Origin of the sequence: Halomonas eurihalina, assembly GCF_008274785.1 — a bacterium.
GTDB lineage: Bacteria > Pseudomonadota > Gammaproteobacteria > Pseudomonadales > Halomonadaceae > Halomonas > Halomonas eurihalina.
Window position 1 is genome coordinate 57,672 of sequence record NZ_VTPU01000003.1, and the last position, 57,257, is coordinate 114,928.

The following is a 57,257-nucleotide window of genomic DNA, read 5'->3' on the forward strand; positions in this document are numbered from 1 at the left end:
AGCGCCCCGGCGGCGGGGCGTCGGGCTTTCCTGATGCCGATATCGACACCCAGGCCCTGTATTTCGAGGACACCCTAAGCGCGGGGCGTCATCTTGCCGAGGGCGGTGTCGGTGTCTTCGATCTGGGGCTGGGGGCGCGTTACGACCGCTACGATGCCGAGGGTGCCGACGGGCGCAGCACCGAGGAGACGCAACTGTCGCCGAAGCTGCGCCTGTCCTGGCGCCCCGCGCAGGGGCTGATGGTCTACAGCGGCTACGCCGAAGCCTTTCGCGCCCCGAGCCTATCCGAGCTTTATGCCGACCAGCGCCATTTCGCCGGCTTCTGCCCCGCGCCGGGATTCTGCTTTCCCGACAATCATTGGGTGCCCAACCCCGACCTGCAGCCGGAAACCAGCCACACCTGGGAGAGCGGTTTCGCCTGGGAGCGGGGCGACTGGACGCTGCGTGCCAGCTATTTCGATACCCGTGCCGATGACTTCATCGACAGCGAAGTGGATATCGCCGCTGGCACGACACAAGCCGTTAACGTCCAGCGTGCCAGACTCTGGGGCTTCGATGCCCGGCTGGCCTGGGAGCCCGAGGCTTGGCCCGAATTTCGGGCTATCGCCGGACTATCCGAGGTGTCGGGCAAGGATCGCGACAGCGGCGAGCCGCTGGGCAGCGAGACGCCCCTGGAATCCACGCTGGGCGCCGACCTGGATCTGCTCGACCAGGCGCTCACGCTGGGCTGGAGAGGGCGCTTCGCCGATTCATACGAGCGCCCGGACGACGAGGGCAACCTGCCCGGTTACGGCCTGCACGACCTGCAACTGGCCTGGCGGGTCACGCCGGCCTTCAGCACGTCGCTGCGCCTGAGCAATCTCGGCGACAAGGTGTGGTACCGGCCCAATGGTGCGCTCGGTGACGGGCGCAGCCTGTTTGCTTCTTTCAATCTGCAGTGGTGAAAGCGGAGGTCACGATCATGAACGTTTCTCGAATCTCCAGCACGGCGCGCCGTCGCGCGATCCTCGATGCCTTTGATGCGGTGCGTGAGACATCGCCGACCCAACCCGTCGAGCGCATTGCGCGGCGTCTGGACATCAGCGAGGGCGAGCTTCAGGCGGCGCGCCTAGGTCGCGATACCTGGACGCTGTCGCTGGCGCCTCGCGAACTGGCACGCCGTTTCGAGGCGCTCGGCCAGGTCGAGGCCAGGACCCGTTCGACGGCGGCGACCCTGATCCAGCGCGGGCGTTATCCGCGCCTGGCCGGTGGCGATGCCGCCGGCTTGCTGCTGGCGCCGGGTGGGCTGGACCTGCGATTGCTGTTCTCCCATTGGCACTGGGCTTGCCTGGTGCGGGAACGGCCGCGTTGCGGCTCGGTGGACTGGCGCGTACAGGTCTTCGATCAGCACGGGCGCACCTTGCATAGCTGCCGAGCCCTGGACACGGCGCTCAGCGACGGCTGGACGGCCCTGTTCGAGGTGGCCACCGAGGATGAACCGGCCTTCACCCAGGAGATGCCACGGCCGACCAGGGCCATTTCTGATGTCGAGGGGCTGGCTGAGGAATGGCAGGCCATGCGTGATGTGCATCAGTTCTTCACCTTGCTGCGCCGCCATGGCCTGGAACGCCATGAGGCCAATGCCCTGATGGAGGGGCGCTTCACCGAGGCGCTGGCGCCGACGGCGTTGGAGAACGTGTTGCGGCGGGCCAGCGAGCGGCGTTTGCCGCTGATGTGTTTCGTCGCGAGCCCGGGCTGCGTGCAGATTCGCACCGGCGAGCTGCCGCTGCCCAGATGGTGCGATGGTCGCCTGACGCTGTCCGATGCGGATTTTGCGCTGAGTCTCAATGACGACGCCATCGCGCGCGTATGGCGGGTGCACAAGCCCAATGCCGATGGAGGGGTGACCAGCCTCGAGGCCTTCGACGATCAGGGCCGGCTGATCCTGCAGCTCTATGCCGAGCGGCGCGAGGGTCAGGCGGAGCGTGCCGACTGGCGGCACCTGCTGGAGGCCTTCCCGCGCTGGGAGGCGGTGGCATGACAACGGTACTTGGCTGGCGGACCTGCCTCATGGGCCTGTTGTTGTGCATGACGATGCCCGTCATGGCCGATGATGAGCGCTGGGTAGTGCTGGGGGGCGATATCGCCGAGACCATGGTGGCGCTTGGCGCGGCCGATCGCCTGGTCGGCCGGGATGACACCAGCTTGTACCCGGAGACGGTGACCCACTTGCCCTCGGTGGGCTATCTGCGGCGCCTCTCGGCAGAGAGTGTGCTGTCGCTGAAGCCGGACCGCATCCTGGCCAGCGGCGATGCCGGACCGGCGGAGACCCTCGAGCAGCTCGAGGCCGCCGGGGTGGCGGTCGAGGTGATCGAAAGCCCCGACAAGCTGGCGTCGATTCCCGACAAGGTCCGGTCCGTCGCCGAGACGCTGGGCCTCGAAGCGCAGGGGCGCGAACTGGTCGAGTCGCTGCGCGATGAACTCGATGCCTTGGCGACGTTGCCCGAGCGGCCGAACCTGCGGGCCATGTTCATCCTTAGTCATGGCGGGATGACGCCGATGGTGGCCGGCCAGCACACCGCGGCCCAGGAAATGCTGGAAACGGTGGGGCTCGATAATGCTTTTGCGGCGATGGAGGGCTACAAGCCGGTCGGCGCCGAAGCCTTGGCCCGCCAGTCGCCCGAGGTGGTGTTGATATCGCGCCGCGGGCTGGAGGCCATGGGGGGCGAAGAGGCGCTGTGGGCGATGCCGGGGCTCGACATGACGCCGGCCGGTGGCGACAGGCGACTGCTGGTGATCGATGACCAGGGGCTGCTCGGGTTCGGGCCGCGTACGCCTGCGCTGTTGCTGGAACTGCGCGAACGTCTCGACACCTTACTGATGGAAGATGATAGCGCCCTGGTCGAACGCGAGGTGCCGCCATGGACATGAGCCTGCCGCGTGCCGGGGTAGGCGGGGTGTCGCGGCGTCGCCTCACGCGTCGGTTCGGCGTGCTGGGCGGGCTGTTGCTGGCCTTGCTGCTGGGCCTGGCCTGGGCCGCCGCCTCCGGTTCGCTCGGTGTCTCGCCGGTCGAGTTCGTGGCGGGCGAAGTGACGGCGATGGATTGGCAGGTCTGGTGGCAGTTGCGCCTGCCGCGTTTGCTGTTGGGCGTGTTGGTCGGCGCGATGCTGGCAGGCAGCGGTGCCGCCATGCAGGGGCTGTTTCGCAATCCGCTGGCCGACCCGACCCTGCTGGGCCTGGCCAGTGGCGCCGGACTGTGCGTGGCGGTCTGGGTGGTGTTGTTCCCCGGCAGTGATGTCTTCGGTCTCTATGGCCAGTTCGTGGCCGGTTTCCTGGGGGCGCTCGGTGTCTGCCTGCTGGTCTTCGGGCTGGCGCGTCGGCGGTCGGGCAGTGGAGCCGTGCTCACCCTGCTGCTGGCGGGCTTGGCAATTAATACCCTGGCCGGTGCCGGCGGTGGCCTGTTGGCCTTCCTGGCCAGTGACGAACAGCTCCGCCAGCTCAGCCTGTGGGGCATGGGCAGCCTGGCGCATTCGCTGTGGGGAGCGACCCTGGTGGCGCTGGTGCTGGTGCCGCCGGCACTGATCGTTTTGCTGCGCCGGGCGCGGGATCTCGATCTGCTGCAACTCGGCGAGGCGACGGCCCATGCCGCGGGGCTGGATGGCCGGCGACTGAGGCGTCGCGTGGTGATGGCGACGTCATTGGGCGTCGGTACCTGCGTGGCGGTGAGCGGCATCATCGGCTTTCTCGGCTTGCTGGTGCCACATTGCCTGCGCTTGTGGCTGGGGCCGGGGCATCGCCTTTTGCTGCCGGCCTCCATGCTGGGCGGCGCCTTGCTGCTGGTGGTGGCCGATAGCCTGGCCCGTGTGCTGGCGATGCCGGCGGAAATGCCCGTGGGGCTGCTGACGAGCCTGCTGGGCGGTCCTTATTTCCTGTATCTGCTGCTGCGCGGGAGGCAGGGATGCTGAGTCTTCATCACGCCGGCCTGATCGATGCGCCGAGCCTTTCGCCGTTGCACGGCGAGGTGACGCCGGGCGAGGTGCTGGCCATCGTTGGTCCCAACGGGGCCGGCAAGACGACATTGCTGACGATGCTGTCCGGCTTTCGCCATTCGCAACTGGGGCCGGTCACCCTGGACGGCTGGTCCCTGGACGCCTGGACGCCCGAGGCACTGGCCGGGCGTCGGGCGCTGGTCGCCCAGTTCGAGCCGACGGGGTTCGACTGGCCGGTACGCGATCTGGTGGTGCTGAGCGGCGATCCGGGGGAGGCGGCAGTCGCGGAAATAATGGGTCAACTGGAGCTTGCCTGCCTGGCCGAGCGGGGCGTATCGAGCCTATCCGGCGGCGAACGTCAGCGCGTCATGGTGGCCAGGGCGCTGTGCCAGCTGGCTGCGGCGCGTCGTGACCATGATCGGGATGGTGGCCTGTTGTTGCTGGACGAGCCAACCAGTGCTCTGGACCTTGGTCAGCAGCAACGCATGATGCGCCTGTTGCGGCGGCTGGCGGTGGAGCGCCGCATGGCGGTGGTCTGCGTACTGCATGACCTCAACCTGGCCGCGACCTACGCCGATCGAGTCTGGCTGATGGCGGCGGGCAAGCGAGTGGCGAATGGCACGCCGCGTCAGGTGCTCGAGACCGATCGTCTGGCCCTGACCTATCGCGCCGATCTGATGGCACTCGACCGGGAGGGTGAATCTCCCTGGTTGGCCTTGAGGCCTTGAGGCCTTCAACGGATATGTCACAGAAGCGGTGAGACTGGCATACTGGCCCGTCATGGAAGGGACGTGGCCGACGTTCCAATGGTTTCTCTCAAGGCTGGCCAGGGGAGGTCGTTGCCATGTCCATCTCGCGTATACTGTGGTGCCTTTTAATCGTTGCCATCGGGGTGCAGTTGAGTGGCTGCTCGCCTATTCCGGATGTGCCGGGACCGATCGGCATTCCGGGCTTGTGATCAGCGGGACACGAACAGTAATAAGGTAACCGTTACCATCATGGAGTCGATGACATGACAAGGCAGGCGTCCAATACAGGCGCGTCGTTATCGAGACTTTTCGTTGGCCGTCTGATCAAGCTGACGGGCAATGTCTTCAAGTTGATGAGCTATCCATTCCATTGGGTGCTGCCCGACAAGCGCTTCACCCTGCCGTCGCATGCCGCGCCCTTGATCCGGGCGCGTCGGCCGTCGACCATACCGAGAATCCTGTGGCAGACGAACTTCACCGACCGGGTGACACTGCCTGTTTATCTGAACTATCTCTGCAATCGCCTGATGGCGCCGACCTTCGAATATCGTTTCGTCTCGACCCAGGGGCGCGCCGATTTCATCGAGGCGAACTATCCAGCCGAGGTGTCGCGGCGCTATTCGCGACTCCAGATCGGTGCCGCCCAGGCGGATTTCTGGCGGGTGCTGGTGCTGCATGCCCATGGTGGTGTCTACATGGATATCGACGCCCATCTGATCTGGCCGCTGGAGCGGATCCTGGGAACCGAGCGGGAAGCCTTGTTCGTTCGTTCCCGAAAGGGCGGGTTGACCAATTACTTCATCGCCAGTCGGCCTGGTCAGGCCGAAATACAAGCAGTGTGCCAGGCCATTGGTGACAACATCGCCGGGAATCGCCAGTGCGGCGTTTTCGATATGACCGGGCCTGGCGTCTTCGATGAGGTAATCGATGTCGACTCGGTGGAGAGCGAGTCCTATCGTTACCTCTGCCTGCAGGGCAGCTTCACCAATGAACGCTTCCAGTACGTCGACAAGCCCGAGGGCAAGTGGACGCAGGAGCAGAAGTCCATCGGGGTGCTGCGCGGGGAAGACGACGAGACGCCAGAGGCCGCCGAGAGGCGCTGATATCGCGCAGTGAACGGCGCGCCGGTCGCTATTGCCGGGGGGAATGAGTGCGTCGAGTGGCTCGATGCCCGCTTCATTCGCGTTCCAGATCGATCGTTTGAATGCGCCAATGCCGTGCCTGCTTGCTGCATCCCGGCACATCGTTGCAGCGCTTCAGCGTCATCGTTCCTTCATGCGAGAACGGTTCGCCGCGGCGAGTGCCCGACACCCGGATTGAAACCTCGGCGAACAGCGTGCCGGCGGCGCCTTCCGTCCGGGTATCTCCCGTCGCTTCTCCATCGAAGGCCTGGTAGGCGAGCATGGACTTCTCGAAGAGATCGGGCCCGCCTTCGTGAGTCGAACTCGTGGGTGCCCACATGTTGTAGGCCTGGTCAAAGTCTCCGGCTTCGAGCCGTTGAAAGTAATGCCGGGCGACCGACACAGGGTCATGTGCCGAGGTGTCGACATCGGTATCGGTCGTGGCGGTCGTCTCCGGTTGCCGCTCCAGTGTTGCCGCCTCCGGGGCGCAGGCGACGAGCGATCCGCATAGCGGGAGCAGGAAAAAGGTCAGCAGCATCGTTTGCCGGGAGGGGCGGTGCATCGTCGTCTCCTGTCTGTGAATGGCGTTGGCAATCTGAGGCAGCGTAGCACCGGACCGGGCTTGCCGGTACAATTGGCGCCTTCCTCATCCATACTCGCCCGGTTGCGTTCGGACTTGAGTGCAAGGGCAAGTGCAAAGTAGAGCCATGCTGTAATGACAGACGCCAAGCAAGCCCATGAAGCCGGGCTTCGACGTACCTTTGCGATCATCTCGCCCCCCTGTAATCCTACCTGTCTCCCTCTGTAGCATTCAGTCCCCTGATTCCGCCCGGAATCTTCGCCAAAATAGATTCTTTCTGTTTTTCGTATCGCACATTGTCGTCGTGCGTAACTTTCCATTGAAGTGGCCCACGGTGAACTCGATGCCGAGTTCAGCGATGCCACATCCCAGCAAGTCTTCCTCGACGAGGTGCGTGGCGAAATCCGTCACCGCTTCGGGGTCGCCGCACTGCTCGCGGACATGCTCGATGTCGCGCGAGTGCCGGCTCCATTCGCTGGTATGCATGGCTACCTCCACAACTGAATCAGCGGCTCGTACCGCGGTGATCGGGTCTTTCGGCTCAGCCCAGCGGCTACCGATGATGGGATGCCGAGGTGTCGTGATGATATTTCCCTTGGCACGGGCTTGGCGCTTCTCCTCGATAAGCCGCACTTTCCTTTCCTTGATGTTCACTGCCACACCTCCCGCAGCTCGCGCTCGAGCCGCATTTCGTCGTGTTTCCGGTCTATCTGGAGTCGTGCGACGTAGCGGTCAGCGCCGCGCTGTTGGTGATCGGCTGCATATCCGTCCCGCGGTAGGCAAAAAAGATCCCGCCGGAGAGGGCGGGCAATACGCAGGGAATCGATGGCCGGCTCTCGCCGGAGTTGATACGAGTGCATTCAAATGCCCCTGGTCCCATGTATCCCACCCGTGAAGGTGCCCAGGGTATTTGGATACCTCTATGATTTCATTGAGTAGTTCAGAAGCTACGCGCCGATTTTGTTAGGTAAAGTGCCTTTTTTGGTATGCAAACTGTTTTTGCTTGAGAATAGTCTGTATTGGAATAATATTTGTTTTCCATGTAAACTCTAAGGTAATCATGGTGATATGTTACTTGTTTTTAATTGGGTGTTTGGGGTGGTGTTTATTTGTATGTTTGTTTGTGTTTGTGGGGTATTATTGTCTTGGTTGTTTTGGCTGGAGAAGCCCCATGAAAAATCTATCTCTGTTTTCTGGTAGGGAGCTAATGAGTGTTGCTTCTTTTGCAAGGTGCAAGTTCTCTTATATCCCTGTCCCCACCTCCATGGGGAAAAATGAAGGAAAGCCTTTTTTTATAGCAAAATCAAAAGAAAAGGAATGCGATTATAGCGCAATTGATACTGCAGAGAATGAGGGGTGGCCGATTGCACCTGGAAGCCGGGAAGTAGCCAGGTTGAGTAAAGAAGGAGCCACTTCAAGCTCAGGGTTGCCCAAGATAAAGAAGGCCTTGGAGAATTTCAAGGACTATCTTTGCGGGGTAAAAAAAAGAAGCCCGGACAATGGTTCTCAAACAACTTATACCCCAAAGGGTAAGGATGAGAAACCTGGGTTCAGCCGCCCTCCCTATATAGACTGAAGAGTCTAGATAAGCATGCAGCGCGCACTGGTCGGTACGGGGTCGCCTTAGGCGGCCCTGTTTTCGTTTATCATCCCTACGCTTTGTCTGAAAAAATCAGTGGCGAGATGACGGCACACTCGAGTGCATCCTGTCACGCTTCCACTTGGAGCTTCGGGAAGATGGCTACATGGATCTCGATACCAGGATGGTGGATTCCACCTCGATTCGTGCGACTCGCTCTGCCGCTGGTGGCGGTAAAAAGGGGCTCTGGAACGGGTAGACCCTGCACTTGGACGAAGCCGAGGCGGTCTGACCACCAAGATCCACCTGGTTTGCGATATCAATGGTGTGCCCCTGAGCTTCTTGCTATCGCCTGGTCAGCATACCGATTCACGCTATCTCGTTCCCGTCATGGAGCAGATCCGCTTGCCAGGTCGTAAGGGGCCGTCCCCGTAAGCGCTGTCGCCATCTGCTTGCCGACCGAGAGTACGATAGTGATCGATTGGGTCGATACTGCGACCGGTGCGGGATACGCCGACTATCCGGTATCGAAAGATGCACCGCCGCCCCAAGCCAGGATCCCCCGCCTGTTCCAGCGTCCGCGTTATCGGCGTCGCAATGTGATAGAGCGTCTATTTGGCTGGATGAAGGAAAAGCAGCGACTCTGTACCCGCTACGACAAGCTGGCAAAAAGTTACCGCGCTATGGTCACGCTGTGTCCTGCGTCGAGCGCTGTTTGCGGTTCTACTTTTCAGAAGAACGTAACACCCTGGACGGCCATCAACTTGGGCCATAGTCGGCAAGCCGGCCAAGGCGACTCATCTTCTGAGTGAGTTTTAGGTGTTACGTCTGATAACCCTGCATCCATTGGCTTTTTTCAGGTAGAGCTCGTGAGAAATCATCCAAATAGACTGGTTATAAAATAGCTAAGATCTTGAGTTTAATAGTAAGGAATGTCTAGCAGTGTAACGCTCTTGAGTGGTGGGTACAAAAAACCTAAGCCTGGCGCCTATATCTGTTTTTTGGGGGGTGTATGTAATATATTGACTACAAAATATGTAATACATGCTGATGTCAGTTGTGCGAAAAGTCAGCTTTAAGCGTCCGTGGGGAGGAAGCTTGGAGAGGGATGCCTGCTCGTCAATGGGTTGAAGATGTTTTTAACTAAAAGTATAGAATTTTTACAATTTTCTCCTGATTTAGCTGGCTAATATTCTTCATAAAACATAATGTGTCCTGGGGTCGCAGCTTGTCGATCCAAGAAGTTGTAGAGGTTTTTCAGCAATTTCATGGGTGGTTCGAGAAGCGTGATGCTTACGCGAAGCCAAATGTTTTTTGGTTTTTTGGTAATTCTTTGAAATATATAAGCAGGGAAGTATTGAATGGCTAATATTACAGGGACAAATAACGACGACAATCTTGAAGGGACTTCAAACAATGATACTATTGATGCGCTAGATGGTAATGACCCTTGATGGATTGGGTGGCGATGACACTCTGAATGGAGGGGGTGGTAATGACACTTTGCTAGCTGGTTTTGGTACTGACCAGTTCAATGGTGGCGAGGGAACGGATACCGTTAGAGTTTCGGGAACCGGTGTCGAAGATCTAGTCTTCAATATAGATTTAGAAGCTGGTAGTGACAACTATGGCAATACCTATAGTGGTGTGGAGAACGTCACTGCAGGGAATGGAAATGATACGCTGACTGGCGATGCGACCGCTAACATTCTAGATGGTGATCATGGCGATGACACTCTGAATGGTGGCGGTGGTGATGATACCTTGTTAGCTGGTTTCGGTACTGATCAGTTCAATGGTGGAGAGGGGACGGATACGGTTAGAATTTCGGGAACCGCTGTCGAAGACGAAGTTTTCAATATAGCTTTAGAAGCTGGTAGTGACAACTATGGCAATACCTATAGTGGTGTGGAGAATGTCACTGCAGGGAATGGAAATGATACGCTGACTGGCGATGCGGCCGCTAACGTCCTAGATGGTGATCATGGTGATGATACTCTGAATGGTGGCGGTGGTGATGATACCTTGTTAGCCGGTTTCGGTACTGATCAGTTCAATGGTGGAGAGGGGGCGGATACCGTTAGAGTTTCGGGAACCGCTGTCGAAAATGAAGTTTTCAATATAGATTTAGAAGCTGGTAATGACAACTATGGCAATACCTATAGTGGCGTCGAAAATGTCACTGGTGGGGCTGCAGATGACACCTTGGTCGGCGATGGTGAAGCTAACGTCCTTGATGGCCATAGCGGCAATGACCAAATCACAGTTTCAGCGGGTGATACTGCGATCGGTGGAGATGGTGACGATACCATCACTATCGATTTTTCTGGTGCTCCTGATGGTAGCAGCGTGACCATTGATGGAGGTGACGGAGGCTCCGATCACGATACTATCAATTTGGCAGAGGGATATACGGTAGTTGAAGACTCCTATTCAGCGACCGACGATGAAGATGGAAATTCCCAGAGCGGTTCGGTTCAGGTCACAGATGGGGAAAATACCCACACAGTTGACTTCACGGAAATTGAAGAGCCCATCTGCTTTGCCGAAGGCACGTTGATTGCAACTCCTAGTGGCGAAATACCTGTGGAGAAACTCCAAGTGGGGGATGTCATCCTGTCGGACAAAGGCAAGTCAGTTCCTGTTCGCTGGGTCGGGCGCCAGACACTCGTCAAGTCACGGCTCGCAGAGCGTATGCAACCTGTGCAGATTGATGCAGATGCTCTGGGTCATGGACTTCCGCATAGCGATCTGACCCTCACTGCTAGCCATGGTATGGTCTTGGACGGTCTTATCATTAACGCCTCGGCATTGGTGAATGGACACAGTATCCGCATGGTCCCCCTGGCCGATCTACCGTCACAATACAAGGTGTATCATGTTGAAACTGAGTGCCATGATGTCATCCTTGCCAATGGGGCGGCATCCGAGACCTTCATCGATTATGCAGATCGGAAGACCTTCGACAATTATCAGGAATACCTTGATCTCTATGGTATCGAGCGAATTGTCCCTGAGATGTCCTGCCCACGGATCTCAGCCCGGCGCCTCGTGCCGAAAACGATCCGTGACCGGCTGAACATCGCAGAGCCAGAACTCTTCGCCAGGCTTGGTGCTTGATGATCCATGAGCTTTGAAGCATAAATAAAGTGCAGCACTTTGGCCGGTAGAAAGGAGAGGGAGTATCGAGACCTCCCAGCCTTGCCGGCCAAATTACATAATAGATCCACCATGTGGTTGCCTGGCAGGTGTACGATGCGTCTATCTCGAGGAAGAAAGGCTGCCCTCATCAACGGTGCCATGTTGATGTCAGAGAGGTCGCACGGCCAGCTCCATCAATTCCTTCTGATCTAACCTGTTTGCTTCTCCGCGGCATAGCCGTCTTTGCAAAAAATAAGCGTTCATAGGTCCTGGGTCGCCTTCCAAAAGATCTTTAAAGGCTAGGTAATATCTTGGTTCGCATGAATCTGCCATAACCATTCCCTGCATTTCTTTGTCATATTCGTCTTTTTTCTTATTAAGAATGATTATATACGAAGTGTTACAATATGGTGAGGTTTGTAATAATTTGGTGTTTTGCGATATTCGCCTCTCGATCCCGTTCTTGGGACCGGCATTACCTATCCCCAGCAACATCATGTTCCCCAGCTGATCCAATGGGCGCTCAGTAACAAAATGTCGCAATTGTTTCTCATTTGTTATTGCGTATTTAAAACATTAGTGATGGCTGTTAAAGATGTCGTTACTGATCCTTCAGGATTAGCAGTAAGCCGTATTGTGGATGTCCACAACATGGTGGCTTTCGTATAGCAAACCCCCACAAGGAGGAATGGCTCATGAGCAACGACAACCTGACTACCGACGAAATGGGCGATGTCGAAAACATCTCGTTCGGTGACATCTTCAACGGCCTGAAGAGCGCCGCTAATGCATTGCGGCTACCGGGAGCGCCGAAGATTCCATACACCTCTGACGACTCTGACCTGTCTGGTAACACGGATTCCGTTGATCACTGGGGAGGCTTGGATAACGCGCTTCAAGCGGCGGGCGTACATGCGGAGGCCTTGCTCGATGACTGGGACAACCAACAGGAAAATATCGTGCAGCACTTCGAAGAGGACCCGGTTGACGAAGCGGGAGCCGATCAGAGGGCACTACAAGCAGGTCTGCAGATGATACTTGAAGCATGCAAACGAAAATGATGAATAAAAGGTAGCGCAAGGGGGAGACAACTCCCGCACCATGACAATCTCCAATGACATGCCGGAGAGGTCTCCATCTTAGGTGGGAGCCTCTCCGGTATTGTAGCCGTGAGTTCTTCTATAGTCTTTAGTACCAGAACCGTCTGCTGTAGAAGAGCTAGCCTCTCCATCTGTTGTGGAACTCGATCCATTCTTTGGTGGACGGTATTGCCCGGCCTAGGCCGATCCATCCGTGGCGATTGAGCCGCTTTCGCCACTGTGTGATCTGATACTGCGTGGACACGTCACGCCTCAGTCGGTACCCAGCGACCAACCAGCTCTCCTCGGCGCGCGTCACATCCACATTCTCGTTCTCACTGATCTCATCGATCAGTCGATCCCAGTCGTCCTGGCTATCGCTTTCCTCCGGTTTGAGTTGGGCCTGGCGGTTCTCTCGGCGGTTACCCGCGGCGATCTGAGTCTGGGGGCGCTGGGCGAGCAACTCGTAGGAGGTAGGGCGATGTTGCTTGGCATGGTGGAACTCCCTTACTGGTTCTGTCTATTTATACAGCATTATCAGGCAGAACCGGGACGACAACCTGCTATTCGTGCGATAGCGGGAGGGCTACGACTCAACCCGTTTCGAGAGGTGCGAGGCCAAGGGGGGATGGATATCAGCGACATACCCACCAACCTCGCGCTACAATCCGCCCATCACCTCAACATATGCACCGGAGTACTTTGAGGAATATGTACAAAGGTGTGTACAAAATGCTGACGGAGCCTCATGACAGACGCCAAGCAAGCCCATGAAACCGGGCTTCGACGCACTTTTGCTATCATATCGCACCCCGACGCGGGTAAGACCACCATTACCGAGAAGATGCTGCTGTTCGGCAATGCCATTCAGATGGCGGGTTCGGTGAAGAGCAAGCGAGACGACCGCCACGCCACCTCCGACTGGATGAAGATGGAGCAGGAGCGTGGTATCTCCGTGACTACCTCGGTGATGCAGTTCCCCTATGGCGGGCGCATCGTCAACCTGCTCGACACGCCGGGTCACGAAGACTTCTCCGAGGATACCTACCGCACCCTGACGGCGGTGGATTCGGCGCTGATGGTGATCGACGGCGCCAAGGGCGTCGAAGGTCGCACCATCAAGCTGATGGAGGTGTGTCGACTGCGTACCACACCGATCCTGACCTTCATCAACAAGATGGACCGCGACATCCGCGACCCCATCGAGGTAATGGACGAGGTCGAGGATGTGCTGAAGATCCAGTGCGCGCCCATGACCTGGCCGATCGGCATGGGGCGTCACTTCAAGGGCGTCTATCACCTCTACAATGATGTGATCCACCTCTATACCCAGGGGCAGGGCAACCGCATCTCCGAGGACAAGCGGATCGAAGGGCTGGACAATCCCGAGGTCGACGAGGTACTCGGCGAGGATGCCGCCGAGGAACTGCGCATGGAGGTCGAACTGGTGCGCGGGGCGTCTCACGCCTTCGACCACGACGCCTACCTGCGCGGCGAGCTGACGCCGGTCTACTTCGGTACCGCCATGGGCAACTTCGGTGTGCGTGAGATGCTCGACGGCTTCGTCGAGTATGCGCCGTCCCCGCAGGCCCGCGAGACCGACCAGCGGGTCGTCGAGGCCGAGGACGGCAGCTTCAGCGGCTTCGTCTTCAAGATCCAGGCCAACATGGATCCCAACCATCGCGACCGCGTCGCCTTCCTGCGGGTCTGTTCCGGCAAGTACGAAAGAAACATGAAGATGCGGCACGTGCGCATCGGCAAGGACGTGAAGATCGCCGACGCCCTTACCTTCATGGCCTCGGATCGCACCCATGTGGAAGAAGCCTGGCCAGGTGACATCATTGGCCTGCACAACCATGGCACCATCCAGATCGGCGATACCTTCACCCAGGGCGAGGACATGCGCTTCACCGGCATTCCTCACTTCGCTCCGGAGCTGTTCAAGCGCGTGCGCCTCACCGATCCGCTGCGGATGAAGGCCCTGCAGAAAGGGCTCCAGCAGCTTTCCGAGGAAGGCGCGACCCAGGTGTTCATGCCGCTGGACAACAATGACCTGATCCTCGGCGCGGTGGGTACCCTGCAGTTCGACGTGGTCGCCCACCGGCTCAAGCAGGAGTACAAGGTCGACTGCATCTACGAGGGCGTCAACGTGCAGACCGCACGCTGGATCGAATGTGACGACCCCAAGATGCTGGAAGACTTCAAGCGCAAAGCCAGTGCCAACCTGGCCATCGACGGCGGCGGCCACCTCACCTACATCGCCCCGACCCGGGTCAATCTGCAGATGACCCAGGAACGCTGGCCGGACATCCGCTTCAATCACACGAGGGAGCACTGACCAGGCGCTGCGCGCCTGGAAGAACGCGGCTGACGCCGCTGGAAGAAGGAAGAACGCCCGGCTACGCCGGGCTGGAAGGGGGAAGATCGCGGCTGATGCCGCTGGAAGAGATAAGAACGGCGCCAAGCGCCTTTAAGAGGGAAGAAGATTCTTGATGTTCCAAACCTTAGGGCTAGCCTGTCTTCCTTCTTCCTTCTTCCTTCTTCCTTCTTCCGTTAGAGCCCCAACTCATGCACGGCTTCTTCGCGCATCTTGAATTTCTGGATCTTGCCGGTGACGGTCATCGGGAATTCGTCGACGAATTTCACGTAGCGGGGCACCTTGAAGTGGGCGATGCGCCCCTCGCAGAACGCCTTGAGGCTTTCCTCGTCGAGGTCTTCTCCTTCGCTTAGCTTGACCCAGGCCATGATCTCCTCGCCGTATTTTTCATCGGGCACGCCGATGATCTGGACATCGGAGATGGCGGGGTGGGTGTAGAGGAAGTCCTCGATTTCGCGGGGATAGATGTTCTCGCCGCCGCGGATGATCATGTCCTTGATGCGACCCACGATGGCCACGTAGCCCTCGTCGTCCATGGTGGCGAGATCGCCGGTATGCATCCAGCCGGCCGCGTCGATGGCGTGTGCGGTGGCCTCGTCGTTGTTCCAGTAGCCGAGCATCACGCTGTAGCCCCGAGTGCAGAGTTCGCCTGGTTCGCCGCGCGGCACTGCGGCGCCGTCGTCCGGACTGACCAGCTTCACCTCGAGATGGGGATGAATGGTGCCCACCGTGGTCACGCGCTTGTCGAGCGGCGCATCGGTCTGGGTCTGGAAGCTCACCGGGCTGGTCTCGGTCATGCCGTAGCAGATGGTGACCTCCTGCATGTTCATCCGCTCGATGACGCGTCGCATCACCTCGATGGGGCAGATGGAGCCGGCCATGATGCCGGTGCGCAGAGAGGAGAGATCGAAGCGCTCGAATTCGGGATGCTCCAGCTCGGCGATGAACATGGTCGGCACACCGTACAGAGCGGTGGCCCTTTCCTCGCTGACGGCCTCGAGCGTGGCCAGGGGATCGAAACCGTCGCCCGGATAGATCATGGCGGTGCCGTGGGTCACGCAGCCGAGATTGCCCATGACCATGCCGAAGCAGTGATAGAGCGGCACCGGGATCACCATGCGGTCGGTCTCGTCGAGCCTCATGGTGCGGGCCACGAAGAAACCGTTGTTGAGGATGTTGTGGTGGGAAAGGGTGGCGCCCTTGGGCGCGCCGGTGGTGCCGGAGGTGTACTGGATATTGATAGGTTCGTCGAAATCCAGGCTGGCCTGAATCTCGGCCAGGCGTTCGACGGAGACCTCGCCGGCGCGCTGGAGCATGGCCGACCAGCGCCACATGCCGGGCAGGGCGCGGGCATCGTCGAGACAGATGACCCGTTTCAGGTCGGGAAGCCGCTCCGAATGCAGCGTTGCGGCACTTTCGGCGTCCTGCAGTTCCGGTACCAGTTCGGCTAGGGTCGCGACATAGTCCGAGCTCTTGAAGGTGCCCTGCAAGACCAGTGTCGAGGTGCCGGACTGGCGAAGGGCGTATTCCAGCTCGTGGGTGCGATAGCTCGGATTGATGTTGACCAGGATGGCGCCGAGCTTGGCGGTGGCGAACTGGGTGATCGCCCATTCGGCGCAATTGGGCGACCAGATGCCGACCCGATCGCCTTTCGTCACCCCCAGGGCCATCAGTGCCCGGGCGGCACGGTCGACGGCCTCGCGCAGGCTCCGCCAACTGTAGCGCAGGTCTTGATGACGGCAGATCAAGGCATCCCGCTCGGGAAAGCGGGCCACGGTCTCGTCGAAGCAATCCCCGATGGTCTGCCCCTTCAAGGGAGTGTCGCTGATACCGCTGACGTAACTGATGTGGCTTGGCATGGGGCCCTCGTCTTGTTGTGTGAATGGGCTACGGGCTACGGGCTACGGGCTACGGGCTACGAGCTATGAGCTACCCAAGCCTGGTATCAGGGTTTCGTGTCTCGCAGCTCGTGTCTCGGGGCTGCGGTTTCTGAGTTTCGTGTCTCGCGGCTCGTGTCTCGGGGCTGCGGTTTTCAATCTTCCTTCCCCAACTGTCGCAGAACGTCCCGGGCGCGCTGGTCCACGTCGTCGATCTCCAGGCGCATCAGTCGAATGTCTTCCATCTGGCGGTCGAGGTTGGCGCGCTTCTCATCGAGTATCTCGATCAGTCGCTTGAGCTGGCGTGCGTTACCGTCGGGCATGGCGTCGTACATCATCACCACCTCGCGGATCTCGGCCAGCGAGAAGCCCAGGCGCTTGCCCCTCAGGGTCAGCTTGAGCCGGACCCGGTCCTTTTCGCGGTAGATGCGTTTCTGGCCTTGTCGTGAAGGGGCCAGCAGGCCTTCCTGTTCATAAAAGCGAATGGTGCGAGGGGTCACCTCGAACATTCTGGCCAATTCACCGATGCTGTAAGTACGCTGCTGCCGGGGCAGGGTCTCGGCACTTTCATCGGGGGCCTGGGAGGGTGATCGACTCATGACGTTGTTTCCTGTGGCCGGGTGGTTCACCGGCGGTTTCCACCTCGTCAGGCAACCCTAGACGAGGTTTACGTTAACGTAAAGTGCTTGTTCGACCATGGGGTGATATGGGATAAACCTAGCAAGTGCTAGGTTGATGCCTCGCCAGGCCGGAAACCCGGTGCCTCGGCACGGCGGGTCATCCATCACCGTTCGATGAGAGGTTTTCCATGGATTTTGCGCTGACCGAAGACCAGAAGGCGTTGGCCGACGCCGCCGCCGATTTCGCCCGGGCCGAGCTGGCCGAGCATGCCGCGCAGTGGGATGCAGACTCGCACTTCCCGGTGGAGGTGATCCGTCGGGCCGGTGAGGCGGGCTTCCTCGGCATCTATACCCCCGAGGAACATGGCGGGCTTGGCCTGTCGCGGCTCGAGGCGTCCTTGATCTTCGAGCAACTCGCCCAGGGCTGCGTATCTACCACGGCTTATCTGACCATTCACAACATGGTGACCTGGATGGTCGCCAGCTGGGGCGATCAGGCCCTGCGAGAGCGCTATGTGCCGGCCATGATAGCCGGTGAGGCGCTGGGCTCATACTGCCTGACCGAGCCCGGGGCTGGTTCGGATGCCGCCAGCCTGAGGACACGGGCGGTCAGGGAGGGCGATGATTATGTCATCAACGGCTCGAAGATGTTCATCTCCGGTGCCGGTGCCACGGAAGTGCTGGTGGTAATGGTCCGCACCGGCGAGCCGGACAGCGGGGCGGGCGGTGTCTCGGCCCTGTTGGTGCCGGCGGATGCCGAGGGCATCGAATATGGCAAGAACGAGCAGAAGATGGGCTGGAAGAGCCAGCCCACTCGGCTGGTCAGCTTCGACGACGTGCGAGTGCCGGTCGGCAACCGGCTGGGCAACGAGGGCGAGGGCTTCAAGCTCGCCATGAAGGGGCTGGATGGTGGTCGGCTCAATATCGCCAGCTGCTCGTTGGGTGCTGCCCAGCATGCCCTGACGCTGTCGCGGGACTACCTGGCCGAGCGCAAGCAGTTCGGACGCGAGCTGTCCTCCTTCCAGGCGCTGCAGTTCAAGATCGCCGACATGGCAAGCGAGCTCACCGCGGCACGGCTGATGGTCCGCCACGCCGCCTGGCGGCTCGATCAACAGGACCCGGAGGCCACCGCGCATTGCGCCATGGCCAAGCGCTTCGCCACCGATGTCGGCTTCAATGTCTGCAACGAGGCCCTGCAACTGCATGGCGGCTATGGTTACATCCGGGAGTACCCCCTGGAACGCCTGGTGCGCGATACCCGCGTGCACCAGATCCTCGAGGGAACCAACGAGATCATGCGCTTGATCGCCGCTCGTCGGCTGCTGGCCGATGGCGTCATCGAGTCGCTTCAATAACCGGACACCACACCAGGAGAACAGCGATGACGGACCTCGCGGTTTGCTTCGATGAACTGCCCACGCGCGGCGGCGGGCGTATCGGCGTGGCCAGGCTCAACGCCCCCAAGGCCCTGAACGCCCTGTCACTGGAGATGATTCAGCTAGTGGCCGACAAGCTCGATGCCTGGGCGGTGGATCCCCGGGTAGTGGCTGTCTGGCTCGAGGGCAGTGGTGACAAGGCCTTCTGCGCCGGGGGCGATGTGGTGGCCCTGTATCGCGCCCTTCAGGAAACGAGCCAGTCGGATTTTCCTGCGACCTATTTCACGGCCGAGTACCGTCTCGACCACCGCATCCATACCTATCCCAAGCCTCTGATGGTGTGGGGCGACGGCATCGTCATGGGCGGCGGTCTCGGCCTGATGGCCGGCGGCTTCCAGCGGCTGGTCACCGAGACCACGCTGATCGCCATGCCCGAGATCACCATCGGCCTGTATCCCGATATCGGCGCCAGCTGGTTCCTGGGTCGCATGCCGAAGGGCATCGGTGCCTATCTTGGCCTGACCGGCGCCCAGCTCAATGCCCGCGACGCCCTGGATGTGGGGCTGGGGGACCGCTTCGTGCCACGGGAGCGCCGCGACGATCTGCTCGGAGCACTAGCCGAGGCCGATTACGGCGAGCGTGCGGTGTCGACCTGTCGTAGCGTCGTGATGCAGGTGCTCGATCGCTTCGAGGACCGCCAGCAGGCACCCGAGGGACGGGTGTGGCGGCATCGCGACCACCTGCAGGCCATGGTCGATCGCAGCGAAGTGACCGAGGCGGTGGCCCGACTGCTGGCCGATGACAGCGACGACCCCTGGCTGGCCGCCAACCGGGCCAGGCTGGAAACCGGCTGTCCGCTGACCGCGCATCTGGTGTGGCGCATGCTGGAACGCCATCGTCACGGCAGCCTGGCCGATGCGTTCCGCGATGAACTGGCGCTGTCGGTGCAATGTTGCCATCGCGGCGATCTCGCCGAGGGGGTGAGGGCGCTGTTGATCGACAAGGACAAGCAGCCCCGCTGGTCCCATCGCGATGTGGCCAGCGTGCCGGAGTCGGATGTGCAGGCGCTCATGAAGTCGCCCTGGGAGGATGAGAAGCATCCCCTCAGGGATCTGGGAGTCGGGCAGAGAATCCAATAAGAGAGCATTTCAAATGCTCAACGGTAGTGGGCACCGGGAAAGCCCACTTCGCTCGTCGACTTTTAAGCAGTGTTTTCTTAAGACAATGCTTCGGAACTGGCGAACGAATCCAATACAAGACTCACCAACGATCGAGGAGCAGTGCCATGAAAATCGCCTTCATCGGACTCGGTAACATGGGCACGCCCATGGCCACCAACCTGGTCGGGGCCGGCCACGAGGTCGTGGTCTTCGATCTCGTCGAGAGCGCCATGGCGGCGCTGGAGAAAGAGGGCGCGCGGCGCGCCGAGAGTGCCGAGTCGGCCTGTGCGGGGGCCGAGGTGGTCATCTCCATGCTGCCCGCCGGTGTGCACGTTCGAGGGCTCTATCTGGGCGCCGACGGCCAGGGCCTGCTCGACGCCCTCGGCCACAAGCCGCTGATCATCGATGCCTCGACCATCTCGCCCGACGATGCCCGCATTGTCGGCGAAGCCGCCGCCGAACGTGGCCTGAGCTACCTGGATGCGCCGGTGTCCGGCGGTATCGGCGGCGCCAAGGCCGGCACGCTGACCTTCATCGTCGGCGGTGACGAGGCGGGCTTCGAACAGGCCAAACCTGTGCTCGAGTGCATGGGGCGCAATATCTTCCATGCCGGGCGGATCGGTGACGGCCAGGTGGCCAAGATCTGCAACAACATGCTGCTCGGCATCCTGATGAGCGGTACCGCCGAGGCGCTCGCGCTCGGCGTGAAGAATGGCCTGGATCCGGCGGTGCTCTCCGAGATCATGAAGCAGAGCAGTGGCGGCAACTGGGCGCTCAACGTCTACAATCCCTGGCCGGGGGTGATGGAGGGATCGGCTGCCTCCCGGGATTATCAGGGCGGCTTTCTCACCGACCTCATGGCCAAGGATCTGGGGCTGGCCTGGGAACTGGCGCTCAAGACCCGTGCCGGCGTGCCCATGGGCTCCCAGGCGCGCAACCTCTTTGCCCTGCACAGTGCCCAGGGCAATGGCGGGCTGGATTTCTCCAGCATCCAGAAACTCTACCGGGCCGGTGAGGACGACGCCTGATCGCGTCGCCATGCGCAAAGGGGCGTTCCGGGGTTGGCAGCGGCGGCATTTGAGTCTACATTATATCAAAATGTAGATATTTTGGAGCGCCCTCATGAGCCAGATCACCCCCGTCACCTGGGACGACCCCTTCCGCCTGATCGACCAGCTCGACGGGGAGGAGCGTCTGGTCCAGCAGACGGCCCGCGATTATTGCCAGGACAAGTTGCTGCCTCGGGTGCTGGAGGCCAATCGGCATGAGCGCTTCGACCGCGAGATCATGACCGAGATGGGCGAGCTGGGCCTGCTGGGTGCGACCATCGACGGCTATGGCTGCGCGGGCATGAACTACGTCAGCTATGGCCTGATCGCCCGCGAAGTGGAGCGGGTCGATTCCGGCTATCGCAGCGCCATGAGCGTGCAATCCAGCCTGGTGATGTATCCCATCCATGCCTTTGGCAGCGAGGCCCAGAAGGACCGCTACCTGCCTCGACTGGCAAGCGGCGAGTGGGTCGGTGCCTTCGGCCTCACCGAGCCGGACCATGGTTCGGACCCCGGCAGCATGTCCACGCGGGCCATACGCACCGAGAACGGCTGGCGGCTCAATGGCACCAAGACATGGATCACCAACTCGCCGATCGCCGATGTCTTCGTGGTCTGGGCGCGGGACGACGAGGGCCTGGTGCGCGGTTTCATCCTCGAACGGGGCATGGAAGGCCTGTCGGCGCCCAAGATCGAGGGCAAGTTCAGCCTGCGTGCCTCGGTGACCGGCCAGATCGCCATGCAGGACGTCGAGATCGACGATGCTCAGCGGCTGCCGGGTGTGACCGGCCTCAAGGGGCCGTTTTCCTGCCTCAACCGTGCCCGCTACGGTATCGCCTGGGGCAGCATGGGCGCGGCCGAGGCCTGCTGGCATGCCGCGCGCGACTACACCCTGGAGCGCAAGCAATTCGGTCGCCCGCTGGCCGCTAACCAGTTGATCCAGAAGAAGCTCGCCGACATGCAGACCGAGATCGCCCTGGGGCTTCAGGCCGCCTTGAGGGCGGGGCGCATGATCGACGAAGGCCAACTGGTGCCCGAGGTCATCTCGCTGATCAAGCGCAACAACTGCGGCAAGGCGCTGGATATCGCCCGTCAGGCCCGGGACATGCACGGCGGCAACGGCATCAGCGACGAATATCATGTGATCCGCCATGTGATGAATCTTGAGGCGGTGAATACCTACGAAGGCACCCACGATGTGCATGCGTTGATTCTGGGCAGGGCTCAGACCGGCCTGCAGGCCTTCACTGGTTAGGAAGTCGCAAGCGGCTTTCCGCCGAGACCTCAGGACTCTGCACATTCTGCAAGGAACCAACATGAGCGGACCGCTGGAAGGCGTTGTGGTGCTGGACATGTCGCGGGTGCTGGCCGGCCCCTGGGCCGGTCAGTTGCTCGCCGACATGGGCGCCCGGGTCATCAAGATCGAGCATCCCGAACGCGGCGATGATACCCGTGGCTGGGGGCCGCCCTGGTGGGAAGGCGAAGCGGATGCCGAGCGGCTGGCCGCCTATTACCTGTGTGCCAATCGCGGCAAGCGCTCGCTGGCCGTGGATATCGCCACCGAGGGAGGCCAAGCGCTGGTTCGGGAACTGGCCGCCGGCGCCGATGTGCTGCTCGAGAACTTCAAGGTCGGTGGTCTCGCCAAGTACGGGCTGGACCCGGCAAGCCTGCGCGAGCGCAATCCACGCCTGATCGCCTGCTCGATCACCGGGTTCGGGCAGGACGGCCCCTACGCCGGACGGGCCGGCTACGATTTCATGATCCAGGCCATGGGTGGGCTGATGAGCCTGACCGGCGAGCCCGATGGCATGCCGATGAAAACGGGCGTGGCCATCACCGATGTGATGACCGGCCTCTATGCCACCATCGGGATTCTGGCGGCGCTTCACGAACGTCGCTCGACCGGTGTCGGGCGACACATCGACGTGGCGCTGCTCGACGTTCAGGTGGCGACGTTGGCCAACCAGGCCTTGAATGCCCTGGTGACGGGGGAAAACCCCGCACGCCACGGCAATGCCCATCCCAATATCGTGCCTTACCAGGCCTTCGCCTGTGCCGATGGCTATCTGGTCCTGACCGTGGGCAACGACGCCCAGTTCTCCCGGCTGGCGGGGCTGCTGGGTCACCCGGAATGGGCCGAGGATACGGCCTTTGCCACCAACGCCGCCCGGGTGGCGCATCGCGATGCGCTGGTGCCGAAGATCGCCTCGGTCTTCCTGACGCGAGGGCGCGATGCCTGGCTCGCCGACCTGGAGGCGCAAGGCATTCCGGCCGGTCCCATCAATACGCTTAGCGAGGCCTTTGCCGATCCGCAGGTTCGCCACCGTGGCCTATACCGCGAGCTCTCGCGAGAAGGCCAGAGCCTGCCCCAGGTGGCCAACCCGTTGCGCTTCGATGGCAGAAGCGCCACCAGCGACACGCCGCCGCCGGCACTCGGCCAGGATAGCGATGCCGTGCTGGCCGAGATGGGGCTTTCCGTCGAGGAGATCGACGAACTGAGGCGGCGCGGTATCGTGCGGTGATGCCGGTCCGGCGCAAGGGCGCTGGGCGTCTATCAGGTCAGGTGGTTGTCCCAGCGGATGGCCAGCGACTCGAGTTGTTGTGGTGCGCTGCCGTCGCCGCCGACCCGGTAGAGGCCGCCGCGGCCGGAGGAGACCAGAAAACCGCCCCGTCCGTCACAGCGGGCGCCGGCCGCGTCGGGCAGATGATGGCTGGCCAGCAGCCGGCCATCCCGGCTGTCGATCAATAGCACACGGTGGCCGCGCGGGGCGGTGATCAGCGCACGGGGCGTGCTCCGGGCGATAGCAATGCTGGCCGTGTACTGGCGCAGCTCGTCGGTGAGTGGGCCGGGCAAGGCGATCTCGGAAAACTCGCCCTGTGGGGAGAGCCGGGCGATCAGGGGGCGTCGTTCCCACTCCGGCCCTTGATACTGGTAGCCGGCGATCACGGTGCCGTCGGCGCCCACATCGAGATGCCGGCAACTGAGCTGGTGGTGGCTGGGGGCGTGGCGGGCCGATATCTTGCCGCTCTCGCGGTCCATCAGCACGAGCGCGGAGGCCATGTCGTCGAGGTTGAGCTTGGCGCGTCCGTAGTCGGGATGCGTACGGATGCCGCCGAGGCCGATCGCCAGGGTTCGGCCATCCGGCATCAGGCGCAGTTCGTGGGGCCCGATGCCATCCAGGGGCAGGTCATGGTGATGCGCATAGTCTCGTTCGGCGTCGTAGACGCGCACCAGGCCGGTGGCGTCCTCGATGCGGTTGGCGGTGACGTAGAGGTAGCGTCCGTTCGGCTCGAAGATGCCATGACCGTAGAAATGGTGGCCGGGCCCGGCATCGACTCGGGCGACCTCGTCTCGGGCATCGCCGTCGATGACATGCAGCGAACGGCCCGGACGCCGGGCGAAGAGTACCGCCTGGGCGCTGTCGGGGCGCAGACAGCCGCCATGGCAGCGCTCCGAGACCGCGATGCGAAAGGAGCGGCCATCCTCGGGCGAGATGGCCTGAATGCAGTGACGTCCCTCGGCATCGTCCACGGCACTGAACAACCAGTGTGCCTGCTGGCGGCCCGGCAGGGCCCAGCCAAGGCTGGGCAGCCCCAGCGCCCCGAAGCCGACGAGTCCCGTCTTGAGAAGATCCCGCCTGTGCACGGCCTCAGTCTCCATCGCTGGCGTTGAAGCCTCGTACCAGTCCCAGGGTTCCGCCGATCTCTTCGAGCTGGCGGCGCAACTGGCCAACCTGGACGTAGAGGCCCTGCAGGTCGCTGAAGGCGGCGGAATCATCGAGGATTGGGGCGAGGCCGGGTGACATCTCGGCGGCGCGATGGCGCGTGCGGTCCAGCAATTCCCGGAAGTCGTCGGCCAGCTCGGCCTGACCGCGGCTTGAGAGCAGCGTCTTGAGCCCCGGCAGGAAGGTGTCTTCGAGCCCGTGCAGGGTGCCCTCGATCAGGCGAATCGAACGGCCGCTGCGCCAGGCCTCGGCCAGGTAGCCGTTGGCAGCGCCGCCGGTCAGCCCCATGGGATCGCCCAGGCGCTTGTCTTCCAGGGTTTCCAGGGCACGCAGGGCGCCATGCAGGGTGGCATCGGTGTAACTCCGGGTGGTGCGATAGTGTTCCGCGAAGCGTTGCCAGTCGCTGCGCAGGGCGCTGGTACCATCCGCCAGGTGATTGGCGATGGCCTTCATCAGGCCACAGGCGACGGGCTGCGACAGGGTATTGGCCTTCATGTGCTCATCGAAGAGCAGGTATTCGAGGGCCGGAAACCCCTGGGTGGCGACACTGTCGCCGGCGATCTGTTCGGCGGTGGGGGGCTGGTCGGCCGCGAGCCAGGCCTGCATCTTGCGACCGACCAGGTTCTTGCGGTCGGGCCAGAACTGGAGCTGCCAGGCACGGCTCTGCTGCTCGATGGGCCCGAAGTCGACGAAGCGCACGGCTTGCCAGGCCTGGTAGGCATCCATCCAGTCCTGATTCAGGCGTTTGCGATGCGGTGTGTCGGGCTGCTGGCAGAAGCGGATCGCGCTGGCTTCCAGGCGCTCGCTGGCATCGCTCAGCACGCCGTAGCGTTGATCGATGGCCTGGTACCAGCGTTCCCGGGCCTGGGCAGTGTCCTCATTGGCCATCAGCGGGGCGGTAGCCAGGGTGAGGGCGGCAAGGCCGATTCGCCCCAGTCGTTTGAACACGTCGGTCACCTCTACAAGGATTCAAGAAAGCGGATCAGTTCGTGGCGACGCTCGGCCGGCAGGGCGCGGTAGGCGGCGGCGCTGGTGTCGGACTCGCCGCGATGCCAGAGAATGGCCTCTTCCAGGGTGCGAGCGCGGCCGTCATGGAGAAAGCCCGCACGCGGGTTCACGGCCTGGGTCAGGCCGATGCCCCACAGCGGGGAGGTGCGCCATTCCTGGCCGTTGGCCGCGAACTCGGGGCGGCCGTCGGCTAGTGCCTCGCCCATGTCGTGCAGCAACAGGTCGCTGTAGGGCCAGATCGTCTGGCCGGCCAGGGCGGCGCGTTCGGTATCCTGCGGCGTCTGCTGGCGTGGTGTATGACAAGCGGCGCAGCCGATCTCGTTGAAGGTCTCGGCGCCGGCCCGGACCCGAGGGTCGTCCATGTCGCGGCGGGCCGGAACGGCCAGGCTGCCGGCATAGAAGGTCACGAAGCCCGCGATCTTGTCGCTGACCTCGGGCGCGCCGCCGTCGGGATAGCGGTCACACGCCTGGCTCGGCGTGCAGTCGGTGCCGGGGACCAGATTCGAGGTCAGCCCCATGTCGCCGGCGAAGGCTTCCAGGCTCTGTTGCTCGATGCTCGGTTCGCCCGCCTTCCAGCCGAAGCGCCCGATGACGGTTTTGCCGCGTTGCCTATCCCAGACCCGGTTGACCCGCCCCGAGATGCCATCGTTATCGGCATCCTCGGGATCGGCGGCGGCTTCGAGGGCTTCGGCGGGCAGGGCCTCGAGAAGGCCCAGGCCGATCATCGGCGGCGCCACGCGAGGCGATATCTGCAGGTCTTCCGGCAGCGGGCCGTAGGCGGGAGCGCCAATGGCGTAATGCGGTTCGCGCAGGGTGACGATTTCGCCGTCGTCGAGGTGAACGTCGTGCTCGGTGTAGCGCAACTGCATCTCGCCCTCGGGCTCGGCGCCGGAAATGGCGGCGGTCTGCAATTGACGGCCATAGCCGGGGACGGGGCGTACGCCCAGGCGTGTCAGGGTGCCGTCATCGGCTCCTTCGTCGGGCAACGAGAGACGCAGGAAGAGCGACACGGCGCGTTCGTCGCCGCTTGGTGGATGTCCACGGCCATCCTTGATGTGGCATCCCTGACAACTGTTGGTGTTGATCAGGGGGCCCAGACCGTCCCGTGCTTCGGTGCTGGACGGCGCCTCCACCCAGGGGTTGCGGAAGAAGCTGTTGCCGACGCTGAAATCGAGACGCTGGGTCATGGCCATGTTGTCGAGCGGCAGCGAATAGGCGTTGTGATCGAATTGCTGAACCGTGCCGTCGCCGCCGGTCATGGGCGTTTCCTGGATCGGCGGCGGAGCGGCGCTGGCCAGGCCGGGGCCGGCCAGGATCAGCAAGGCGAGCAGTGAGCGCGCGAGGGAGGGCAAAGGTGTCATCTTCGGGCCTTGCGGTCACGGCGCTGGCCGTCGCCAGCGGGACTGGCGGCGGCCGGGTGAGACACACGATGTTGGTGGTCTTCGGGCACGATGCGACTCGGAAGGCCTGTCAGAAAGTGTGTCCGGCATCGTCCGACTGCAGCGAGTTCACGCCGAGTTCGTCTGCCGCCTTCTCGATGGAACCGGTCTGGGTGACCAACGCCAGGATAGCGTTGTTGACCAGCTCTGTGCCCTGTTCGTTCCCGGGGGCGATCATCATGTCGAAGGCCATGGGGTCCTGTTCGGCTTCGGCGGCCTGTTTGAGGGCTTCGAGCTCGTCCATGCTGCTGGCGAGTTGGGCCTTCAGAGTGTCGTCGAGGGCGCTGTCCCTGGTGGCGACCAGGTCGGACAGTGAAGGGCCTTCCAGGGTCGAGCCGTCGAGGCGCTGGTAGCGACCGGTGTAGACGTTCTGGATGCCCTGGCCGTTGTAGTAATGGGAGTTGTGGGTGTTGTCGCTGAAACAGTCGTGCTCGTCCTCGACGGAGTTGGCTTCCAGGGCGACTTTCATGCGTTCGCCGGCCAGCTCGCCCAGCGACAGCGAGCCCATGCCGAACAGCATGCGGCGCAGGCCTTCCTCGGGAGATTCGGCCAGCAAGGCCTGGCGGTAATTGTCGTCTGAGTCCGGTGCCCATTGGGCGACCATCCATTCGAGATCGCTGACCAGCAGGTCGGAGGCGGCGTCGAGGTAGGCGCCGCGGCGGTCGCAATGGCCATGCGTGCAGGCCTCGCCGCTCATGTAATCGCTGGCGGGGCGTTCGCCGTTACCGGCCTCGAAGCCGTGCCGGTCCTGACCCCAGAGCAGAAATTCGATGGCGTGATAGCCGGAGGCGACATTGGCTTCTGAGCCACCGATCTCGTTGAGGTCAGCCAGCAGATCGGGCGTCAGTTCGCTGACGTCGACGGTCTCGCCGCCGACCTGGATGCTCTGGTTGGCGATGATGTTGGCGGTGGCGCCGGCATTGCCCAGCTCATGTTGATAGTCGTCGCTGGCGACGTAGTCGATCATTCCTTCGTCCAGCGGCCAGGCATTGAGTTGCCCCTCCCAGTCGTCGACCACCGCATTGCCGAAGCGAAAGACCTCGCTCTGTTGATAGGGAACGCGCGCCTCGACCCAGGCCTGGCGGGCCGCCGCCAGGGTCTCGTTGTTCGGGTCGGCGAGCAGGGCGTCGATGCGTTCGTCGAGGGTGCGGGCGGCAACCAGGGCATCCTGGTAGTTGGCGTGTGCCAGGTCGGCGTAGTGGCCGACGACCTGCTCGGCGGTGGTCTTGCCGTCGGTGGCCATGGCGGTGACCGGGAAGAGAGTGGCCAGAACGATGATGCAGGGCAGGGGGCGTGGCGCAAAGCAGGTTGGCATGTCGGCATCCTTGTTCGAATTCAGCGCGTGAGCGTTCGGGAGATCAGGGGAGGGGCAGGTTCGATGACCACCGTCCAGTGATCACAATATAGTGGAACGATAACCAATCTCGCCAATGGATGCGAATGCGATTTCCTATTATTTATGTGAGCGACGAGCGACGAGCGACGAGCGACGAGATGCGAGATGCGAGATGCGAGCTACGAGATGCGAGGTGCGAACCCCTTGCCTTCGAGTCGTGAGGCCAAGGGGCTCGGGCCTGCCATTTTGCTGCCAGCCGCTCGTGTCTCGAGCCTAACGGGGCGAGAAGCGTCGATTGATGCCCGTCTCGGCGATCATGCGGGTGGAGATCTCTTCCACCGAGAAGCGCGTGGTGTCGATGAAGGGAATGTGCATGCGGCGGTAGAGCGCCTCGGCCTGGGTCACTTCCTGCACGCATTGATCCATCGAGCTGTAACGGCTGTTGGGGCGGCGTTCGTGGCGGATCGCCGCCAGGCGGCGCGGGTCGATGGTCAGGCCGAACAGCTTGTGGCGATGCGGTTCGAGCACTGGAGGAAGCTTGAGCTTGCCGGTCTCGTCGAGGTCATCCTCGGTGAGCGGGTAGTTGGCGGCGCGAATGCCGAACTGCAGGGCCAGGTAGAGTGATGAGGGCGTCTTGCCGCAGCGCGAAACGCCAACCAGGATGATGTCGGCCTGGTCGTACTGGTGAGTACGGGCGCCGTCATCGTTGTCCAGGGCGAAGTGCACCGACTGGATGCGGTCCATGTAGACGTCGTCGCTGCCGATGGCGTGGGTGCGGCCCACGCTGTAGGACGAGTGGGTCGCCAGCTCCTGTTCCAGCGGCTCGAGGAAGGTGGAGAAGATGTCGACCTTGAAGCCGGGGGCTTCCCGGATCACGCTGCGGATCTCGCTATCGACGATGGTGTCGATGATGATCGGTTGTTCGCCGTCCTTGACGGCCGTGGACTCGATGATCGCGGCCAACTGGTGCGCCTTCTCCACGCTGTCGATGTAGGGCTTGGTGATCATGCGGATCTCGACGTTCTCGAATTGCGCGAGCAGGCTGCGACCGAGGCTCTCGGCGGTGATGCCGGTGCCGTCGGAGATGAAGAAGGCGGTACGTGTCATGGGGCTCTCGAGTCTGTTGGTTGGTCGGCGTATTGTCGGGGCGGCGCGCAAGCTTCTCTATCTCATCTTCACTTCAAGCCAGCTTGGTGAAACGCTCGATGGGCGGTTGGGAGCGGTGTTCGGCCTGCCACAGGTCGTAATCGCCTTGCGCCGCCAGCCAGGTGCGTGCCTGGCCGATACCTGCCCGCTCCAGGCGAACGGCCAGGTCGGGGCTGATCGGTGCGTGCCCGTGCAGAATCCGCGACAGCGTTTCCCGGGCCAGCCCCAGGCGACGTGCCATTTCCGTCACGCTGATGTCCAGCGCCGGCAAGACGTCTTCGCGCAATGTCTCACCGGGGTGCGGGGGGTTGTGCATGCGAGTCATGAGCCACCTCCTAGTGATAGTCCAGATAATCGACCAGTTCGACGTCTGGCCCCGTGAAACGGAAGATCACCCGCCAGTTGCCGCTTACGGTAATCGACCAGAATCCGGTCTGTTCGCCTTTCAACGCATGCAGCCGCCAGCCTGGCAGATTCACCGCTTCAGGGCCTTCGGCATGGTCGAGCAGCGCCAGAATGCGCCCCAGGCGCTTGGCATGGTCGGCGCGGACTCCCTTGGTCGTGCCTGTCTCGAAGAAGGCGCGTAGACCCTTGTGCCGAAAGCTGATGATCATGCCTGAATTGTGACGTATTGCATCACACTGGGCAAGCCTTCATCGGTGTCCTTCACTACATAAACATCACGAATCCGCAGAATGTTGTAAAAAACCTCCAGTGACTTCGATGTTAGACCAATGGCGAATATGGAAGGCCGCTGGTAGAGTCGCCAGCATCCATTCATGACGGCGTGTCATGGGCTATCAGGCGTCGACATCCAAGGGGGTTGCGTGGACGATTACATTCTGTGGTTCGATCAATTGGGCATGGACGATGTCGAGCGGGTGGGGGGCAAGAACGCCTCTCTCGGTGAGATGATCTCCAATCTGGCAGGGGCTGGCGTCACGGTGCCTGGCGGGTTTGCCACCACGTCCCATGCTTACCGCGAATTCCTGTCCCACGAGGGTCTCAACGAGCGCATCAACCAGCGTCTGTCGGTGCTGGATGTCGATGATGTCACGGCACTGGCCGAGGCGGGTGCGGAGATTCGCCAGTGGGTCATCGACACGCCGCTGCCCCCGGCCTTCGAGCAGGCGCTGCGCGACAGCTACGAGCAGTTGCAGGCTCGGCATCCCAACCTGAAGGTAGCGGTGCGCAGCTCGGCCACCGCCGAGGACCTGCCCGATGCCTCCTTCGCCGGTCAGCAGGAAACCTTCCTCAACATCGAAGGCTTCGACAACATCAAGCGGGCGGTTCACGAGGTGTTCGCCTCGCTGTTCAACGACCGGGCCATCTCCTATCGGGTGCACCGTGGCTATCCCCATGAGAACGTGGCGCTGTCCGCTGGCATCCAGAAGATGGTGCGCTCCGAGACCGGCGCCTCGGGCGTGATGTTCACCCTGGATACCGAGTCCGGTTATCGCGATGCGGTCTTCGTCACCGCGTCCTGGGGGCTCGGCGAGACGGTGGTGCAGGGCGCGGTCAACCCTGACGAATTCTACGTCCACAAGCCGACGCTGGAGGCCGGTCGTCCCGCGGTGCTGCGCCGTAACCTCGGCTCCAAGCTGATCAAGATGATCTACACCGGTGATGCCAGTGCCGGCAAGTCGGTAGAGACCGTCGACGTGCCGCTGGCCGACCGGGGACGTTTCTGCATCGGTGACGAAGACGTCATGGCACTGGCCCGCCAGGCGGTGATCATCGAACGCCACTACGGCCGCCCGATGGATATCGAGTGGGCGCTGGACGGCGACGACGGGGCGCTTTACATCGTGCAGGCGCGTCCGGAGACCGTGGTGTCCCAGCAGGAAGGCGGCAAGCTCGAGCGCTTCCAGCTCAAGGAGAAGGGCCGCACCCTGGTGACCGGGCGAGCCATCGGCCAGCGCATCGGGCGTGGTGCGGTCAAGGTCGTTGCCTCCCCGGACGACATGGATAAGGTCCTCGCCGGTGACGTTTTGGTCACCGACATGACCGATCCCGACTGGGAGCCGATCATGAAGCGGGCCTCGGCTATCGTCACCAACCGGGGCGGGCGTACCTGCCACGCGGCGATCATTGCCCGCGAATTGGGCATTCCCGCCGTGGTGGGCTGCGGTGACGCCACCGAGGCGCTGGCCGACGGGAGGGAGGTTACCGTCTCCTGTGCCGAGGGCGACACCGGGCATGTCTACGATGGCCTGCTGGAATTCGATCGCAGCGTGACCAGCGTCGATGCCATGCCCGAGATTCCGTTCAAGATCATGATGAACGTGGGCAATCCCGACCGCGCCTTCGGCTTCTCCAGCTTGCCCAACGCCGGGGTTGGCCTGGCCCGTCTGGAATTCATCATCAACCGCATGATCGGAGTGCACCCCAAGGCGTTGCTCGAGTACGATACCCTGCCCACCGACCTGCAGCAGACCATCGATCTGCGTACCGCGGGCTATGACGATCCGGTGAGCTTCTATGTCGACAAGCTCGTCGAAGGGATCTCTACCCTGGCGGCGTCCTTCTACCCGGAACGGGTCATCGTGCGGTTGTCGGACTTCAAGTCCAACGAGTATGAGAACCTGATCGGCGGCAAGCATTATGAGCCCGGCGAAGAAAACCCGATGCTCGGCTTCCGTGGTGCTTCCCGTTATCTTTCGGATGCCTTCCGTCCCTGCTTCGAGCTGGAGTGCCGGGCGCTGAAGCGGGTGCGCGACGAGATGGGCCTCGACAACATCGAGATCATGGTGCCCTTCGTGCGGACCACCGAGGAGGCCCGGGGCGTGGTGGATCTGTTGGCCGCCAACGGGCTGGAACGGGGCAAGGATGGTCTCAAGGTCATCATGATGTGCGAGCTGCCGGCCAATGCCCTGCTGGCCGAGGAGTTCCTCGAGTACTTCGATGGCTTCTCAATCGGCTCCAACGACCTGACCCAACTGACTCTGGGCTTGGACCGCGATTCCGGCATCGTGGCGCATCTCTTCGAGGAGCGTAATCCGGCGGTGAAGAAGCTGCTGGCCATGGCCATCGCGGCCTGCAAAGCTCAGGGCAAGTACGTGGGTATCTGCGGGCAGGGGCCATCGGATCACCCGGATCTCGCCAAGTGGCTGATGGAGCAGGGTATCGATTCCGTCTCGCTGAACCCCGACGCGGTGCTGGAGACCTGGTTCATGCTGGCCGGCGAGACGCTCGGTTAAGCAAGCACTGTCGGAAACAGCAACTCCGCACGCTCATGACACCCGGCCTGGTCCGGGTGTCATGCATTTCGGCGTTCACCATGTCGATATCCACATCGGCGCGGCTTTTTGGCACCATTGCCCGTCAATCGTAACGAAGGATTCGCCCGATGGCGTATTTTCTGGTGATGGGGGGACTGGCCCTGTCACTCTGTCTGTTGGTCGGCTGGTCCCTGTGGCGGGTATTGCGCTGGCTGGGCAGGCGAGTCGGTGCATCCGGCAAGGGCCGCAAGACCGCGCGCGCCAAGCGTCCTGCCAAGTCTCGAGCCGAGACTCGATCAATGAAGAAGGACGAGACGTCAGCGCGTGCGACAACGTCTCGGCGCTCGACAGCGCGTCAGGCAACGCCGCGCGGCCCCTGGCGGTTGACCCGGGGCCTGGCGCCGCTCGCCTCGACGTGGCCGCTGGCACTGGTGGCGGGGCTGCTGTATGGCGGCACCCGGCTGGCCGAGTATGGCATGGGAGCGCGTCCTCACACGGCGCCTGCTGCCTATCATCGGCTCGTCGAGGCACTGGGCTGGGGGGCGATCGGCCTGATCGGCGTGGCGGTCGTGGGATTGGTGGCGAGTTGGCGCTGCCGGTAGGGAAATACTGCTTAGTTGCCTACGCGCGCAAATCGCTACCTGTGCGAAAGCTCGCCTAACGACATGTCATGTCTCGCTTTCTGTGCTCCGGGCGCCTTATCCCCGGCGCCCACCCATTGGGTTTTGACGGGAACTGCATGTCAGTTGTGCAGCCAATTGCGCAGCTTGACCAGCATCAGGGCGCCGTCGCTCAGCTTGTCGCGTTCCTCGAGCAGGCTGGCCAGGAGATCCGGCCGGTCGGTGATGATGCCGTCCACCCCCAGATCGATCAGGCGCGACATGCGGGCCGGGTCGTTGACGGTCCAGGCCAGCAGTCGATAGCCATGGTGGCGTGCACGTTGCACTTCTTCGAAGGTGATACGGTTGTGGCGCAGGGCCAGCGTATCGAAGCCTCGGCGCGGCAGGGTGCCGCGCATGACCAGTTGTGCCAGCAGCGTCGTGTGAGCGTCGGGCAGGCGGCGTTCGACCTCGCCAAGCAAAGGGTATGACAGGGCGGCGATGCTGGCCGAGTGCCAGGGATTGGCGGGGCCGCAGCTTGCCGGGTCTTCTGCCTGGCGGCGGCATGACCGTCTCGCTTGCCGTTCCTCCTCCAGCACCTGCCCCACGGCGCCTACCAGCTCCGATCCTCGGCGAGCGGCGGGTTTGAGTTCGATCATCAGGCGAGCGCGACCTCGGACACGCTCCAGCACTTCGTCGAGCCCGGCAATGCGTGTGTCCACGAAGGGGTCGCCGAACCAGCTTCCCACATCGACCGTCGCGAGCATGCTGCTGTCGAGTTCATCGATCAGGCGGTCGTCGCCGGCAAGCCGTGACAGGCTTGCATCATGGTGCACCACCACCTTGCCGTCCCGGGTCAGCCGCACGTCGATCTCGATCGTATCGGCGCCGTCGGCCATGGCCCGGTCGATGGCCGGGATGGTGTTTTCCGGTGCCTTGGCTGAGCTTCCGCGGTGGGCGACGATCTCGACGTCCTCGTGGATCTCGAAGCGATTGAGGATCAGCCAGGCCTGGCTAAGGGCGAAGGCCACCACAGCGATCTCGACCGCCCAGGCCAGGCGCCCCGGGTGGCTGGTGTCGGCGCGGGATGCCGGGCGCGACTCCTGGTGGGCCAGCCGCAGATAGAGGCAAGTGGCCAGCAGCGCATTGAGCGCGATGCCGAAAAAGGTGATGGCCAGGGTGATCAGCACGTAGGCGCCGACATAGCCAAGCATGGCCGGCAGCAGGATGGCCTGGCGTTCCGGCAGATGGCCGAGCAACGGGGTGAAGAGGGCATCGAAGAGTGCCGTGGCGATGAAGGGCGACACCAGGATTGCCAGCAACAACAGCAGGATGGCACCGACGATATGCCGGCTCTGGCCCCGGGTCAGTCGGGCGCTGCGCCCCAGGGCGCGATGCGGAGCGATGTTCTCGAGCACCAGGATCGGCAGCGCCAGGTGCCAGCGGGCATAGAGCGTGGCGGCGATGACCATCCAGACCAGCACGATGGGCAGAGAGCTGGCCAGCAGCCACCACAGCATGGGCGGTTTGGCCTGCAGCACATAGTAGGGATCCAGGCCGCCGATGAAGTGCCCGTACAGGCCCGCCAGGGCCAGGACGACCGGCAGGATGAGCAACAGGTGCGCGCCGACCTGCAGCACGACGAGGCTTGCCAGGCTGGGCAGACGCCTGAAGCAGGCCAACAGTGTCTCGAAGGCCTGTTGGTAATGGTTGGTCCGGGGACGAACGGCCACCAGGGTCATGCCGGCCTGCTGCAGGTAGAGCACCAGGAAGGTCAGGCCGATCGCAGCCAGCAGCCAGGCCAGGCCTTCGGGCGCGAACAGCGCCGCCAGCAGGCCGGTGTTGGAGATCAGGGGGCGGCCGAGATGGCCGATCATCCAGGCCAGCGTCCAACCGGCCGCCGGCAGCAGCAGGCTGGACGCGAGCAGGGTGAAAAAGAGGTGGTAAGCGATGAGCGGACGCAGGTGATCGCGCAGCGTACGCAGTACATCGCTGCTGAGCGGCATCAAGGAGCGCATGGCGAATATCGAAGAAGGCTCATGTTCGTTAGCCTGCCACCTCGCGAATCAATATAGCAACTTGGGACGTTCAACCGAGCGGCAACTGCCGTTCGGCGATCAACACGCCATTGTTGTCGGCGTAGAGCCATTGTCCGGGCGAGATGGTGACGCCGCCGAAGGTGACCGGAATGTCCCGTTGCCCCTCACCGCGCTTCTCGCTCCTGCGGGGATGGGCGGCCAGGGCCTGGATACCCAGTTCGGTCTCGGCCAGCTCGTCGACGTCACGTACGCAACCGTACATGATCACGCCGGCCCAGCCGTTGCCTGCGGCCTTTTCGGCCAGCATGTCGCCGAGCATCGCGCAGCGTGTCGAACCACCGGCATCGACCACCAGCACGGCGCCGTCGCCGGGTTCATCCACGGCCTGCTTGACCAGGGAATTGTCCTCGAAGCACTTCACGGTGCGCACGGGGCCATGGAAGGCCTCCAGGCCGCCGAAATTGACCAGCAATGGCTCGAGGATCTCGACATCCGGGTAGTCATCGCAAATGTCTGGCGTGGAGATGGTCGTCATGGTGGGCAGCCTCCGCAGGGTGAGTGGAGTCTCGATGATGCCATAGCCGACGACGAGAAAAATGCCCCCTTGGTGGAGTGGCGTTCGGGTGGCGGTGCGTTGCGGCCGCTGTGCGCCGGTATTTTCGCTAAGGCGTAAAAAAGCGCCCCGTGGGGCGCTTCGGTCATCGGCTCCGGCCGCGCCGCCGTGGCGGCGGGCCTTCGATGTTGCGAGCATCGGAGTCGAAAGAGGTGATCCGGTCAGGCTTAAGCTTCTTGAGCCACCGGGATCACGTTCGAGGCGGCGTTCTGGAACTCCTCGATCTCATGGAAATTCATGTAACGATAGATTTCCCCGGCCATGGCGTCGAACTCGCTCATGTAGCGACGGTACTCGTCGACGCTGGGCAGGCGACCTTCCACCGCTGCCACCGCCGCCAGTTCAGCGGAGGCCAGGAAGACGTCGGCGCCGTCGCCCAGGCGGTTGGGGAAGTTGCGCGTGGAGGTGGACACCACGGTGCTCTTGGCCGCCACACGGGCCTGGTTGCCCATGCACAGCGAGCAGCCGGGCATTTCCATGCGCGCCCCGGCGCGGCCGTAGATACCGTAATAGCCTTCCTCGGTCAACTGGTGCTGGTCCATCTTGGTCGGCGGTGCCAGCCACAGTTTGGTCTTCAGGCTGCCAGCGGGCTGCTTCTCGAGCAATTTGCCGGCGGCGCGGAAGTGGCCGATGTTGGTCATGCACGAGCCGATGAAGACCTCGTCGATCTTCTGGCCGGCTACGTCAGAGAGCAGGCGAGCATCGTCAGGGTCGTTGGGCGCGCACAGTACCGGCTGATCGAGTTGGTTGAGATCGATCTCGATGACCTCGGCGTACTCGGCGTCCTTGTCGGCGCGCATCAGGCTCGGGTTTTCCAGCCACTCTTCCATGGCCAGGATGCGGCGCTCGATGGTGCGCTTGTCGCCGTAGCCGTTGGCGATCATCCACTTGAGCAGGGTGATGTTGGACTTCAGGTACTCGCTGACGCTGTCCTCGGAGAGCGTGATGGTGCAGCCCGCGGCGCTACGCTCGGCGGAGGCATCAGAGAGTTCGAAGGCCTGCTCGACGGTGAGGTCCTCAAGGCCCTCGATTTCCAGGATGCGACCGGAGAAGGCGTTCTTCTTGCCGGACTTCTCGACGGTCAGCAGCCCCTTCTGGATGGCGTAGTAGGGAATGGAGTGGACCAGGTCACGCAGGGTGACGCCTGGCTGACGCTCGCCCTTGAAGCGCACCAGCACCGATTCCGGCATGTCCAGCGGCATCACGCCGGTGGCGGCGGCAAAGGCCACCAGGCCGGAGCCGGCCGGAAAGGAGATGCCCATCGGGAAGCGGGTGTGGGAGTCGCCGCCGGTGCCCACGGTGTCGGGCAGCAGCATGCGGTTCAACCAGCTGTGGATGATGCCGTCGCCCGGGCGCAGCGAAACGCCGCCGCGGTTCATGATGAAGTCGGGCAGGGTGTGGTGCGTCTCCACGTCGACCGGCTTGGGATAGGCGCTGGTGTGGCAGAACGACTGCATCACCAGATCGGCCTGGAAGCCCAGGCAGGCCAGGTCCTTGAGCTCGTCGCGGGTCATCGGGCCAGTGGTGTCCTGGGAGCCCACGGTGGTCATCTTCGGCTCGCAGTACATGCCGGGGCGAACGCCGTCCATGCCGCAGGCCTTGCCGACCATCTTCTGGGCCAGGGTGTAGCCGCTGTTGCTGGCAGCCGGTTGCTCCGGCAGACGGAAGACATCGGAAGGCTCGAGCCCGAGGGACTCGCGGGCCTTGGCGGTCAGGCCGCGACCGATGATCAGCGGGATACGGCCACCGGCGCGCACCTCGTCGAGCAGCAGTTGGGTCTTGAGTTCGAAGGTGGTCAGCACCTCGTCGGTGTCGTGCCGGCAGACCTTGCCTTCATAGGGATAGACGTCGATGACGTCGCCCATCTCGAGCTTCTCGACATCCATTTCGACGGGCAGGGCGCCGGAGTCTTCCATGGTGTTGAAGAAGATCGGGGCGATCTTGCCGCCGAAGCAGAAGCCGCCGGCGCGCTTGTTCGGCACATTGGGGATGTCGTCGCCAAAGAACCACAGCACGGAGTTGGTGGCGGACTTGCGCGAGGAGCCGGTGCCGACCACGTCGCCCACGTAAGCGACCGGGTAGCCCTTGGCGCGGACTTCCTCGATCTGCTTGAGCGGGCCGATGCTGCCGGGCTCTACCGGCTCGATGCCGTCACGCTCGTTCTTGAGCATGGCATTGGCGTGCAGCGGGATGTCGGGACGCGACCAGGCGTCCGGTGCCGGCGAAAGGTCATCGGTGTTGGTTTCGCCGGGGACCTTGAACACGGTCAGGGTGATCTTGTCTTCCAGGGCTGGCTTGGAGAGGAACCATTCGGCTTCGGCCCAGGAGCGGATGATGTCCTTGGCAACCTCGTTACCCGCCTTGGCGCGCTCTTCCACGTCGTGGAAGGCATCGAACATCAGCAAGGTGTGCTTGAGCTGTTCGCCGACCTCGGTGGCCAGGTTCTCGTCGTCGAGCAGCTCGACCAGTGAGACGATGTTGTAGCCGCCCTGCATGGTGCCCAACAGCTTGACCGCATGAACCTTGTCGACCAGTGGGGACTCGGCCTCGCCCTTGGCGATGGCGGTGAGGAAGGCGGCCTTGACGTAGGCGGCTTCGTCGACGCCGGGCGGAATGCGGTTGGTCAGCAGGTCGAGGATGAACTCCTCTTCGCCGGCCGGCGGTGTCTTCAGCAGCTCGACCAGGGCAGCCGTCTGCTCGGCATTCAGCGGCTTCGGCGGGATGCCGTCCTGGGCACGCTCCTCGACATGTTGGCGATAGGCTTCAAGCACGTGGTGGCCCTCATTGGTTGTGGTGTCCGGGGTCTCGACCCAGTCGGCGCATGGCCGGGCAGGGGGACATCGGCACGTGAAACAACGCTGTCATCGGTGGCGCAATTCTAAAAGAAACTGTCGACAATGTTAAGAAGCCCCGTAGTGACGGGCTTTGAACTTTGGTCGTCGGGGCTTTTTCTGCGGCTCTTCCGGGGTGCCAGGACGGTGGCGGCGCGTTACCATGTCGCCGAATCGAAAGGAGAGGGAGCGTTCGATGGCGGGACGCGTGGTATCCCCCTGTGTGGGATTATGCTCGACGACGGTGGGCGACCGGGTCTGCCGGGGCTGTCAGCGCATCGATGACGAAATCCGTGACTGGCCAAGTTTCGACGCCGACGAGCGCCGGCGCCGGATGGATGAACTGGATGCGCTGCGGGTGAGCGTGGCCGGTCGTCACCTGAGCGTGGTGGATGGCGAAGCGCTGCAGGCGCAGCTCGAGCGTCACCGCATACGCTTTCGCGAGGATCAGCCGGCACTGTCCCGGGCGGTGGAGCTGCTACGGGTCGGGCGCGGGCGTATTCGCGACCTGTCGCGCTACGGCCTTGAACCCCACGTATCGCTGGATGCGGCGGCGCTTCACGAGCGGATCGCCAGTGAACTGATGAGCGCCGCCGAAGCACGCCGATTGTCCGACGCCGATCTCGGTCCCTCTCGTCCCTAGCAATCACCGGAATTCCCATGTCTGCCACCGTCACACACGATCCCCGACTGCCCGAGGCCATCCTCGACTTTCTCGCCTGCCCGACACCCGCCAGTTGGGTCGACTGGGCGCTGGACAACCCCGAGATATTGCTCATCGATCATGCCCAGTGCGAGAAGAAGGCAGCCTCCACGGCGATGAGCTTGCTGTATCGCTATGTCGATGATGCCGAACTACTGACCAAGATGGCCCGTCTGGCGCGGGAAGAACTCCTGCATTTCGAGCAGGTGGTCAAGCTGATGGAGGGGCGGGGCATTACCTATCGTCCCATCGGGGCTGCCCGCTATGCCGAAGGGCTGCGTCGCCATGTGCGTGGCGGCGAGCCGCATCGACTGATCGACGTGCTGATCGTCGGGGCCATCATCGAGGCGCGTAGCTGCGAGCGATTCGCCCGATTGATCCCTTTCCTGGACGAGGAGCTTGCCAAGTTCTATCGCGGTCTGGTTAAGTCGGAAGGGCGCCACTATGAGGATTACTTGATGCTGGCGCGGCGGCTCGCCCCGGAGTCGCTCGACGAACGTATCGCCTTTTTCATTGAGCGCGAGGCCGAACTGATCACCATGCCGGATACGGCATTTCGTTTTCACAGCGGTGTGCCGGCCTGAAACCGTTATCGCCGCCCAGCAGGACAGACCCAACATGCGGGATGTTTCCGACGCCGTGACTCATGACGAACAGGATCGCCTGGCCCTTTTCGGTCATTTCTCGCTGACCCTGGGCGATGATGTCTTGACCCAGTTCAGCTATGACAAGGTCAAGGCGCTGCTGGTCTACCTGTTGTTGCATGACCAGCCGGTCAACAGGGCGACCCTGGCCGAGTTGCTCTGGCCCGATCAGGGGTTGTCGTCGGGCCGCACCAACCTGCGTCATGCCTTGCACTGCTTGCGTCAGTCGCTCGGCGAGGATGCCGAGCGCGTCCTGATTGTCTCGCGCCAGACCATTGCCTTTCGCCTGCCGGACAGCTGGTGCTTCGACCTTCACGAGCTGCAGGCCCTGCTCGATGGGCCGGCCAGTATCGAGACCCTGGAAGAGGCGTTGTCGTACTATCAGGGCGATCTGGTCGAGGAACTGCAACTGGCCGCCTGCTCCGAGTTCCAGCGTTGGCTGGTGCAGGTACGCAACGAGTGGCGCCAACGGGTGATCCGCTTTGCCGAGGCCGTGCTGGGACAGCACGATCCCTTGCCGGATGAGGTGCTGCAGTCCCTGGTCAGCCGCTTCTCCGGCTATGGCCCCTTCCACGAGCGGCTGGTTCGCCAATTGGCCGAGCATGGACAGCTGGCCGCTGCCCACGAGCAGTACAATGCCTATCTGCAGTTGCTGGCCCTGACCGGTCAGCAGCCCGATCCTGGTTTTCTGCAGCTGGCTCGCTACTGGTCCGATGGGACGCCGGATCCTAACAGCGGGCCGAGTGGCGCTTTCTCGCGCACCCTGTCGGCGGACAGCCTGCCGCTTCGCGAAGACGAGATAGAGCAGCGCCAGTTGTCGGTGATGGCCATTCGCCTGTGGCTCGATGCGGATCTTTCCTCCCGGGCCGAGGCATGTGCCTGCCTGTCCTTGCAGATCGAGCTGATGCGCTGGCTCGAGCGACAGTGCCACCATCTCGGCGGCTTCTGGCTGCCCGGGGCCACCGGCGGCCTGGGGCTGGCCTGTTTCGGCACCCATGGGCCGGCTCACCAGCTCGCCGAGCTGGTGGCGCTCTACGAGCACTGTCGTCGCGTGCTCCCCGAGGAATGCTCTCGCCACTGGAGCGGCGAAGGCGAGCCGCCGCGCTTCGAATTCGCCGCCGGCCTGAACAGTGGTCGAGTCGTCTACCTGCCTGAACGTCACCTGGTGGACCCGCTGGGGCAGGTTACCCAGGGATCGCTGGCCTTGATGAACGCTGCCGAGGGTAGCGAGCTGGTCATCTCCCAGGAGGCCAGCCAGCATATGCCGCCGGCGCTCGACCTGCAGCCGCGCCTGTCGTCGCGCCTGGTGGCCAGCGATGGCCGGGTGCGCTTGCGGGCGCTGGTGCTGGGCACCAACGAGGGCGGTCGCGAAGCCTTGCCGCCCAGCCTGGTGGGGCGGGAAGCGGCGCTTCGCACCTTGCGTGATGCACTGGCCAGGGCCGGCATCGGGCTGCGTCAGAGCGTGCTGGTGCGTGGGCCCTCCGGGCTCGGCAAGTCGGCCCTGCTGGTTGGCTTTCGCCAGCTCGAACAGAGTCGCGAGGCGGCGATCTGCTGGCAGCCGACCACGCGCTTGTCGGTGCAGGAACCGTATGGCGTGGCGCGCCAGTTGCTGCGCTGGCATCTGGATGGAGATATCGACGCGGAGGTGTTCGATGGCCATCTCGGCGGGTTGATGGCCGAGGAGCTGAATGACGACCAGGCGCTCCTGCTCAAGGAGGCGCTGGGTGTGTGCGAGCCGCGCGAGCTGGCGGCGCTGGCGCAGAGCGGCGAGGCTGTCGAACTGGTGGTGACGCTGCTGCATCGCTTGATTGATAAGCTGGCCACGTCCCGTACCCTGGTGCTGATGATCGACGACCTGCAATGGCTCGACGAGCCGTCCTTCAAGGTGCTGGCCGCGCTCCAGGCTCGCCTGCCGATCAACTGTCCTTTCCTGCTGGTGGCCAGCCACCATGGTCGCGAGGCGCTTCCGGCGCGACTCGACTGGGATCAGCAGATCACTCTCGGACGCCTCGACGCGCGGCAGTCATCGCGCCTGCTATCGCAGCTGGCACGCCGTTATCGCTTGCATCTCAGCCCGCGATTGCGGGGGCAGATCATCGAGCGTTGCGATGGCGTGCCACTCTATCTGCAAGAGATCTGTCGCCGGGTCGACATGGATCGCCGTGAAGGCCGCAGTATCCAGCTCGACGAACTACCCCGCGGGCTGCTCGGCCTGCTGGCCAGTCGCATTGACCAGCTGGATACCGACCGCGAAGTGGCGCACGTGGCGGCGGTTCTGGGGCGACGCTTTCGTCTCGACTTCCTGGCCGAGTGCAGTGGCTGGGAGATGCCGCGACTGATGTCGGCACTGGAGCAGATGAGCCGATTGGAGATCATCGAGCCCGTCGAGGATGAGACCGAGGGGCGCGAGTACCAATTCACCCACCAGTTGTTGCAGGAGGCGGCCTACCTGTCGTGCCCCCGGGATATCCGGGTCGACCTGCATCGTCAGGTCGTGGGCTTGATCGAGGAGCACTTTCCGATCTGGATCAGCCGCCATCCCGGAGATTTCGCTACGCATCTGCGCCGCAGTGGGCAATATGCTCGCGGTGCCCGCTACTTCGAGCTGGCGGCCCGGGAGGCGCTCAAGGTCAGTGCCAACCGCACGGCACTGAAAATGGCCGACTTCGGGCTGGCGAGCCTGCGTCATGTGGAAGGGCAGGTGGAGCGTGAAGTCAGCCTGCATACGGTGCGTGGCCAGGCCGCCTTTGCCCTGGAAGGCCATGGCTCACCCACCGCCCACGACAGTTTCGTCCGCGCGCGGGAGCTTTTGTCCAGCGCCGAGAACCCGCCCGAGGACAGCGAGGACCTGGAGCAGGCCTTTCTGGTCAAGTGGGGGCTCTGGGTGGGGTGTAGCCAGCGCAACGCCCATGCCGATGCCTTCATGCTCGCCTCGCGGCTGGCTGATCTGGCGGACGGGCTGGAAGACCCGCGTTATCGCCGCCTGGCCGATTTCGCCCGGGCCTGTTGTGAATACTGGGCGGGTCGCATCGAGCAGGCTTACGAGCATCTCGAGGAGATCGATCCTCTCAATTCCCCCATGATGATCGAGTGGCTACCGTTCTCCGATCACCCCCAGGTGGCCGCCGCCTGCTTCCAGGGGTGGGCGCTGTGCCTGCGAGGGGATTATCGTCGCGCCGAACGTCAGGTGGAGTCGGCCATTCGGCTGGCCGAGCAGTTCAATCATCCGGGCAGCCTGGCCATGGCCTTGATGTATGCCGCGGCGCTGTACCGCCAAGTGGGCCACGTGCACCTGGCTGCCAGTCGCGCCGAGCGTGCCTATCAGATCACCGGCTCGCCGGATCTGCATCTCTGGCAGGTGTCCGCGCGCAGTGTGCTGGGATGGCAGCGCGCCCTGGCCGGTGATCGCGAGGGACTGACGATCCTCGAAGGAACCCTGGAGGAACTGGCCGAGATCACCGGTCGCGATCCCTACCAGCGCCCAGCGCTGTGGTTCGTGGATGCCTGTGTGTCGATGAACGAGCTGGCCCAGGCCGAGGACTATCTCGACCAGTCTCTGATGATCGCCCGGGAACGCACGACCCTGTTCGTGCCGGAGCTGGCGATCCAGCTGGCGCGGGTGCGCCAGCGGCTCGGTCGCCCCGCCGAGGAGGTTCGCTCGCTGGCCGAACAGGCGCTCACTCAGGCCAGGGAAGATGGCAACCTGCACCAGGAGTTGTACGCTCTGGAGCTGTGGTTGACCCTGATCGATCCCGAAGATGCCAGCGCGCGGGAGGACTTCCGTCGTTTGCTCGGAGAGGTCAGCCACAGTGACGCCCCGGTGCTGGTGCGCTGGCGGACATTGCTGGATAGGCGGTTGGCGCACGTGGTCGATGCTTGAGAGGGTGTTGTCTCAGGTGCCGCTGGCGGTCTCCAATGCGGCGATCAGCGTCAGGGCCTGTTCACGGTGATCGCCGCACAGCTCCCGGTCGAAGTCGAAACGCTCGCACACGGCGGGGCGTTTCGGGTCGCCGAACAGCCGGCAGAGGTTCTCGTCGGTAAGTTGCGCGCAGCGTACGCCCGCCGGCTTGCCCTCGGGCATGCCGGGAATGGGCGAGCTGATCGAGGGGGCGATGCAGCAGGCACCGCACCCCGGACGGCAGCCTTGGTCCGTGCCCGTCATGGCCTGGCCTCCGCGATGGCCCCCTTGTCGATACCTTCGAATGCCTGGACGCGTGTAGCGCGGCCGGTCTCACGGGTGATCTCTCCCGCCAGCCAGGCGGCGATGTGCTCCACGGTGGTGGAGGTGGGCATGACGACGCAGCGCTCGCGAGGCAGGCTCAACACGAAATGGCCCTGCTCGGCTCGATAGCTGGTGACCAGGCGGCCGAGGAAGGAGGCCTCCAGGCCGTCGTCGACGTCGGCTTCGTCCACCAGGTAGCGATCGTCGAGACGTGATGCCCAGTCGGCTTCCAGCGACGGGCAGCGTTGCCCGTTCTGCCAGATATGCAGGCGCGAGCGGTGGCCATGGGCGATGCGCTGGCAATTGCCGGCGTGCCGCTTGAGGCCGTGGCTGTAGCAATACCCGGCGCCTTCGATGGGCTCTTCACCGAGAGTGAGGCGGATGGCCTCGACGCGCTCGGGCGGCTGGCGCATCAGCGACTGGCCAAGATATTTACCCAGTCGCTGCGCGGTGATTTCCCGCCAGGGCAGCAGGCTGAACGCTTGGCGCGGGCCGCGCACTTCCAGAGCATAGGGCGTTTCGGTGCGCACGCGAAGCCCTTCGTAGCATTCCTGAACGCTGACGCCCGGCGCCTCCGTGGGCACCAGCAAGGTATGATCGACGCCCCGGTCGAGGCGCGATTTGATCCAGGGCTTGACCTCGCCGAAGTCGAACAGCATGCCGTCGTCGCCGATTTCGCCGTCCAGCTCGGCGTCGACGCGCCAACTGGCGCCGATCAAGCCGCGCTCAGGGCACCACAGCGAGGCATCCAGGTGAGTCAGTCGGTTGACGAACAGTGTCATCAGTCGATCCCCGCGATCTTGTGAGTCTGTAGCGACAGGCGCCAGCGTGGGTTGGCCAGGCAGTAGGCCACGGTGGTGGCCATGGTGTCGCGCGTCTCGCCGAGCGGCGAGGTATCCATGGGCTGCAAGAAGAAGTGCCGGAAGTCGAGTCCGGTGAAGCGCTCCGGTGGCGCCTCAGGTTGGGGATGCACCAGCTTGAGTTCGTCGCCTCGGGTCTGAACCAGCGGCACATCGCCCTTGGGACTAACGCATAGCCAGTCGATGCCGGCCGGCGCCGCCAGGGTGCCGTTGGTCTCCACGGCGACGTCGAATGCCCGGTCGTGCATCGCTTCGATCAGGGCTTCGTCGAGTTGCAGCAGGGGCTCGCCCCCGGTGAAGATGACTTGGGGGCGTGAGCCGTCCGACGCGCCCTGCCACAGGGCGACGAGGTGCTCGGCGAGCGTCTCGGCATCGGCGAAGCGTCCGCCGTTCTGGCCATCGGTGCCCCGGAAATCGGTGTCGCAGAAACGGCAGGCGGCAGAGACGCGGTCGGCCTCGCGCCCGGACCACAGATTGCAGCCGGCGAAGCGACAGAAGACACTGGCGCGGCCGGCCTGTCCGCCTTCGCCCTGCAAGGAGTAGAAGGCTTCCTTGACGCTATACATCGTCCGACTCCCCGTCGGTTGCGGTGTCGGGCCGCTGAGCATAGCCGAGGGGATCGCTGACGCCATGGGCGGCGAAGGCCGCCAGGCGCTCCCGGCAACTGCCGCAGCGACCACAGGCGAGGGACTCACCCAGATAGCAGGTCCAGGTGTCGGCGTAATCCAGGCCCATGGCAAGGCCGTCGGCGAGGATGTCGGCCTTGGTATGACGCAGATAGGGCGTGTGGATCTCGACCGGCTCGAAATTGGCGATGCCGGCGACGGCGTTCATGGCCTCCACGAACTCGGGGCGACAGTCCGGATACAGAACGTGGTCGCCGCCGTGGGCGCCGTAGTCGACTCGGCCGGCGCCGATGTTCACGGCCTTGGCGATGGCCATCGACAGCAGCATCATGTTGCGGTTGGGCACCACGGTGTCGGCGAGATTGTCGGCATCATAGTCGCCATCGGGCATGGCGCGCTCGGTGTCGGTGAGTGCCGAATTATCGATCAGGCCGTGGATGGCGCGGATATCGACCACCTGATGGGGCACTGCCAGATCGCGGCAGACGCGCCTGGCGACCTCGAGCTCGCGGGCATGGCGCTGGCCATAGTCGAAGGAGAGAGCGTGGACGTCGCGACCTTCGCGCAGCGCCCGGTGCAATACCGTAAAGGAATCCATGCCACCGGAGTAGATCACCACGGTAGCGGAAGAAGCGGGGGCTTGAGACATGGTTGGCCTGTATGTCGGAGAATTTGATGGCCGGGATCCGGTCCGGCAGGGGCGCATAGTGTACGTTGCCGAAGGGACCGCCGCCAAGCCGGCCGCTCTGCGTGGTCAGGGTAATCGTCCTGGCCATATGGTTCTGCCTACGGCGCAGGTGCTGGTATACTCCGCGCCTCTTCACAACATCTCGCGCTCTTGGAAGCGCTGATTTATGTTGCGAGCGATGAGAGGCTGGCCGCCGCCGGAACGCAGAAACCGGAGTTTACGTTTTGGTAAACGAGGATTTCGAGTACCGCCGTCGGCCAGGATATCGAGCGCAGCAATAAATCAGCGTTTCCTGCGCCATCGTCCTGACAACGGTGACTCCATGAAAGCCCCAGAACTGCTGTCGCCCGCCGGCACCTTCAAGAACATGCGCTATGCCTTCGCCTATGGGGCGGATGCCGTCTACGCCGGCCAGCCGCGCTATTCGCTGCGCGTGCGCAACAACGATTTCAAGATCGATAACCTGCACAAGGGTATCGCCTACGCCCACGAGCGCGGCAAGCAGTTCTACGTGGCCTCGAACATCGCGCCGCACAACAGCAAGTTGAAGACGTATCTGCGCGACATGGAGCCGGTGATCGAGGCTGGGCCCGATGCCCTGATCATGTCCGATCCCGGGCTGATCATGATGATTCGCGAGCGCTGGCCCGAGCAGGAAATCCATCTCTCAGTGCAGTCCAACGTGGTCAACCACGCGGCGGCCAAGTTCTGGCATCGGCAGGGCATCAGCCGGATCATCCTGTCCCGGGAGCTGTCACTGGAGGAGATCGCCGAGATACGCGCCGAGTGCCCAGATCTCGAGATCGAGACCTTCGTGCACGGTGCACTGTGCATCGCCTATTCCGGGCGTTGCCTGCTGTCCGGCTATTTCAACCACCGCGATCCCAACCAGGGCACCTGTACCAATGCCTGCCGCTGGAAGTACAACACCGTGGCGGCCTCCGAGGATGAGACTGGTGACCTGGTGCCGGCCAACTCGGCCCGGGCCCACGATGCCAGCGGCATCTGGACCCCGGATCAGGGGAGCGGCCTGATCGCCAGTGGTGGCGGAAGTGCCGAGAGCACCGCTACCGCCGGCGGCGTGGAAGGCCAGGACGAGCTTTCGGCATTGATCGAGGATCGCAGCCGCCCGGGCGAGCTGATGCCGGTGCACGAGGACGAGCACGGCACCTACATCATGAACTCCAAGGATCTGCGCGCGGTGCAGCACGTACCGCGCTTGGCCGAAATGGGCGTGAGCTCATTGAAGATCGAGGGGCGCACCAAGTCGCACTACTATGTGGCGCGTACCGCTCAGGTCTATCGCCGGGCCATTGATGATGCCGTGGCCGGCCGCCCCTTCGACATGCGCTTGATGGACGAGCTCGACAACCTGGCTAACCGTGGTTACACGGAAGGCTTCTATCGTCGCCATGTCCACGACGAGTACCAGAACTACGAGCGTGGCCATTCGATCGGTGTCCACCAGCAGTTCGTCGGCGAAGTACGGGATTACGACCCGGCGCGTGGCGTGCTGGAAGTTGACGTCAAGAATCGCTTCGAGGTCGGTGACGGCATGGAACTCATGCTACCCGGCGGCAACCGGCGCTTCACACTGGAGCATATTGAGAACCGCCGTGGCGAATCGGTGAACGCCGCCCCCGGTTCGGGCCATGTGGTGCGTATCCCGGTGCCGGGCGAGGCGATTGCCGAAGAGCGTATTGCGTATGCGTTGTTGATGCGGGACTTGCCCTGAGAGGGTGTCTACAAATTACTGCGCTCGCCCATACAGTGTTGGAATTCGGCTCGAAGTGCTCATTTAGTGCGGCTAAACTCCGCGTTCTCACCGAATTCCGCCTTGTGACCCACATGGATGTGGGAAATGCGTTGGCCCGTCGGGAATGGGCCTAGCCTTGGCCATCGCTCGTGACTTTTGTAAACACCCTCTGAGATAGTTTGGGGCAAATGGTGGCACGTCGTTTGTGACCTTGTCGGTATCCTCTGAAGCGAGCCCGGCTTGTCCGCCTCGGCACTGGACTGGACAGTGCCGGGTTTGTCGGGGAAGCTGTGGCGGCATGAAGGGGTGGCAAGGGAGCGAGCATCGCCCAGCGTGGTCCGGCGTCGGCCTTCTGCATCTGCATCATCCGCACACGGGAAAACACCATGTCCACCATCGAACACAGCGCCATTCTCGAAGCGCCGCCCGAGCGGGTCTTTGCCTTGCTCGAGCGGGTCGAGGATTTTGTCGACTATTCCGACCTGATCAAGGCCATCGAGCGGTTGGGCGAAGACCGCTATCGGTGGCACGTCAAGGCAGTCGGCATGGACTGGACATTCGACGTGGTGATCACCGAGTCGGTGGCCCCGGAGGTGCTGGCATGGGAATCGGTGGATGGCGTGAGCAACCGCGGCCGCTACCACTTGGCGCCTGTTGCCGAGGGCACAGAGGTTTCGCTGAGCCTCGAATACGAGATCAAGAACCGCCTGGTCGAAAAGGCTGTGCGCCGCGCGGCTTCCCCGCTGGTGAGTCGGGTGAGCCAGCAGATACTCGATCGGGTCGCTGCTCGTCTCTGAGAAGGCGACGACAAATGACTGCGCGGTGTTGAAGCTTGGCTGCTTTTATTGAGCGCACTCACTTGCGCAGAGATGCATCCAGGTGATCGACCACTTCGGCCCAGTCGGCATCCGCTTCGAGTGCTTCGCGAAGCAGTTCGGCCTGGCCCTCGTTCCAGCAGGGCGCATCGGGCAGGGCGATATCCTCGGGCAAGGGGGAGTGGCGTTCGATGAACCGCTTGATGGAAGCCGGGTCGGAGGCGAGACCGAGCTGCTCGAACAGCTCGGTGAAGGGGTGATCGGGATGCTCCATGGAGGTTTCCTCTTGGCGCTGGACGGATACCCCTCACTCTAGCCGGTGACCGTGAAATTTGCTGATCAATCCTCACCGATAGGCGGGGCCGTGCGCTCGCCGACCAGGGGCGTGAGAAAGCGTCGGCGTCGTTCGGTGTCATCCAGCGGTTGGGCCAGTAGGTGGACCAGCTTGGTGACGGCGGCTTCCGGGGTCATGTCGTCGCCGGACAGCACGCCGGCATCGAGCAGGCCCTGGCCGGCGGCGTAGGCGCCGATGCTGACGCCACCGTGGGGGCACTGGCTGATGGCGGCCAGCAGCTTGCCTTCTCCGCTAGCCCGCGCGAGCACGCCCAGGATGGCCGGGTCCTCCGGCAGGTTTCCACCACCCCAGACTTCCAGCAGGGCGCCCCGAACGCGATCATCCAGCAACCAGGCCTCGAGCTGCCAGGCGGCGATGCCGGGCCAGAGGACCAGGCGTGGCACGCTGCCCTCGGCGAGGCCACTGACGTCGGGCAGCTCGAAGCGTGGTGCGCCGCGCTGGTGCCGCTCCAGGCCGCGGTCGGGGAAAAGCACGGCGTCATCGCCGACGAATTCGCCGAGCGGAGGATGGTTGGGGCTAGTGAAGGCGTCGATATGCCGGGTCTGCCATTTTCGGCTGCGTGCACCGCGCAGCAGGCGACCGGCGAAACACAGGGCGACTTCCTGCAGGCGGGCGTCGGTGGCGAAGCGCATGGCCGCTTCGATATTGCCCAGGGCATCGCTGCCCGTGCGCTCGAGTGGTGCCATGGCGCCGGTCAGGATTACCGGTCGGTCGATGCCCTGCAGTTGATAGGCCAGGCTCGAAGCCGTCCAGGCCAGGGTGTCGGTACCGTGCAGGATCACCACGCCGTCGTGAGTCAGGTAATGCTCGGCGACGATCTCCGCCAGGTCGCGCCAGTCGTTGGGAGTGGCGGCGCTGGAATCGATAGGACGAGCGGTTTCCAGGAAGTGAAAGTCCGGCAGCGCGGCTTGCCGCGCCGGAGGCAGGGCGGCCAGCGTGTGGCGCAGCCGGGTCTCGAAAGCGCGACCCGGGATCAGCCCCTGGGGACTGTCCACCATGCCAAGGGTGCCGCCGGTATAGATGACCAGCAGGGAAGCGCGGGAGGATGACATGCGGGCTCCTTCCTGATTGAACGCGGCTCGTCACTCAGCGTGGTCAGCGGTAGTCGCGAATGAGCAGCCGGCCTTCGGTGTCGGTTTCCAGGCGGCGATTGCGGCCGGCCAGCAGGGCGAAGATGGCAGCTACCATGACGATGCCCAGCAGCAGCAGATTGATGGTGAGCAGCCCAAGCTTGAACTCCAGCATCATGCCCACGGCCAGGGGTCCCAGGGCCGCCAGGGTATAGCCGCCGCCCTGGGCGAGCCCCGAGAGCTTGCCGGCAAGGCGCGAGTCGGCGGTGCGCAGCACGATCAGCGTCAGCGCCAGGCTGAAGCTGCCGCCCTGACCGAGCCCCAGCAGGGTGATGCCGACCCAGCGCCAGCGTTCGGGGCCGAGCAGCAGCAGGGTGAGGCCCGAGGCCACCATCAGCAGCAATAGCAGCAGAGCCGGCCGCTGATCGCGGCCCAGGCGGGCCAGCCAGGGGGCGGCCAGGGCCGAGACCAGTTGAACCATCACCGAGGCGGCCATCATCCAGCCGGCTTTGGCTTCGTCATAGCCTCGAACGATCAGCAGGGTGGGCAACCAGCCGAAGACGATATAGGCCAGCGAGGATTGCGAGCCCATCAGTATCATGACCTGCCAGGCTAGCGGCTGGCGCAGCAGGTCTCGGGTGTTCCCGGTACGTGGCGGACGGACCGCCGGGCTGCCCGGCTGGGGCATCAGTACCAGCCAGGCGATCAGTGCCGCCAGAGCGAGCCCGGCCCAGGCCACCAGGGCCAAAGGCCAGCCGCCGAAGGCATTGGCCAGCGGAATGCTCAGGCCAGCTCCCAGGGCGCCGCCGAGGCACAATGCCATGGTGTAGACGCCGGTCATCAGGTCGGCGCCCTTGGGAAGTTCACGCTTGACCAGGGCCGGCAGCAGGCTGCCGGCCACGCCGATACCGGCGCCGACCAGCAGGGTGCCGGCAAACAGCCAGTTCGGAGTGGCCAGGCCGCGCAGCCCCAGTCCCAGCGCCAGGACCAGCAAGGCGAGCGACAGGGTGCGCTCTGGGCCGAGGCGGCGCGACAGCCAGGGCGCGAGAGGCGCGAACAGGCCGAGGCAGAGCACGGGCAGGGTGGTCAAGGCGCCGATGCCCGCCGCGGTCAGGTCGGTCTGGGCCTGGACGCGTGGCAGCAAGGGTGCCAATGACGAGAGCGCCGGCCTCAGGTTGAGGCCGACCAGGATCATCAGGAAGAAGAAGGCCGCTGGATGCAGGGTTCTTTCGGCTGCGGCGCTGGTGTGTGAATTCGACATGGGCTTACTTGAGATGTGGACGCAGATCGCCCCGGGCGCTGTCGAGCAGGGTGATGAACTGGATGTCACCGCTGCTGTCGATGCGGTCGACCCTGGCCATGCTGGCCATTCCCTGATTCATCTTCAATTGCTCGAAGATTTCCAGGGTCAGTTTCTCGGCGGGGAGATCGCCTGGATTCAACAAGCCGTCTTCGAGGGTGAAGGTTGGCAGCAGGGTGGCGCGCACCCGTGTCATGCCACCTTCCGCCAGTACTCGACGCACGAACAGCCAGCCTTCGCAGGTCAGGGCCTGTTCGTCGTGTTCGCGCAGGAAGAGCGTGCGGTAGCAGGCGCCCTCGCTGGCGGCTTTCTCGGCCATGCTGCGATAGGCCTCGGTCATGCGCGTTGCCGAGACCCGGGCCTTTTCGAGTTCGCGCAGGGCGGCACTGTGTTCGCGCTCGAGCTGGGCCTGGCGCTGAAAGGTGAGCCAGCGGCGGTAGTCGCGGATCAGGTGTTGGGTGTCCATGGCGTTCCTTGCAAATCCAAGTATAGAGATGAGGACTATGGCGGATCACCGTCGCACAAGTCGCGGTGTTCCGCCACATTGGATGGCTAGGCCTGCTGGCGCTTCTGGCCGCCACGACGCTGACGCTTACGCCCGGAGGGGGCATCGCGATTGGCTGTGTTGTTACCGCCAGCGTTGTTACTGCCAGCGTTGCGGTTGCCGCCGCCGTTACCGCCGCGACCGCGTCCACGCCCGCCACGGCCGTTCTCGATCGGCTCCGGCTTGGCGTTGGGGTCCGGTTCGAAGCCCGGCTCGATATGCTTGACCAGGTCGCGCTTGATCAGCTTCTCGATGTTCTTGAGCAAGCCGTGCTCGTCGACGCAGACCAGCGATACGGCCTGGCCTTCGTTGCCGGCGCGCCCGGTGCGGCCGATACGGTGGACATAGTCCTCGGCGACGTTGGGCAGCTCGAAGTTGACCACATGCGGCAACTCGTCGATGTCGAGCCCGCGGGCGGCGATGTCGGTGGCCACCAGAACCTGCAGGTCGCCGGACTTGAAGGCCGACAATGCCTTGGTGCGGGCCGACTGGCTCTTGTTGCCATGGATCGCCATGGCCGGGATGTCGCGCTTGCCAAGATGCTCTGCCAGGCGGTTGGCCCCGTGCTTGGTGCGGGTGAAGACCAGCACCTGGAACCAGCGTTGTGACTGGATCAGGTGTGCCAGCAGTTCGCGCTTCTTCTCGCGGTCGACCCGGTAGACGGCCTGCTCGACGGTCTCGGCGGTGGTGTTGCGCCGCGCCACCTCGATCAGCGTTGGACGGTCGAGCAACTGGTTGGCCAGCGTCTGGATCTCGTTGGAGAAGGTTGCCGAGAACAGCAGGTTCTGGCGCTTGGCGGGAAGCAGCTTGAGAACCTTGCGAATGTCGTGGATGAAGCCCATGTCGAGCATGCGGTCGGCTTCGTCCAGCACCAGGGTTTCAACGCCGGAGAGATCGACGTGGCCCTGTTGCTGAAGGTCGAGCAGGCGGCCCGGTGTGGCCACCAGGATATCCAGCCCCGGACGAATGGCATCCACTTGGGGTTGCTGGCCGACACCGCCGAAGATGACGTGCGAGGTCAGCGACAGGTGTTGGCCGTAGTCGCGCACGCTTTCACCGACCTGGGCGGCGAGTTCGCGCGTGGGTGTCAGCACCAGGGCGCGTACGCCGCGCTTGGCGGGGCGCTTGCCGTCGGCCAGGCGCTGGAGCATCGGCAGGGTGAAGCCGGCGGTCTTGCCGGTGCCGGTCTGGGCACTGGCCAGTAGATCACCGCCCTCGAGAACGGCGGGAATGGCCTGGCGCTGGATCGGGGTCGGCTCGGTATAGCCCTGGGCCTCGATGGCGCTCAGGAGTTCGGCCCGCAGGCCTAGGTCGGAAAAGCTCATGCAGTCTCCGCAGCAACGTCTCGATCCGTGCCGGCCGCCTCGGGCGACCGGCCAGTCCCGGATCGGGACGTGGGAATAGGGTCAGACGCGGCAGGAGGGACCAGCGATGCCGCGAGTGGCGGTATTATGCCATAGTCGTACGCTCAACGCAGCCGTTCGATCGCCGTGGCCAGCCGGTCGGCGAGGCGGTCCAGATCCTGTCCCAGCGCCTGGACCAGGGCCGGATAGCCATCGGCCTCGAGCGGCGTGGTCAGACTGAAAGGCGTCAAGGACAGCAGTTCACCATCAGCGTCGCGGAGTTGCCAGCGCCCCTCGGCCACGGCCATGCCGTCATGGCGCCCCTGGAAACGGTCCATCTCGAGTCGCAGGCTCAGGGGCGCGTCGCCCCGAGCGGTGTCGCCGTCGAGCATGATCCGTGTATCGGGCAGGCGGGTGGCCAGCCGGTCACGCAGCCCGCGTTCGAGCTGGCGGCCCAGCGGCTCGGCCCACTGGTGCCCCTTGGCTTGCTGGATGGTGATGTCGTCGAGTTGGAAGACGATGCCTTCCACGTCGAGATAGCGTGCCAGCCGGATGGGGCGTATCACCAGCAGCCGATCGGCCGAGGTATCGATGGCATCGTCCGCCAGCGGTGCGTCGGGCAGGGTGTAGTGAGTCGGCGGCGTGCCGCCGGTGGCGCAACCGCTCAGCCAGAGGGCCGCCAGGGAGGCGGCGAACAGATTGGCGAGACGCATCATGGCTGGCTCCTTGTGTCGGGGGCACGGGGCGTCGGGTCCTCGGCGTCGATGCTGTCGAACAGTAGCGCCCTGGGGTCTTCACTGATCTTGCGTGCCGCGGGTTGCAGGTCGCGCATCAGGCGCTCGACCTGATCCAGGGTGTCGGTCAGCTCGCGATAGGCGGGTGAGTCGGCAGACACCCCTTCCAAGGTGGTTTGCAACTCCTGGAGAGTGGCGTTGAGATTACCCGGCAGCTCCCGGGTGCCGGGGTCGTCGAGCAGGCCCTGCATGCTGGCGGTCAGCTTGCGGACTTCCTCGAGCATGGCCTGCGATGTCGTCAGGTTGTCTTCCAGGCCGGTGAGGATCGGCGCGACCTCGAGAGCATTGAGCTTGTCGAGCAGGGCCGTGACCTGCGACTGGATCTGCGCCAGTCCCGAGGACGCGGTGGGGAAGACGGTGCGTTCGGCGAAGGTTTCCGGCTCATACTCGCCGGCACGCTGATCATCGAAGGTTAGATCAACGAACAAGGCGCCCGTCAGCAGGCTGCCGTTCTTGAGGGAGGCGCGCAGGCCGAGGTCGAACAGACGATCGAAGCGCTCGCGCCATTCGTCGAGGTCCAGGTCCTGATCGTCGATGCCCAGGCGTTGCGGCTCGATACGAATCAGCACCGGAATGGCCAGGCGGTCACGATTGTCCGGCTGCGGTGCGGTGAAGTTCCAGGGGACGCTGGTGACCGTACCGATACGCACGCCGCGGAATTCTACCGGCGCACCCTTCGAGAGGCCGCGGATGGTGTCCTCGATCAGCAGCACGTACTCGAGGTAGCGGTCGAAGGTGCCCTGGCGAGCGCTTTCCTCGTCGGCGAAAAGCTTGAAGGTGGTGTCGGGTTCCACGGTCTCGCCCCGCGGGAGATCCTCGGGCACCCCGAAAGTGACGCCGCCACCCAGCAGCGCTTCGATGGATTCGACCTGGACGCGGACACCCTGGGAGTCGAGCCGAAGGTCGATGCCGCTGCTGCTCCAGAAGCGGGTGTTGGACGTGATCAGGCGGTGATAGGGACTCTCGATGAAGATGCGGTGGTGCATCTGTCGAGTCTCGACGTCGAAGTCGGCCTGTTCGACACGGCCCACGGTGAAGCCCTGGAAGGTGATGGGGTCGCCGACGCTGAGGGCATTGCCGACCTGGCTTACCAGGTTGATGCGCAACCCCTCGGCGCCGGGCGGGGCCACGGGGGGTTGATCCCGAACCTCGAAGGTGCGTGCTTCCTCGTGGCTCTGTCCGGGTTCGAGCTGCAGGTAAGCGCCGGACAACACGGTGTTGAGGCCGCTGATGCCCTCGCGGCCGATTCGGGGTTTGACCACCCAGAAGCTGCTGTCCTCGACCAGCATGGACGTGGCCTGGGTCTTCATGCGGGCCTTGATGACGACGTTCGACTGATCTGCCGAGAGGGAGACGGATTCGACCTGGCCGACTTCGACATTGCGCGTCTTGATCAGGGTCTTGCCGGCCTCGATGCCATCGGCACTGTCCATGGTCAGGGTGATCACGGGGCCGCGGCTGGCATAGTTGTCATATACCAGCCAGGCGCCGATCAGCAGCGCCACGATGGGGACGATCCAGATCGGTGACAGCCGGGCCTGGCGCGTAGTGCGGGCGCGATGCTCGTCATCCCGATCAGTGTCGACGGAACTGTCGTTCATGGAGCGCTTCCTTGTTGCATATAAGGTGTTTCATGTAAGGCGTTTCCGGTGAGGTGCGACCGGATCGTCCCAGATCAGCCGGGGATCGAAGCTCATGGCGGCCAGCATGGTGATCACCACCACGGCGCCGAAGGCCAGGGCGGCGGGGCCAGGGGTGATCGACATCAGGTTGCCGGCGCGAATCAGGGCCACCAGGATCGCCACCACGAAGATATCGACCATCGACCAGCGTCCGATGAATTCGGTGAGGCGATACAGTCGGGTACGGGCCATGGCGTTCATGCGGTGGGCACGCGGAGCCACCAGGCACAGCCAGGAAAGGGCGATCAGCTTGCCGAGGGGCACGATCACGCTGGCCACCAGGATCACCAGGGCCACTGGCCAGGACCCCATCTCCAGCAACTGAACCACGCCGCCGATGATGGTGGAAGGATTGGGCCGACCGAGGCTGGTGGTGGTCATGATCGGGTAGACGTTGGCCGGGATGTAGAGCACGGCGGCGGCGGCGAGCAGGGCCCAGGTGCGTTGCAGGCTGTGGGGGCGGCGCGCGTGCAGGCGTTCACCGCAGCGTTGGCAGCGGCCCTTGCCTCGGGCATCGAGGCGGTTGACGAGCCCGCAGGTGGCGCAGCCGGTTAGCCCCTGGCCGGCAGCGGTTTCACCGGTACGGCTGCCTTCCGGGGCGTTGGGTTCGCCGGCCAGGGCGAACCATAGCCAGTCCCGGTCCACGGACTGAGTGGTGGCGAGCAGCAGTACCACGAAAGCGCCGAAGGCCCAGAATCCGGGGCCGAGCTCGATCTCGGCGAGCCCGGCGATCTTGATCAGGCTGACCAAAGTGCCGATGAGAAAGACATCGGCCATCATCCAGGGTTGCAAGTGTGCCAGCGAGCGGGCTATACCTCGGCTGGCCGGCAGGGGGGAACCGCGTAGCAGCCCCGTCTGCAACCAGACCACGCCGATGAGGTAGAGGGTGGGCAGCACCAGGATGGTCAGCAGCACGGCGATGGCCACCAGTGGTTCGTGGTAGCCGATCAGTTGAGTGGCCGACTGGGTCAGTTCGATACGATTGCCCACGCCCCGAACGCTGAAGCCGAGAAAGGGGTAGGTCACCGCCAGGGCGAGCGTTACCAGCGAGGCCAGCGCCAGTGCCATGCTGCGCTGGGCGGGATAGCGATGGCGACGCACCTCGGCATGGTCGCAGCGCGGACAGGTCGCCTGCTCGCCGGAGCGTAGTGGGGGGAGAGCCATCAGCCAGTCGCACTCGTGACAGGCGCGCAGGCGCCGACGCGAATGTCGCGTCTCGGGT

Annotated in this window: 49 protein-coding genes and 1 pseudogene (2 of these 50 cut by a window edge); 23 read left to right on the plus strand and 27 right to left on the minus strand. The window is 63.4% G+C overall.

What is annotated here, in order from left to right; genetic code table 11:
• The 6 genes from FZZ93_RS04285 to FZZ93_RS04310 all read left to right on the plus strand — a co-directional run.
• Positions 1-944, plus strand: the final stretch of a protein-coding gene (locus tag FZZ93_RS04285; protein ID WP_149321098.1) for a TonB-dependent receptor domain-containing protein. 1,069 nt of this gene lie to the left of the window's left edge; only the last 944 of its 2,013 coding nucleotides appear in the window; its start codon lies beyond the left edge, outside the window; the stop codon is at positions 942-944.
• A 17-nt stretch (positions 945-961) separates the two neighbouring features.
• Positions 962-2,020 carry a ChuX/HutX family heme-like substrate-binding protein gene (locus FZZ93_RS04290; protein WP_149321099.1) on the plus strand — a complete coding sequence of 353 codons (1,059 nt, stop codon included), beginning with the start codon at positions 962-964 and terminating at the stop codon, positions 2,018-2,020.
• Entirely contained in the window at positions 2,017-2,910 is an 894-nt protein-coding gene (locus FZZ93_RS04295; RefSeq protein ID WP_149321100.1) for a heme/hemin ABC transporter substrate-binding protein, read from the plus strand. The genes FZZ93_RS04290 and FZZ93_RS04295 overlap by 4 nt, the downstream gene beginning before the upstream one ends.
• Positions 2,901-3,944: a FecCD family ABC transporter permease gene (locus tag FZZ93_RS04300; protein ID WP_281290357.1), complete on the plus strand. Its 1,044-nt coding sequence runs from the start codon at positions 2,901-2,903 to the stop codon at positions 3,942-3,944. The genes FZZ93_RS04295 and FZZ93_RS04300 overlap by 10 nt, the downstream gene beginning before the upstream one ends.
• Positions 3,938-4,696 carry an ATP-binding cassette domain-containing protein gene (locus FZZ93_RS04305; RefSeq protein WP_149321101.1) on the plus strand — a complete coding sequence of 253 codons (759 nt, stop codon included), beginning with the start codon at positions 3,938-3,940 and terminating at the stop codon, positions 4,694-4,696. Before FZZ93_RS04300 ends, FZZ93_RS04305 begins: the two co-directional genes overlap by 7 nt.
• 284 nt (positions 4,697-4,980) lie before the next feature.
• Complete coding sequence (locus tag FZZ93_RS04310; protein WP_149321102.1) at positions 4,981-5,820, plus strand: glycosyltransferase family 32 protein; 840 nt, start codon at positions 4,981-4,983, stop codon at positions 5,818-5,820.
• Between the two features lie 73 nt (positions 5,821-5,893).
• Here FZZ93_RS04310 and FZZ93_RS04315 read toward each other — a convergent pair whose 3' ends face one another.
• Positions 5,894-6,400 carry a hypothetical protein gene (locus tag FZZ93_RS04315; RefSeq protein WP_149321103.1) on the minus strand — a complete coding sequence of 169 codons (507 nt, stop codon included), beginning with the start codon at positions 6,398-6,400 and terminating at the stop codon, positions 5,894-5,896.
• Between the two features lie 249 nt (positions 6,401-6,649).
• Positions 6,650-7,072 carry a hypothetical protein gene (locus FZZ93_RS04320; protein WP_149321104.1) on the minus strand — a complete coding sequence of 141 codons (423 nt, stop codon included), beginning with the start codon at positions 7,070-7,072 and terminating at the stop codon, positions 6,650-6,652.
• 517 nt (positions 7,073-7,589) lie between these two features.
• On the opposite strand from FZZ93_RS04320, the gene FZZ93_RS04325 reads away from it, so the two are divergent.
• From FZZ93_RS04325 to FZZ93_RS04345, 4 genes and pseudogenes are all read left to right on the plus strand, one after another.
• Entirely contained in the window at positions 7,590-7,994 is a 405-nt protein-coding gene (locus FZZ93_RS04325) for a hypothetical protein (protein ID WP_149321105.1), read from the plus strand.
• A 100-nt stretch (positions 7,995-8,094) separates the two neighbouring features.
• Positions 8,095-8,772, plus strand: a pseudogene (locus tag FZZ93_RS18750) (IS5 family transposase); the annotation flags it as partial.
• Positions 8,773-9,434: 662 nt separating this feature from the next.
• Positions 9,435-11,117 carry a Hint domain-containing protein gene (locus FZZ93_RS04340; protein WP_149321107.1) on the plus strand — a complete coding sequence of 561 codons (1,683 nt, stop codon included), beginning with the start codon at positions 9,435-9,437 and terminating at the stop codon, positions 11,115-11,117.
• 716 nt (positions 11,118-11,833) lie between these two features.
• Positions 11,834-12,199, plus strand: coding sequence for a hypothetical protein (locus FZZ93_RS04345; RefSeq protein WP_149321108.1), 366 nt, complete (start codon positions 11,834-11,836; stop codon positions 12,197-12,199).
• 157 nt (positions 12,200-12,356) lie between these two features.
• On the opposite strand, the gene FZZ93_RS18755 is transcribed toward FZZ93_RS04345, so the two are convergent.
• Complete coding sequence (locus FZZ93_RS18755) at positions 12,357-12,680, minus strand: DUF1654 domain-containing protein (RefSeq protein WP_149321109.1); 324 nt, start codon at positions 12,678-12,680, stop codon at positions 12,357-12,359.
• Between the two features lie 285 nt (positions 12,681-12,965).
• On the opposite strand from FZZ93_RS18755, the gene FZZ93_RS04355 reads away from it, so the two are divergent.
• Positions 12,966-14,555 (plus strand): peptide chain release factor 3, encoded by a 1,590-nt coding sequence (locus FZZ93_RS04355; protein ID WP_149321110.1) that lies wholly within the window; start codon positions 12,966-12,968, stop codon positions 14,553-14,555.
• A 215-nt stretch (positions 14,556-14,770) separates the two neighbouring features.
• On the opposite strand, the gene FZZ93_RS04360 is transcribed toward FZZ93_RS04355, so the two are convergent.
• Both FZZ93_RS04360 and FZZ93_RS04365 read right to left on the minus strand, forming a co-directional pair.
• Complete coding sequence (locus FZZ93_RS04360) at positions 14,771-16,453, minus strand: AMP-binding protein (protein ID WP_149321111.1); 1,683 nt, start codon at positions 16,451-16,453, stop codon at positions 14,771-14,773.
• Positions 16,454-16,626: 173 nt separating this feature from the next.
• Positions 16,627-17,070 carry a MerR family transcriptional regulator gene (locus FZZ93_RS04365; RefSeq protein ID WP_149321112.1) on the minus strand — a complete coding sequence of 148 codons (444 nt, stop codon included), beginning with the start codon at positions 17,068-17,070 and terminating at the stop codon, positions 16,627-16,629.
• A 209-nt stretch (positions 17,071-17,279) separates the two neighbouring features.
• On the opposite strand from FZZ93_RS04365, the gene FZZ93_RS04370 reads away from it, so the two are divergent.
• From FZZ93_RS04370 to FZZ93_RS04390, 5 genes are all read left to right on the plus strand, one after another.
• Positions 17,280-18,446 (plus strand): acyl-CoA dehydrogenase family protein, encoded by a 1,167-nt coding sequence (locus FZZ93_RS04370; RefSeq protein ID WP_149321113.1) that lies wholly within the window; start codon positions 17,280-17,282, stop codon positions 18,444-18,446.
• A 26-nt stretch (positions 18,447-18,472) separates the two neighbouring features.
• Complete coding sequence (locus tag FZZ93_RS04375) at positions 18,473-19,606, plus strand: enoyl-CoA hydratase/isomerase family protein (protein WP_149321114.1); 1,134 nt, start codon at positions 18,473-18,475, stop codon at positions 19,604-19,606.
• A 146-nt stretch (positions 19,607-19,752) separates the two neighbouring features.
• Complete coding sequence (gene mmsB / locus FZZ93_RS04380; protein ID WP_149321115.1) at positions 19,753-20,655, plus strand: 3-hydroxyisobutyrate dehydrogenase; 903 nt, start codon at positions 19,753-19,755, stop codon at positions 20,653-20,655.
• Between the two features lie 94 nt (positions 20,656-20,749).
• Positions 20,750-21,931: an acyl-CoA dehydrogenase gene (locus FZZ93_RS04385; RefSeq protein WP_149321116.1), complete on the plus strand. Its 1,182-nt coding sequence runs from the start codon at positions 20,750-20,752 to the stop codon at positions 21,929-21,931.
• Between the two features lie 61 nt (positions 21,932-21,992).
• Complete coding sequence (locus FZZ93_RS04390; protein WP_149321117.1) at positions 21,993-23,198, plus strand: CaiB/BaiF CoA transferase family protein; 1,206 nt, start codon at positions 21,993-21,995, stop codon at positions 23,196-23,198.
• A gap of 32 nt (positions 23,199-23,230) precedes the next feature.
• Here the strand turns inward: FZZ93_RS04390 and FZZ93_RS04395 are convergent, their stop codons facing one another.
• From FZZ93_RS04395 to FZZ93_RS04425, 7 genes are all read right to left on the minus strand, one after another.
• Positions 23,231-24,322 carry a DUF1513 domain-containing protein gene (locus tag FZZ93_RS04395; protein ID WP_149321118.1) on the minus strand — a complete coding sequence of 364 codons (1,092 nt, stop codon included), beginning with the start codon at positions 24,320-24,322 and terminating at the stop codon, positions 23,231-23,233.
• Positions 24,323-24,326: 4 nt separating this feature from the next.
• Entirely contained in the window at positions 24,327-25,349 is a 1,023-nt protein-coding gene (locus tag FZZ93_RS04400; protein WP_149321119.1) for an imelysin family protein, read from the minus strand.
• 11 nt (positions 25,350-25,360) lie between these two features.
• Positions 25,361-26,770, minus strand: a complete 1,410-nt coding sequence (locus FZZ93_RS04405) for a di-heme oxidoreductase family protein (RefSeq protein ID WP_149321120.1) — start codon at positions 26,768-26,770, stop codon at positions 25,361-25,363.
• A 109-nt stretch (positions 26,771-26,879) separates the two neighbouring features.
• Positions 26,880-28,163 carry an imelysin family protein gene (locus FZZ93_RS04410; RefSeq protein WP_149321121.1) on the minus strand — a complete coding sequence of 428 codons (1,284 nt, stop codon included), beginning with the start codon at positions 28,161-28,163 and terminating at the stop codon, positions 26,880-26,882.
• A 294-nt stretch (positions 28,164-28,457) separates the two neighbouring features.
• The gene (gene ppsR, locus FZZ93_RS04415; protein WP_149321122.1) at positions 28,458-29,291 is read right to left on the minus strand and encodes a posphoenolpyruvate synthetase regulatory kinase/phosphorylase PpsR; all 834 of its coding nucleotides are present in this window, start codon (positions 29,289-29,291) and stop codon (positions 28,458-28,460) included.
• A 73-nt stretch (positions 29,292-29,364) separates the two neighbouring features.
• The gene (locus FZZ93_RS04420; RefSeq protein ID WP_187774461.1) at positions 29,365-29,655 is read right to left on the minus strand and encodes a HigA family addiction module antitoxin; all 291 of its coding nucleotides are present in this window, start codon (positions 29,653-29,655) and stop codon (positions 29,365-29,367) included.
• Positions 29,656-29,665: 10 nt separating this feature from the next.
• The gene (locus FZZ93_RS04425) at positions 29,666-29,944 is read right to left on the minus strand and encodes a type II toxin-antitoxin system RelE/ParE family toxin (protein WP_149321123.1); all 279 of its coding nucleotides are present in this window, start codon (positions 29,942-29,944) and stop codon (positions 29,666-29,668) included.
• 213 nt (positions 29,945-30,157) lie between these two features.
• Between FZZ93_RS04425 and ppsA the strand changes: the two genes are divergently transcribed.
• Positions 30,158-32,530: a phosphoenolpyruvate synthase gene (gene ppsA / locus FZZ93_RS04430; RefSeq protein WP_149321124.1), complete on the plus strand. Its 2,373-nt coding sequence runs from the start codon at positions 30,158-30,160 to the stop codon at positions 32,528-32,530.
• Between the two features lie 149 nt (positions 32,531-32,679).
• Positions 32,680-33,153, plus strand: coding sequence for a hypothetical protein (locus FZZ93_RS04435; RefSeq protein ID WP_149321125.1), 474 nt, complete (start codon positions 32,680-32,682; stop codon positions 33,151-33,153).
• A gap of 140 nt (positions 33,154-33,293) precedes the next feature.
• On the opposite strand, the gene FZZ93_RS04440 is transcribed toward FZZ93_RS04435, so the two are convergent.
• The 3 genes from FZZ93_RS04440 to acnB form a co-directional block, all read right to left on the minus strand.
• Positions 33,294-35,168, minus strand: a complete 1,875-nt coding sequence (locus FZZ93_RS04440; RefSeq protein WP_149321126.1) for a glycerophosphodiester phosphodiesterase family protein — start codon at positions 35,166-35,168, stop codon at positions 33,294-33,296.
• Positions 35,169-35,238: 70 nt separating this feature from the next.
• Complete coding sequence (gene rraA / locus FZZ93_RS04445) at positions 35,239-35,724, minus strand: ribonuclease E activity regulator RraA (protein ID WP_149321127.1); 486 nt, start codon at positions 35,722-35,724, stop codon at positions 35,239-35,241.
• Between the two features lie 245 nt (positions 35,725-35,969).
• Positions 35,970-38,573: a bifunctional aconitate hydratase 2/2-methylisocitrate dehydratase gene (gene acnB, locus FZZ93_RS04450; protein ID WP_149321128.1), complete on the minus strand. Its 2,604-nt coding sequence runs from the start codon at positions 38,571-38,573 to the stop codon at positions 35,970-35,972.
• Between the two features lie 256 nt (positions 38,574-38,829).
• Between acnB and FZZ93_RS04455 the strand changes: the two genes are divergently transcribed.
• Genes FZZ93_RS04455 through FZZ93_RS04465 form a run of 3 tightly spaced genes read left to right on the plus strand, consistent with a single transcriptional unit; the run spans position 38,830 to position 43,860 of the window.
• Complete coding sequence (locus FZZ93_RS04455; RefSeq protein ID WP_149321129.1) at positions 38,830-39,276, plus strand: DUF1289 domain-containing protein; 447 nt, start codon at positions 38,830-38,832, stop codon at positions 39,274-39,276.
• Between the two features lie 17 nt (positions 39,277-39,293).
• Complete coding sequence (locus tag FZZ93_RS04460) at positions 39,294-39,920, plus strand: MiaE family protein (RefSeq protein WP_149321130.1); 627 nt, start codon at positions 39,294-39,296, stop codon at positions 39,918-39,920.
• A gap of 34 nt (positions 39,921-39,954) precedes the next feature.
• Positions 39,955-43,860, plus strand: a complete 3,906-nt coding sequence (locus tag FZZ93_RS04465; protein WP_149321131.1) for an ATP-binding protein — start codon at positions 39,955-39,957, stop codon at positions 43,858-43,860.
• 12 nt (positions 43,861-43,872) lie between these two features.
• Here the strand turns inward: FZZ93_RS04465 and FZZ93_RS04470 are convergent, their stop codons facing one another.
• Genes FZZ93_RS04470 through queC form a run of 4 tightly spaced genes read right to left on the minus strand, consistent with a single transcriptional unit; the run spans position 43,873 to position 46,337 of the window.
• A complete protein-coding gene (locus tag FZZ93_RS04470; RefSeq protein WP_149321132.1) occupies positions 43,873-44,142 on the minus strand; it encodes a YkgJ family cysteine cluster protein in 270 nt (89 codons plus the stop codon).
• The gene (locus FZZ93_RS04475) at positions 44,139-44,984 is read right to left on the minus strand and encodes a 6-pyruvoyl trahydropterin synthase family protein (RefSeq protein ID WP_149321133.1); all 846 of its coding nucleotides are present in this window, start codon (positions 44,982-44,984) and stop codon (positions 44,139-44,141) included. The genes FZZ93_RS04470 and FZZ93_RS04475 overlap by 4 nt, the downstream gene beginning before the upstream one ends.
• Positions 44,984-45,628, minus strand: coding sequence for a 7-carboxy-7-deazaguanine synthase (gene queE / locus FZZ93_RS04480; RefSeq protein WP_149321134.1), 645 nt, complete (start codon positions 45,626-45,628; stop codon positions 44,984-44,986). Before queE ends, FZZ93_RS04475 begins: the two co-directional genes overlap by 1 nt.
• Complete coding sequence (queC, locus tag FZZ93_RS04485) at positions 45,621-46,337, minus strand: 7-cyano-7-deazaguanine synthase QueC (protein ID WP_149321135.1); 717 nt, start codon at positions 46,335-46,337, stop codon at positions 45,621-45,623. Before queC ends, queE begins: the two co-directional genes overlap by 8 nt.
• 361 nt (positions 46,338-46,698) lie before the next feature.
• Here queC and trhP point away from each other — a divergent pair, with 361 nt between their 5' ends.
• On the plus strand, positions 46,699-48,111 hold the full coding sequence (gene trhP, locus FZZ93_RS04490; protein ID WP_149321136.1) for a prephenate-dependent tRNA uridine(34) hydroxylase TrhP: 1,413 nt from the start codon (positions 46,699-46,701) through the stop codon (positions 48,109-48,111).
• A gap of 407 nt (positions 48,112-48,518) precedes the next feature.
• On the plus strand, positions 48,519-48,929 hold the full coding sequence (locus tag FZZ93_RS04495) for an SRPBCC family protein (RefSeq protein WP_149321137.1): 411 nt from the start codon (positions 48,519-48,521) through the stop codon (positions 48,927-48,929).
• Between the two features lie 58 nt (positions 48,930-48,987).
• Here the strand turns inward: FZZ93_RS04495 and FZZ93_RS04500 are convergent, their stop codons facing one another.
• The 8 genes from FZZ93_RS04500 to FZZ93_RS04535 form a co-directional block, all read right to left on the minus strand.
• On the minus strand, positions 48,988-49,221 hold the full coding sequence (locus tag FZZ93_RS04500) for a DUF2789 domain-containing protein (RefSeq protein ID WP_013332203.1): 234 nt from the start codon (positions 49,219-49,221) through the stop codon (positions 48,988-48,990).
• A 65-nt stretch (positions 49,222-49,286) separates the two neighbouring features.
• The gene (locus tag FZZ93_RS04505; protein WP_149321138.1) at positions 49,287-50,354 is read right to left on the minus strand and encodes an asparaginase; all 1,068 of its coding nucleotides are present in this window, start codon (positions 50,352-50,354) and stop codon (positions 49,287-49,289) included.
• 43 nt (positions 50,355-50,397) lie between these two features.
• On the minus strand, positions 50,398-51,567 hold the full coding sequence (locus FZZ93_RS04510; protein ID WP_149321259.1) for an MFS transporter: 1,170 nt from the start codon (positions 51,565-51,567) through the stop codon (positions 50,398-50,400).
• Between the two features lie 70 nt (positions 51,568-51,637).
• Complete coding sequence (locus FZZ93_RS04515) at positions 51,638-52,138, minus strand: hypothetical protein (RefSeq protein ID WP_013332206.1); 501 nt, start codon at positions 52,136-52,138, stop codon at positions 51,638-51,640.
• Between the two features lie 86 nt (positions 52,139-52,224).
• The gene (locus tag FZZ93_RS04520; protein WP_149321139.1) at positions 52,225-53,541 is read right to left on the minus strand and encodes a DEAD/DEAH box helicase; all 1,317 of its coding nucleotides are present in this window, start codon (positions 53,539-53,541) and stop codon (positions 52,225-52,227) included.
• Positions 53,542-53,684: 143 nt separating this feature from the next.
• Entirely contained in the window at positions 53,685-54,275 is a 591-nt protein-coding gene (locus tag FZZ93_RS04525) for a PqiC family protein (RefSeq protein WP_149321140.1), read from the minus strand.
• Complete coding sequence (pqiB, locus tag FZZ93_RS04530) at positions 54,272-55,954, minus strand: intermembrane transport protein PqiB (protein WP_149321141.1); 1,683 nt, start codon at positions 55,952-55,954, stop codon at positions 54,272-54,274. The genes FZZ93_RS04525 and pqiB overlap by 4 nt, the downstream gene beginning before the upstream one ends.
• Before the next feature lie 30 nt (positions 55,955-55,984).
• On the minus strand, positions 55,985-57,257 hold the 3' portion of the coding sequence (locus FZZ93_RS04535; RefSeq protein WP_149321260.1) for a paraquat-inducible protein A. 35 nt of this gene lie beyond the right edge of the window; 1,273 of the gene's 1,308 nt are visible here — the last part of the coding sequence; its start codon lies off the right edge, out of view — the gene reads right to left on this strand; its stop codon occupies positions 55,985-55,987.

Coding starts and splice junctions, on each gene's coding strand:
- FZZ93_RS04305 (WP_149321101.1), top strand. CDS start 3,938: ATGCTGAGTCTTCATCACGCCGGCCTGATCGATGCGCCGAGCCTTTCG.
- FZZ93_RS04420 (WP_187774461.1), bottom strand. CDS start 29,655: ATGACTCGCATGCACAACCCCCCGCACCCCGGTGAGACATTGCGCGAA.
- pqiB (WP_149321141.1), bottom strand. CDS start 55,954: ATGAACGACAGTTCCGTCGACACTGATCGGGATGACGAGCATCGCGCC.
- FZZ93_RS04345 (WP_149321108.1), top strand. CDS start 11,834: ATGAGCAACGACAACCTGACTACCGACGAAATGGGCGATGTCGAAAAC.
- FZZ93_RS04300 (WP_281290357.1), top strand. CDS start 2,901: ATGGACATGAGCCTGCCGCGTGCCGGGGTAGGCGGGGTGTCGCGGCGT.
- queE (WP_149321134.1), bottom strand. CDS start 45,628: ATGTATAGCGTCAAGGAAGCCTTCTACTCCTTGCAGGGCGAAGGCGGA.
- FZZ93_RS04525 (WP_149321140.1), bottom strand. CDS start 54,275: ATGATGCGTCTCGCCAATCTGTTCGCCGCCTCCCTGGCGGCCCTCTGG.
- FZZ93_RS04495 (WP_149321137.1), top strand. CDS start 48,519: ATGTCCACCATCGAACACAGCGCCATTCTCGAAGCGCCGCCCGAGCGG.
- FZZ93_RS04385 (WP_149321116.1), top strand. CDS start 20,750: ATGAGCCAGATCACCCCCGTCACCTGGGACGACCCCTTCCGCCTGATC.
- FZZ93_RS04455 (WP_149321129.1), top strand. CDS start 38,830: ATGGCGGGACGCGTGGTATCCCCCTGTGTGGGATTATGCTCGACGACG.
- FZZ93_RS04355 (WP_149321110.1), top strand. CDS start 12,966: ATGACAGACGCCAAGCAAGCCCATGAAACCGGGCTTCGACGCACTTTT.
- FZZ93_RS04515 (WP_013332206.1), bottom strand. CDS start 52,138: ATGGACACCCAACACCTGATCCGCGACTACCGCCGCTGGCTCACCTTT.
- FZZ93_RS04475 (WP_149321133.1), bottom strand. CDS start 44,984: ATGACACTGTTCGTCAACCGACTGACTCACCTGGATGCCTCGCTGTGG.
- FZZ93_RS04505 (WP_149321138.1), bottom strand. CDS start 50,354: ATGTCATCCTCCCGCGCTTCCCTGCTGGTCATCTATACCGGCGGCACC.
- FZZ93_RS04340 (WP_149321107.1), top strand. CDS start 9,435: ATGGTAATGACCCTTGATGGATTGGGTGGCGATGACACTCTGAATGGA.
- FZZ93_RS04470 (WP_149321132.1), bottom strand. CDS start 44,142: ATGACGGGCACGGACCAAGGCTGCCGTCCGGGGTGCGGTGCCTGCTGC.
- FZZ93_RS04405 (WP_149321120.1), bottom strand. CDS start 26,770: ATGACACCTTTGCCCTCCCTCGCGCGCTCACTGCTCGCCTTGCTGATC.
- FZZ93_RS04370 (WP_149321113.1), top strand. CDS start 17,280: ATGGATTTTGCGCTGACCGAAGACCAGAAGGCGTTGGCCGACGCCGCC.
- FZZ93_RS04425 (WP_149321123.1), bottom strand. CDS start 29,944: ATGATCATCAGCTTTCGGCACAAGGGTCTACGCGCCTTCTTCGAGACA.
- trhP (WP_149321136.1), top strand. CDS start 46,699: ATGAAAGCCCCAGAACTGCTGTCGCCCGCCGGCACCTTCAAGAACATG.
- FZZ93_RS04325 (WP_149321105.1), top strand. CDS start 7,590: ATGAAAAATCTATCTCTGTTTTCTGGTAGGGAGCTAATGAGTGTTGCT.
- queC (WP_149321135.1), bottom strand. CDS start 46,337: ATGTCTCAAGCCCCCGCTTCTTCCGCTACCGTGGTGATCTACTCCGGT.
- FZZ93_RS04510 (WP_149321259.1), bottom strand. CDS start 51,567: ATGATCCTGGTCGGCCTCAACCTGAGGCCGGCGCTCTCGTCATTGGCA.
- FZZ93_RS04500 (WP_013332203.1), bottom strand. CDS start 49,221: ATGGAGCATCCCGATCACCCCTTCACCGAGCTGTTCGAGCAGCTCGGT.
- FZZ93_RS04360 (WP_149321111.1), bottom strand. CDS start 16,453: ATGCCAAGCCACATCAGTTACGTCAGCGGTATCAGCGACACTCCCTTG.
- rraA (WP_149321127.1), bottom strand. CDS start 35,724: ATGACGACCATCTCCACGCCAGACATTTGCGATGACTACCCGGATGTC.
- FZZ93_RS04440 (WP_149321126.1), bottom strand. CDS start 35,168: ATGCGCTCCTTGATGCCGCTCAGCAGCGATGTACTGCGTACGCTGCGC.
- FZZ93_RS04310 (WP_149321102.1), top strand. CDS start 4,981: ATGACAAGGCAGGCGTCCAATACAGGCGCGTCGTTATCGAGACTTTTC.
- FZZ93_RS04460 (WP_149321130.1), top strand. CDS start 39,294: ATGTCTGCCACCGTCACACACGATCCCCGACTGCCCGAGGCCATCCTC.
- FZZ93_RS04435 (WP_149321125.1), top strand. CDS start 32,680: ATGGCGTATTTTCTGGTGATGGGGGGACTGGCCCTGTCACTCTGTCTG.
- ppsR (WP_149321122.1), bottom strand. CDS start 29,291: ATGACACGTACCGCCTTCTTCATCTCCGACGGCACCGGCATCACCGCC.
- FZZ93_RS04410 (WP_149321121.1), bottom strand. CDS start 28,163: ATGCCAACCTGCTTTGCGCCACGCCCCCTGCCCTGCATCATCGTTCTG.
- FZZ93_RS04295 (WP_149321100.1), top strand. CDS start 2,017: ATGACAACGGTACTTGGCTGGCGGACCTGCCTCATGGGCCTGTTGTTG.
- FZZ93_RS04390 (WP_149321117.1), top strand. CDS start 21,993: ATGAGCGGACCGCTGGAAGGCGTTGTGGTGCTGGACATGTCGCGGGTG.
- FZZ93_RS04520 (WP_149321139.1), bottom strand. CDS start 53,541: ATGAGCTTTTCCGACCTAGGCCTGCGGGCCGAACTCCTGAGCGCCATC.
- FZZ93_RS04465 (WP_149321131.1), top strand. CDS start 39,955: ATGCGGGATGTTTCCGACGCCGTGACTCATGACGAACAGGATCGCCTG.
- FZZ93_RS04315 (WP_149321103.1), bottom strand. CDS start 6,400: ATGCACCGCCCCTCCCGGCAAACGATGCTGCTGACCTTTTTCCTGCTC.
- mmsB (WP_149321115.1), top strand. CDS start 19,753: ATGAAAATCGCCTTCATCGGACTCGGTAACATGGGCACGCCCATGGCC.
- FZZ93_RS04365 (WP_149321112.1), bottom strand. CDS start 17,070: ATGAGTCGATCACCCTCCCAGGCCCCCGATGAAAGTGCCGAGACCCTG.
- FZZ93_RS04375 (WP_149321114.1), top strand. CDS start 18,473: ATGACGGACCTCGCGGTTTGCTTCGATGAACTGCCCACGCGCGGCGGC.
- FZZ93_RS04290 (WP_149321099.1), top strand. CDS start 962: ATGAACGTTTCTCGAATCTCCAGCACGGCGCGCCGTCGCGCGATCCTC.